The sequence below is a fragment of the Bacillus sp. P4_E1 genome, assembly GCF_056401715.1.
Genome location: NZ_JBFUIV010000014.1, coordinates 1 through 57025 on the forward strand (window position 1 = coordinate 1; position 57025 = coordinate 57025).

At 34.6% G+C, this 57025-nt stretch carries 61 protein-coding genes and 1 riboswitch (1 of these 62 cut by a window edge); of the genes, 40 read left to right on the forward strand and 21 right to left on the reverse strand.

Translation table 11 applies throughout. The features are described 5' to 3' along the window. Positions 1 to 63: 63 nt before the first annotated feature. A protein-coding gene (locus AC1DS7_RS19195; RefSeq protein WP_476999156.1) for an IS3 family transposase occupies positions 64 to 1409 on the forward strand; the annotation gives its coding sequence in 2 pieces (ribosomal slippage) (positions 64 to 505 and positions 505 to 1409; 1347 coding nt in all). A gap of 39 nt (positions 1410 to 1448) precedes the next feature. On the opposite strand, the gene AC1DS7_RS19200 is transcribed toward AC1DS7_RS19195, so the two are convergent. After that, entirely contained in the window at positions 1449 to 1880 is a 432-nt protein-coding gene (locus AC1DS7_RS19200; RefSeq protein ID WP_002033805.1) for a DUF3997 domain-containing protein, read from the reverse strand. A 131-nt stretch (positions 1881 to 2011) separates the two neighbouring features. On the opposite strand from AC1DS7_RS19200, the gene AC1DS7_RS19205 reads away from it, so the two are divergent. The 3 genes from AC1DS7_RS19205 to AC1DS7_RS19215 all read left to right on the forward strand — a co-directional run bounded on the left by AC1DS7_RS19205 (position 2012) and on the right by AC1DS7_RS19215 (position 3440). Next, positions 2012 to 2467, forward strand: coding sequence for an RDD family protein (locus tag AC1DS7_RS19205; protein WP_002033806.1), 456 nt, complete (start codon positions 2012 to 2014; stop codon positions 2465 to 2467). Positions 2468 to 2766: 299 nt separating this feature from the next. Then, positions 2767 to 2865, forward strand: a complete 99-nt coding sequence (locus AC1DS7_RS19210) for a hypothetical protein (RefSeq protein ID WP_002142992.1) — start codon at positions 2767 to 2769, stop codon at positions 2863 to 2865. 65 nt (positions 2866 to 2930) lie between these two features. Continuing rightward, complete coding sequence (locus AC1DS7_RS19215) at positions 2931 to 3440, forward strand: SDR family NAD(P)-dependent oxidoreductase (protein ID WP_002033807.1); 510 nt, start codon at positions 2931 to 2933, stop codon at positions 3438 to 3440. A 69-nt stretch (positions 3441 to 3509) separates the two neighbouring features. On the opposite strand, the gene AC1DS7_RS19220 is transcribed toward AC1DS7_RS19215, so the two are convergent. Continuing rightward, on the reverse strand, positions 3510 to 4610 hold the full coding sequence (locus AC1DS7_RS19220) for an ABC transporter ATP-binding protein (protein ID WP_061689312.1): 1101 nt from the start codon (positions 4608 to 4610) through the stop codon (positions 3510 to 3512). Positions 4611 to 4887: 277 nt separating this feature from the next. Here AC1DS7_RS19220 and AC1DS7_RS19225 point away from each other — a divergent pair, with 277 nt between their 5' ends. Next, positions 4888 to 6564: a glycoside hydrolase family 13 protein gene (locus AC1DS7_RS19225; protein ID WP_476999157.1), complete on the forward strand. Its 1677-nt coding sequence runs from the start codon at positions 4888 to 4890 to the stop codon at positions 6562 to 6564. A 38-nt stretch (positions 6565 to 6602) separates the two neighbouring features. Here AC1DS7_RS19225 and AC1DS7_RS19230 read toward each other — a convergent pair whose 3' ends face one another. Continuing rightward, positions 6603 to 8363, reverse strand: coding sequence for an alpha-glycosidase (locus tag AC1DS7_RS19230; RefSeq protein WP_078175407.1), 1761 nt, complete (start codon positions 8361 to 8363; stop codon positions 6603 to 6605). 324 nt (positions 8364 to 8687) lie between these two features. Between AC1DS7_RS19230 and AC1DS7_RS19235 the strand changes: the two genes are divergently transcribed. The 4 genes from AC1DS7_RS19235 (at position 8688) to malR (ending at position 13470) form a co-directional block, all read left to right on the forward strand. Further along, entirely contained in the window at positions 8688 to 9947 is a 1260-nt protein-coding gene (locus AC1DS7_RS19235) for an extracellular solute-binding protein (RefSeq protein WP_002142987.1), read from the forward strand. A gap of 64 nt (positions 9948 to 10011) precedes the next feature. Beyond that, complete coding sequence (malC, locus tag AC1DS7_RS19240; RefSeq protein WP_002033812.1) at positions 10012 to 11313, forward strand: maltosaccharide ABC transporter permease MalC; 1302 nt, start codon at positions 10012 to 10014, stop codon at positions 11311 to 11313. Further along, complete coding sequence (gene malD, locus AC1DS7_RS19245) at positions 11314 to 12156, forward strand: maltosaccharide ABC transporter permease MalD (RefSeq protein ID WP_002088365.1); 843 nt, start codon at positions 11314 to 11316, stop codon at positions 12154 to 12156. A gap of 282 nt (positions 12157 to 12438) precedes the next feature. Beyond that, complete coding sequence (gene malR / locus AC1DS7_RS19250) at positions 12439 to 13470, forward strand: maltose operon transcriptional repressor MalR (protein ID WP_002014809.1); 1032 nt, start codon at positions 12439 to 12441, stop codon at positions 13468 to 13470. 4 nt (positions 13471 to 13474) lie between these two features. Here the strand turns inward: malR and AC1DS7_RS19255 are convergent, their stop codons facing one another. Further along, positions 13475 to 14638 (reverse strand): aminotransferase A, encoded by a 1164-nt coding sequence (locus AC1DS7_RS19255; RefSeq protein ID WP_476999158.1) that lies wholly within the window; start codon positions 14636 to 14638, stop codon positions 13475 to 13477. A gap of 234 nt (positions 14639 to 14872) precedes the next feature. Further along, the gene (locus AC1DS7_RS19260) at positions 14873 to 15073 is read right to left on the reverse strand and encodes a hypothetical protein (RefSeq protein ID WP_000929276.1); all 201 of its coding nucleotides are present in this window, start codon (positions 15071 to 15073) and stop codon (positions 14873 to 14875) included. Between the two features lie 309 nt (positions 15074 to 15382). Between AC1DS7_RS19260 and AC1DS7_RS19265 the strand changes: the two genes are divergently transcribed. Further along, positions 15383 to 16657, forward strand: coding sequence for a sensor histidine kinase (locus AC1DS7_RS19265; protein ID WP_002014814.1), 1275 nt, complete (start codon positions 15383 to 15385; stop codon positions 16655 to 16657). 59 nt (positions 16658 to 16716) lie between these two features. Here the strand turns inward: AC1DS7_RS19265 and AC1DS7_RS19270 are convergent, their stop codons facing one another. Next, on the reverse strand, positions 16717 to 17460 hold the full coding sequence (locus AC1DS7_RS19270) for a DUF3967 domain-containing protein (RefSeq protein WP_002033817.1): 744 nt from the start codon (positions 17458 to 17460) through the stop codon (positions 16717 to 16719). 236 nt (positions 17461 to 17696) lie between these two features. On the opposite strand from AC1DS7_RS19270, the gene nucA reads away from it, so the two are divergent. Further along, on the forward strand, positions 17697 to 18131 hold the full coding sequence (nucA, locus tag AC1DS7_RS19275) for a DNA-entry nuclease (protein WP_002014817.1): 435 nt from the start codon (positions 17697 to 17699) through the stop codon (positions 18129 to 18131). Positions 18132 to 18170: 39 nt separating this feature from the next. Beyond that, entirely contained in the window at positions 18171 to 18560 is a 390-nt protein-coding gene (gene comJ, locus AC1DS7_RS19280) for a competence protein ComJ (protein WP_002088359.1), read from the forward strand. 40 nt (positions 18561 to 18600) lie between these two features. Here the strand turns inward: comJ and metE are convergent, their stop codons facing one another. The 3 genes from metE to AC1DS7_RS19295 form a co-directional block, all read right to left on the reverse strand. Then, positions 18601 to 20889, reverse strand: coding sequence for a 5-methyltetrahydropteroyltriglutamate--homocysteine S-methyltransferase (gene metE / locus AC1DS7_RS19285; protein ID WP_002142981.1), 2289 nt, complete (start codon positions 20887 to 20889; stop codon positions 18601 to 18603). Positions 20890 to 21019: 130 nt separating this feature from the next. Next, positions 21020 to 21207, reverse strand: a riboswitch (cobalamin riboswitch). Between the two features lie 223 nt (positions 21208 to 21430). Then, the gene (locus AC1DS7_RS19290; protein WP_002128898.1) at positions 21431 to 21988 is read right to left on the reverse strand and encodes a PadR family transcriptional regulator; all 558 of its coding nucleotides are present in this window, start codon (positions 21986 to 21988) and stop codon (positions 21431 to 21433) included. A 91-nt stretch (positions 21989 to 22079) separates the two neighbouring features. Next, a complete protein-coding gene (locus AC1DS7_RS19295) occupies positions 22080 to 23621 on the reverse strand; it encodes an MDR family MFS transporter (protein WP_002014821.1) in 1542 nt (513 codons plus the stop codon). 552 nt (positions 23622 to 24173) lie between these two features. Here AC1DS7_RS19295 and AC1DS7_RS19300 point away from each other — a divergent pair. Then, on the forward strand, positions 24174 to 24674 hold the full coding sequence (locus tag AC1DS7_RS19300) for a hypothetical protein (protein WP_476999159.1): 501 nt from the start codon (positions 24174 to 24176) through the stop codon (positions 24672 to 24674). Between the two features lie 31 nt (positions 24675 to 24705). Here AC1DS7_RS19300 and AC1DS7_RS19305 read toward each other — a convergent pair whose 3' ends face one another. Then, a complete protein-coding gene (locus AC1DS7_RS19305) occupies positions 24706 to 24939 on the reverse strand; it encodes a phage holin (RefSeq protein ID WP_002014824.1) in 234 nt (77 codons plus the stop codon). A gap of 162 nt (positions 24940 to 25101) precedes the next feature. Here AC1DS7_RS19305 and AC1DS7_RS19310 point away from each other — a divergent pair, with 162 nt between their 5' ends. Continuing rightward, entirely contained in the window at positions 25102 to 25755 is a 654-nt protein-coding gene (locus tag AC1DS7_RS19310; RefSeq protein ID WP_002033822.1) for a diguanylate cyclase domain-containing protein, read from the forward strand. 550 nt (positions 25756 to 26305) lie between these two features. Further along, positions 26306 to 26968 (forward strand): YkyA family protein, encoded by a 663-nt coding sequence (locus AC1DS7_RS19315; protein ID WP_002014826.1) that lies wholly within the window; start codon positions 26306 to 26308, stop codon positions 26966 to 26968. Positions 26969 to 27000: 32 nt separating this feature from the next. On the opposite strand, the gene AC1DS7_RS19320 is transcribed toward AC1DS7_RS19315, so the two are convergent. Then, positions 27001 to 27459 (reverse strand): YkyB family protein, encoded by a 459-nt coding sequence (locus AC1DS7_RS19320; RefSeq protein WP_002014827.1) that lies wholly within the window; start codon positions 27457 to 27459, stop codon positions 27001 to 27003. A 141-nt stretch (positions 27460 to 27600) separates the two neighbouring features. Between AC1DS7_RS19320 and AC1DS7_RS19325 the strand changes: the two genes are divergently transcribed. Further along, on the forward strand, positions 27601 to 29175 hold the full coding sequence (locus AC1DS7_RS19325) for a Ppx/GppA family phosphatase (RefSeq protein ID WP_044442827.1): 1575 nt from the start codon (positions 27601 to 27603) through the stop codon (positions 29173 to 29175). 108 nt (positions 29176 to 29283) lie between these two features. Further along, positions 29284 to 31392 (forward strand): polyphosphate kinase, encoded by a 2109-nt coding sequence (locus AC1DS7_RS19330; protein WP_002014829.1) that lies wholly within the window; start codon positions 29284 to 29286, stop codon positions 31390 to 31392. Positions 31393 to 31558: 166 nt separating this feature from the next. Here the strand turns inward: AC1DS7_RS19330 and AC1DS7_RS19335 are convergent, their stop codons facing one another. Together AC1DS7_RS19335 and AC1DS7_RS19340 are read right to left on the reverse strand one after the other, a co-directional pair. Continuing rightward, on the reverse strand, positions 31559 to 31795 hold the full coding sequence (locus AC1DS7_RS19335; protein ID WP_002014830.1) for a hypothetical protein: 237 nt from the start codon (positions 31793 to 31795) through the stop codon (positions 31559 to 31561). A gap of 97 nt (positions 31796 to 31892) precedes the next feature. Then, positions 31893 to 32750 (reverse strand): metallophosphoesterase, encoded by an 858-nt coding sequence (locus AC1DS7_RS19340; protein ID WP_002014831.1) that lies wholly within the window; start codon positions 32748 to 32750, stop codon positions 31893 to 31895. Between the two features lie 195 nt (positions 32751 to 32945). Between AC1DS7_RS19340 and fadH the strand changes: the two genes are divergently transcribed. The 3 genes from fadH to AC1DS7_RS19355 all read left to right on the forward strand — a co-directional run bounded on the left by fadH (position 32946) and on the right by AC1DS7_RS19355 (position 35856). Beyond that, positions 32946 to 33710 carry a 2,4-dienoyl-CoA reductase gene (fadH, locus tag AC1DS7_RS19345; protein WP_002142976.1) on the forward strand — a complete coding sequence of 255 codons (765 nt, stop codon included), beginning with the start codon at positions 32946 to 32948 and terminating at the stop codon, positions 33708 to 33710. A 256-nt stretch (positions 33711 to 33966) separates the two neighbouring features. Next, the gene (locus tag AC1DS7_RS19350; protein WP_476999160.1) at positions 33967 to 35184 is read left to right on the forward strand and encodes an EAL domain-containing protein; all 1218 of its coding nucleotides are present in this window, start codon (positions 33967 to 33969) and stop codon (positions 35182 to 35184) included. Positions 35185 to 35367: 183 nt separating this feature from the next. Beyond that, entirely contained in the window at positions 35368 to 35856 is a 489-nt protein-coding gene (locus tag AC1DS7_RS19355) for a DUF3993 domain-containing protein (RefSeq protein ID WP_002014834.1), read from the forward strand. Positions 35857 to 35881: 25 nt separating this feature from the next. Here AC1DS7_RS19355 and AC1DS7_RS19360 read toward each other — a convergent pair whose 3' ends face one another. After that, positions 35882 to 36118 (reverse strand): glutaredoxin domain-containing protein, encoded by a 237-nt coding sequence (locus tag AC1DS7_RS19360; RefSeq protein WP_016100694.1) that lies wholly within the window; start codon positions 36116 to 36118, stop codon positions 35882 to 35884. 232 nt (positions 36119 to 36350) lie between these two features. On the opposite strand from AC1DS7_RS19360, the gene AC1DS7_RS19365 reads away from it, so the two are divergent. The 10 genes from AC1DS7_RS19365 (at position 36351) to AC1DS7_RS19410 (ending at position 43383) form a co-directional block, all read left to right on the forward strand. After that, positions 36351 to 36587: a YkuJ family protein gene (locus AC1DS7_RS19365; RefSeq protein WP_000055151.1), complete on the forward strand. Its 237-nt coding sequence runs from the start codon at positions 36351 to 36353 to the stop codon at positions 36585 to 36587. Between the two features lie 185 nt (positions 36588 to 36772). Then, positions 36773 to 36922: a hypothetical protein gene (locus AC1DS7_RS19370; protein ID WP_002033828.1), complete on the forward strand. Its 150-nt coding sequence runs from the start codon at positions 36773 to 36775 to the stop codon at positions 36920 to 36922. 74 nt (positions 36923 to 36996) lie between these two features. Next, positions 36997 to 37515: a ribonuclease H-like YkuK family protein gene (locus AC1DS7_RS19375; protein ID WP_002033829.1), complete on the forward strand. Its 519-nt coding sequence runs from the start codon at positions 36997 to 36999 to the stop codon at positions 37513 to 37515. Positions 37516 to 37642: 127 nt separating this feature from the next. Then, positions 37643 to 37834 carry an antirepressor AbbA gene (gene abbA, locus AC1DS7_RS19380; RefSeq protein ID WP_002145987.1) on the forward strand — a complete coding sequence of 64 codons (192 nt, stop codon included), beginning with the start codon at positions 37643 to 37645 and terminating at the stop codon, positions 37832 to 37834. Between the two features lie 169 nt (positions 37835 to 38003). Continuing rightward, complete coding sequence (gene cbpB / locus AC1DS7_RS19385) at positions 38004 to 38447, forward strand: cyclic-di-AMP-binding protein CbpB (protein WP_002014839.1); 444 nt, start codon at positions 38004 to 38006, stop codon at positions 38445 to 38447. A gap of 177 nt (positions 38448 to 38624) precedes the next feature. Continuing rightward, positions 38625 to 39509, forward strand: a complete 885-nt coding sequence (locus AC1DS7_RS19390) for a LysR family transcriptional regulator (RefSeq protein WP_476999161.1) — start codon at positions 38625 to 38627, stop codon at positions 39507 to 39509. 71 nt (positions 39510 to 39580) lie between these two features. Continuing rightward, complete coding sequence (dapD, locus tag AC1DS7_RS19395; protein ID WP_002014841.1) at positions 39581 to 40303, forward strand: 2,3,4,5-tetrahydropyridine-2,6-dicarboxylate N-acetyltransferase; 723 nt, start codon at positions 39581 to 39583, stop codon at positions 40301 to 40303. A gap of 61 nt (positions 40304 to 40364) precedes the next feature. After that, positions 40365 to 41495, forward strand: coding sequence for an N-acetyldiaminopimelate deacetylase (locus AC1DS7_RS19400; protein ID WP_002033831.1), 1131 nt, complete (start codon positions 40365 to 40367; stop codon positions 41493 to 41495). A 272-nt stretch (positions 41496 to 41767) separates the two neighbouring features. Continuing rightward, complete coding sequence (locus tag AC1DS7_RS19405; RefSeq protein ID WP_002014843.1) at positions 41768 to 42634, forward strand: hypothetical protein; 867 nt, start codon at positions 41768 to 41770, stop codon at positions 42632 to 42634. A gap of 83 nt (positions 42635 to 42717) precedes the next feature. Continuing rightward, positions 42718 to 43383: a potassium channel family protein gene (locus AC1DS7_RS19410; RefSeq protein WP_000504033.1), complete on the forward strand. Its 666-nt coding sequence runs from the start codon at positions 42718 to 42720 to the stop codon at positions 43381 to 43383. A gap of 38 nt (positions 43384 to 43421) precedes the next feature. Here AC1DS7_RS19410 and rnjA read toward each other — a convergent pair whose 3' ends face one another. Both rnjA and AC1DS7_RS19420 read right to left on the reverse strand, forming a co-directional pair. After that, positions 43422 to 45089 carry a ribonuclease J1 gene (gene rnjA / locus AC1DS7_RS19415; protein WP_002033834.1) on the reverse strand — a complete coding sequence of 556 codons (1668 nt, stop codon included), beginning with the start codon at positions 45087 to 45089 and terminating at the stop codon, positions 43422 to 43424. 4 nt (positions 45090 to 45093) lie between these two features. Beyond that, on the reverse strand, positions 45094 to 45306 hold the full coding sequence (locus tag AC1DS7_RS19420) for a DNA-dependent RNA polymerase subunit epsilon (RefSeq protein ID WP_000576436.1): 213 nt from the start codon (positions 45304 to 45306) through the stop codon (positions 45094 to 45096). Between the two features lie 548 nt (positions 45307 to 45854). Between AC1DS7_RS19420 and AC1DS7_RS19425 the strand changes: the two genes are divergently transcribed. Further along, complete coding sequence (locus tag AC1DS7_RS19425; protein ID WP_002014845.1) at positions 45855 to 46628, forward strand: Cof-type HAD-IIB family hydrolase; 774 nt, start codon at positions 45855 to 45857, stop codon at positions 46626 to 46628. 62 nt (positions 46629 to 46690) lie between these two features. On the opposite strand, the gene def is transcribed toward AC1DS7_RS19425, so the two are convergent. Both def and AC1DS7_RS19435 read right to left on the reverse strand, forming a co-directional pair. Next, positions 46691 to 47245, reverse strand: coding sequence for a peptide deformylase (def, locus tag AC1DS7_RS19430; RefSeq protein WP_002014846.1), 555 nt, complete (start codon positions 47243 to 47245; stop codon positions 46691 to 46693). Positions 47246 to 47412: 167 nt separating this feature from the next. Then, positions 47413 to 47562 carry a YjcZ family sporulation protein gene (locus tag AC1DS7_RS19435; protein WP_002014847.1) on the reverse strand — a complete coding sequence of 50 codons (150 nt, stop codon included), beginning with the start codon at positions 47560 to 47562 and terminating at the stop codon, positions 47413 to 47415. Between the two features lie 513 nt (positions 47563 to 48075). Here AC1DS7_RS19435 and pdhA point away from each other — a divergent pair. The 5 genes from pdhA to AC1DS7_RS19460 all read left to right on the forward strand — a co-directional run bounded on the left by pdhA (position 48076) and on the right by AC1DS7_RS19460 (position 53416). Beyond that, positions 48076 to 49191 carry a pyruvate dehydrogenase E1 component subunit alpha gene (gene pdhA, locus AC1DS7_RS19440; RefSeq protein ID WP_000536893.1) on the forward strand — a complete coding sequence of 372 codons (1116 nt, stop codon included), beginning with the start codon at positions 48076 to 48078 and terminating at the stop codon, positions 49189 to 49191. 3 nt (positions 49192 to 49194) lie between these two features. Then, on the forward strand, positions 49195 to 50172 hold the full coding sequence (gene pdhB / locus AC1DS7_RS19445; protein WP_002033837.1) for a pyruvate dehydrogenase complex E1 component subunit beta: 978 nt from the start codon (positions 49195 to 49197) through the stop codon (positions 50170 to 50172). Positions 50173 to 50265: 93 nt separating this feature from the next. Next, the gene (gene pdhC / locus AC1DS7_RS19450) at positions 50266 to 51558 is read left to right on the forward strand and encodes a pyruvate dehydrogenase complex dihydrolipoyllysine-residue acetyltransferase (protein ID WP_476999162.1); all 1293 of its coding nucleotides are present in this window, start codon (positions 50266 to 50268) and stop codon (positions 51556 to 51558) included. Between the two features lie 5 nt (positions 51559 to 51563). After that, positions 51564 to 52976 carry a dihydrolipoyl dehydrogenase gene (gene lpdA, locus AC1DS7_RS19455; protein ID WP_002014851.1) on the forward strand — a complete coding sequence of 471 codons (1413 nt, stop codon included), beginning with the start codon at positions 51564 to 51566 and terminating at the stop codon, positions 52974 to 52976. A 212-nt stretch (positions 52977 to 53188) separates the two neighbouring features. Then, positions 53189 to 53416 (forward strand): hypothetical protein, encoded by a 228-nt coding sequence (locus tag AC1DS7_RS19460; protein ID WP_002088334.1) that lies wholly within the window; start codon positions 53189 to 53191, stop codon positions 53414 to 53416. A 1-nt stretch (position 53417) separates the two neighbouring features. Here AC1DS7_RS19460 and AC1DS7_RS19465 read toward each other — a convergent pair whose 3' ends face one another. Further along, complete coding sequence (locus tag AC1DS7_RS19465) at positions 53418 to 53810, reverse strand: DUF1885 family protein (protein WP_002014853.1); 393 nt, start codon at positions 53808 to 53810, stop codon at positions 53418 to 53420. A gap of 134 nt (positions 53811 to 53944) precedes the next feature. Here AC1DS7_RS19465 and AC1DS7_RS19470 point away from each other — a divergent pair, with 134 nt between their 5' ends. The 4 genes from AC1DS7_RS19470 to AC1DS7_RS19485 all read left to right on the forward strand — a co-directional run bounded on the left by AC1DS7_RS19470 (position 53945) and on the right by AC1DS7_RS19485 (position 54927). Next, positions 53945 to 54241 (forward strand): DUF3055 domain-containing protein, encoded by a 297-nt coding sequence (locus tag AC1DS7_RS19470; protein ID WP_002066929.1) that lies wholly within the window; start codon positions 53945 to 53947, stop codon positions 54239 to 54241. Positions 54242 to 54437: 196 nt separating this feature from the next. Then, on the forward strand, positions 54438 to 54566 hold the full coding sequence (locus AC1DS7_RS19475) for a GapA-binding peptide SR1P (protein WP_000536778.1): 129 nt from the start codon (positions 54438 to 54440) through the stop codon (positions 54564 to 54566). Positions 54567 to 54625: 59 nt separating this feature from the next. Beyond that, positions 54626 to 54754 carry a GapA-binding peptide SR1P gene (locus AC1DS7_RS19480; protein ID WP_002033839.1) on the forward strand — a complete coding sequence of 43 codons (129 nt, stop codon included), beginning with the start codon at positions 54626 to 54628 and terminating at the stop codon, positions 54752 to 54754. 44 nt (positions 54755 to 54798) lie between these two features. Further along, positions 54799 to 54927: a GapA-binding peptide SR1P gene (locus AC1DS7_RS19485; RefSeq protein WP_002142969.1), complete on the forward strand. Its 129-nt coding sequence runs from the start codon at positions 54799 to 54801 to the stop codon at positions 54925 to 54927. Positions 54928 to 54964: 37 nt separating this feature from the next. On the opposite strand, the gene AC1DS7_RS19490 is transcribed toward AC1DS7_RS19485, so the two are convergent. Then, positions 54965 to 55795 carry a protein-glutamine gamma-glutamyltransferase gene (locus tag AC1DS7_RS19490; protein ID WP_002014859.1) on the reverse strand — a complete coding sequence of 277 codons (831 nt, stop codon included), beginning with the start codon at positions 55793 to 55795 and terminating at the stop codon, positions 54965 to 54967. 618 nt (positions 55796 to 56413) lie between these two features. Next, positions 56414 to 57025 carry the 3' end of an arginine decarboxylase gene (speA, locus tag AC1DS7_RS19495; RefSeq protein WP_002128878.1) on the reverse strand. It continues 861 nt past the right edge of the window, so 612 of the gene's 1473 nt are visible here — the last part of the coding sequence; its start codon lies beyond the right edge, outside the window — the gene reads right to left on this strand; its stop codon occupies positions 56414 to 56416.

Consider the following 57025-nt stretch of genomic DNA (forward strand, 5'->3'; position numbering starts at 1 on the left):
TGAAGTGCACCCCAATTGTTACCAATTGTTAGACACGGTCTAACAATTGGAGGTGCATTTTTTATGGCTAAATTTTCTTCAAAAGAAAAAATCCAAGCGGTGAAACGATATTTAGATGGTTCAGAAAGTGGAGAAACAATTGCTAAATCTATAGGAGTTACTCCTGTTTTACTTCGCGAGTGGATTAGACGATATGAATATTCAGGTGAAAAGGCCTTTGAAAAGCGCTATACATTCTACTCAGCTCAGTATAAACTAGATGTACTTTATTATATGAATGAACACGGGACATCTATCAGAGAAACAGCGGCACTTTTCAATATTCCGTCTTATGAAACACTTCGGAAATGGAAAATAGCGTATGAAACAGGAGGATTGGATGCCCTACAATCAAAGAAAAAGGGGCGTCCAACCATGAAAGATAAAAATATAAAACCAGTAGTTGAAGGATCAATCGAAGCCTTACAAGCGGAAAATGAACGTTTACGTATGGAAAATGCATATTTAAAAAAGTTGAATGCCTTAGTTCAAAACAAGGAAAAATCACAAAACAAGACAAAGCGGAAGTAATCTATGAGTTAAGGCATGAATTTCCTGTTAAGGAGTTACTTAAACTCGCTAATATTCCGCGTAGTACGTACTATTATTGGATAAAACAGTTCAATCGTCCTGATCCAAATGCGGAGGTAAAAGCACTGATTCAAGCTATTTATGATGAACACGATGGGTGTTATGGCTATCGTCGTATTCGCGATGAACTTATGAATCGTGGGCACAAAGTAAATCATAAAAAGGTGTATCGTCTTATGAAAGAATTAGGGTTAAAATGTCTGATTCGTATAAAAAAATATCGCTCTTATAAAGGGACAGTTGGGAAAATTGCGCCGAATATTTTAAATCGCAACTTCCAATCTGAAAAACCAAATGAGAAGTGGGTTACAGATATTACGGAGTGTAAGTTATTTGGGGAGAAGTTATATCTATCGCCAATATTGGATTTATTTAATGGTGAAATTATCACCTATACCATTGGTTCAAGACCTACCTATTCCCTTGTTTCAACCATGTTAGATCAAGCTTTTGAACGTGTAACAGATCAGGATAAACTCCTCATTCACTCTGATCAAGGCTGGCACTATCAAATGAAACAATACCGTCATTCTCTTACGAAGTGTGGCATAACTCAAAGTATGTCTCGTAAAGGAAACTGTTATGACAATGCCGTTATTGAAAATTTCTTCGGTATCATGAAATCGGAATTTCTGTATCGAAAAGAATTTGAAAGTATAACACATTTCAAACAAGAATTAGCAAAGTATATAGAATACTATAATCATAAAAGAATTAAGGCAAAATTAAAGGGTATGAGCCCGGTACAATACCGGGCTCATACCCTAGAGGCTGCCTAATGAAACGACCTGTCTAACTTTCGGGGGTCACTTCAAAAGTTATGCTGACTGTTTTTTTAGCTCTTTCACATATGAATCTACACTTTGAAAAGGCACTGTAATTTTAAAAGCATCTTTTTGCTCGTTAAATTGTTTTTCATTATAAGGACCGAATCGTTTATTATGCTTTACATCGATAATCCAATAATGTTCACTTTTTTTATTTGTAATTGCTGCGTCAGGATTATTTGGATCTGATTTTTCCTCAATTTGTTTTGTGATAATGTATTTATCGTCCCAAGCAATTTCTGTAATCTTTGCAGGGATGTATTGTGTAGCATATACAGCATCCTGAGAGGGGAAAAGTTCAAATGCATCTCCAGAAGTATGGATGAGTTCATATTCATCGTTAATTGTATAAGTTAAATGGTTTGTATTGCCTGTACAACCTGTTAATAAGAGTGCGGCAAATAGGATTATCCATCTTTTCAATATGGGAACCTCCTTTATAATGCTGTTGTAACACATTGTACAAGAAAAGTAAGCGAAACGCCAGTTTACAATGTTTTTTAGAAGTGGTACGATGAAACGGGTAAAGAAGGATATGAAGGAGTCGACACAAAATGAAGTTAAAGATGCATCGTCCAGCGCTTGTAATGAATCGCATAGGTGCTTCCCTTATTGACATGTTTTTAATCTCGGTTACGTACGGTGCAGTAGTAGCTATTATTACAGGAAACTATAGTGCTATTTTTGATCGTTTTAATATAAGTTTAGGTGACTATAGATATGACCTTACACTTGTTTTCGTATTAATGGCTATAAATTTTATTCTGTTACCTTTTCTTTGGAACGGTTCTACACTTGGTAAAAAGGTAACAAGAACAAAAATAATCTCGTTAACAAGTGAAAAACTAACGTTACAAACATTAATAATACGATTTTTGGTATTATTATTACCAAGCATATTATTACTTGGAGTTCCATTAATATGCAATGTATATATGATGTTATTCCGCAAAGATAATTGTGGCTTCCATGATTTAATTGCAAAGACGAAAGTGATGAGTCTTGTATAATTAATATTTAGATTATACGTGCTACTAATGAAATAAGACTTTTTATCGTTTGTATATAAAAAGTCTTATTTTTAATTTCGTGAAAAATTTCATCATTCTCTTATTTTTTCATAAAATTAGATAAATGGAATTGATATAGGGTGGATATCTCCTATATAGTACCTTCCATATTACGGAAGGATGTTTAAAGAAGCTGTAGCTAATTCAAACATCCTATTTTCGTTTTGAATAGATTGAAAATTAAGAGAATGATATAATGGATATAAATAATATCGTTATATAACAAAGGGGGATTTGGAATGACTGGAGGTAGCTTAATATTTTGGGGAATTCTTATTTTTATTGGTTTAACCTTCGATCAATATAATAGTAAGAAAAAAAAAGAAACAGAAAAGTAATCGCTTACAAGTTGTGAAGTAAACTTTTCCTGCTTGCGGACTAATCTAATAAAGGAGTATACTGAATGACGGTAAGACATATAGAAGGGGTAATGAAAATGAAGCTTGCAGGAAAAGTTGCCATTGTAACTGGTGGTGGCATCGGTATTGGACGTAGTACAGCTCTTTTGTTGGCTAAGCAAGGCGCAAAAGTAATTGTGACGGACATTGATCAAGAAAGTGGACAAGCAACAGCCGAGGAAATTACGGATTTAGGCGGAGAAGCACTTTTTGTATCCTACGATATGGGGAAACAAGGAGATTGGCAACGTGTTATTAGTTTTGCTATGGAGGCATACAGTCGTATTGATATGCTTTTTCAAAATGCTGGTCTATATAAAATAGATTCTATTTTTTCTCGCCAACAAGAGAACGATTCCAATGTACTTTGTATTAATGACGTTTGGATAGAGATAAAACAATTAACGTCATCTTTTATGAAACAGCAAGAAGAAGTGGTGCTTAGTGATTTACCTGTTTTTGGTATTATTAGCACGAGAGGACAATCATTTCATACAATAGAAGCCCTAGTATAATAATGGAAAACCGCCCCCAGTATATATGTGGACGGTTTTTTTGTATGTTCTATTATAGAACTTTATTTTTTAACGAATACGTTGTTCGGTTTGGCTATCAAAGAAATGTGCTTTATTCATATCAAAAGCAAGTTTAATTTGGTCACCAGGTGAAAAAGTATGTCTTGCATCAACACGTGCTGCAAAATCTTGATTTCCAAGTTTCATATATAAAATGGATTCAGCCCCTAACAACTCTGCAACTTCAATTTTCGTTGTGAAAGTAGTAGCTTGTGAAGCTTCTAAAAATAATAGTTCATCATGAATATCTTCTGGACGAATACCTAAAACAATTTCTTTATTTACATAGCCTTGTTCGCGTAATAACTTCATTTTTCCTTCAGATACTTTAAACTTTAGTGAACTGTCTATAACGAAATCGGTTTCAGTTAATTTTCCACGGAAGAAATTCATTGCGGGTGAACCGATAAAACCACCAACGAAAATATTTTCAGGTGTTTCATATACTTCTTTTGGAGTTCCAATTTGTTGGATTTTGCCGTCTTTCATAACAACAAGACGTGAAGCCATTGTCATTGCCTCAGTTTGATCATGTGTTACATAAATTGTCGTTGTGCCAAGGCGGTGGTGTAATTTAGAAATTTCTGATCGCATTGCAACACGTAGTTTAGCGTCTAAGTTTGATAATGGTTCATCCATTAAGAAGACTTTTGCGTCTCGAACAATTGCTCTACCTAATGCAACACGTTGACGTTGTCCACCTGATAAAGCTTTCGGTTTTCTATCTAAATATTGTTCAAGCCCTAAAATTTGAGCTGCATGTTTCACTCGACGGTCGATTTCATCTTTCGGTATTTTTCGAAGTTTTAATCCAAATGCCATATTATCATACACACTCATATGTGGATAAAGAGCGTAGTTTTGGAAGACCATTGCGATATCTCGATCTTTTGGAGGAACATCGTTCATTGGCTTACCATCAATTGAAAATTCTCCTTTTGAAATATCTTCAAGTCCAGCTACCATTCGTAGTGTTGTAGATTTTCCGCATCCAGAAGGACCAACGAATACGATAAATTCTTTATCTTGAATGTGTAAGTTAAAATCTGTTACGGCTGTTACGTTATTATCATATATTTTATAAATATTTTCTAATTTAAGTTCTGCCATGATATTTCCCCCTAGAAAGTTTATGCAAACGTTTTCTTTGAATTTATTATAAACGAATAGATTCAAAAAAGAAATAAAAACACTATAAAAAAATAAAACGTTTTCATTATTCCTATGAATATATAATAAGTTTCACATGTTTTATTAGAAAAAGAAAATAAATATTGTAAGCGCTATTTTAAATTTGGATAGAATCTGTTATCATTCAGTAATGAAAACGTTTGCGCCTTAAAAAAAGAAAAAAGAATCAATAGTATAGATGAAATGGGGTAGCATAATGGGAAAACAATGGTGGAAAGAAAGTGTAGTATATCAAATTTATCCTCGTAGTTTTATGGATAGTAATGGTGATGGTATAGGTGACCTTCGTGGTATTCTTGCGAAGCTAGACTACTTAAAAGAATTAGGTATTGATGTAATTTGGTTATCACCAGTCTATGAATCTCCAAACGATGATAATGGTTACGATATAAGTGATTATTGTAAAATTATGAACGAGTTCGGAACAATGGAAGATTGGGATGAACTATTACATGAAATGCATAAACGTAATATGAAACTTATGATGGACTTAGTTGTTAATCATACTTCAGATGAACATAATTGGTTTATTGAATCATGTAAATCGAAAGATAATAAATATAGAGACTATTATATATGGCGCCCTGGAAAAGAAGGGAAAGAGCCGAATAACTGGGGAGCAGCATTTAGTGGATCTGCATGGCAATATGATGAGATGACAGATGAATATTATTTACATCTGTTTTCTAAAAAACAGCCAGATTTAAACTGGGATAATGAAAAGGTAAGACAAGATGTTTATGACATGATGAAGTTTTGGTTAGAAAAAGGAATTGATGGGTTCCGTATGGATGTTATTAATTTTATTTCTAAAGAAGATGGCTTACCATATGTTGAAACGGATGAAGAAGGATATGTTTCAGGGCATAAACATTTTATGAACGGTCCGAACATTCATAAGTATTTGCATGAAATGAATGAAGACGTATTGTCTCAGTATGACATTATGACGGTTGGGGAAATGCCTGGTGTAACGACAGAAGAGGCTAAATTGTATACAGGGGAAGCTAGAAAAGAACTACAAATGGTATTCCAATTTGAACATATGGATTTAGATTCCGGAGAAGGTGGGAAATGGGATGTAAAACCATGCTCACTTCTTACTTTGAAACAAAATTTAACAAAGTGGCAAAAAGCATTAGAACAAACAGGATGGAATAGCCTTTATTGGAATAACCATGACCAGCCTCGCGTTGTATCTCGTTTTGGTAATGATGGAGCTTATCATACTGAATCAGCAAAAATGTTAGCGACAGTACTTCATATGATGAAAGGGACACCATATATTTATCAAGGAGAAGAAATCGGAATGACCAATGTTCGATTTGAATCAATTGATGAATACCGAGATATTGAAACACTAAATATGTATAAAGAAAAAGTTATAGAGCGCGGCGAAGATATAGATAAAGTGATGCAGTCTATATATATAAAGGGCCGAGATAATGCTAGAACTCCGATGCAGTGGGATGATAGAGAACATGCTGGATTCACAACGGGTGAGCCTTGGATTGCGGTAAATCCTAACTACAAAGAGATTAATGTGAAACAGGCAATCCAAGATGAAGAATCGATTTTTTATTACTATAAAAAATTGATTGAATTACGTAAAAACAATGAAATAGTTGTGTATGGAACATATGATTTAATATTAGAAAATAACCCTTCTGTTTTTGCTTATGTAAGAACATATGGAGAAGAAAAGCTTCTGGTGATTGCAAACTTTACTGCAGATGAATGTGTATTTGAATTGCCTGAGGACATTATTTATAGTGAAGCAGAGTTATTAATACACAATTATGATGTAGAAAATGTATTGATAGAAAACATTACATTACGACCATATGAAGCAATGGTATTTAAATTGAAATAAGAAAAGCCTTATGCCACCCTGGCATAAGGCTTTTACTATTACCATTTTAAAATAGAGAATCCATACGGTGGAAGTGTAACTTGTAATACACTTGCTTCCGCTGAAAATTCTTCGTTTGTATAAATGTTAATTATTTTCTTCCTGGTAATATGAAGAGGGAGTGAAGTTGTAACTTCACTGTTAGTAGGATTTAAAACGAAAAAGATAGTTTCATCTTCATATGTTTTTGTATAAGAAATATAATTATGTTCATCATTTGCCTCAATGAATTGAAAAGTACCATTTCCTCCAAATGCTTTATGTTGTTTCCGTAATGAAATTAATGTTTGTATATGTGTAAATAAAAGAGTATCTTGTTCTTTTTCATCCCATATCATACATTTGCGGCAGTCAGGGTCCATTCCACCATCCATACCGATTTCATCGCCGTAATAAATACAAGGAGAACCGATGAAAGAAAGGTGAAATACATAGAGTAACTTTAACTTATTTTTATCCCCGTTACATGTTGCTAAAATTCTAGGTGTGTCATGACTGTCTAATAAATGAAATGCCGCTTCATTTACATTCATAGAGTAGGAATGTAGAGAATCGGTAATTTGTTTCATAAATTCACTTGCATGAATGGATTCGTTAGCAAAGTAAGAAAGTAGAGCGTTTGTAACAGGATAGCTCATTACAGCATCAAATTGGTCACCTTGTAGCCATGGGAGTGCATCGTGCCAAATTTCACCTAAAATATATACTTCAGGATTTAATGCTTTTATTTCACTTCGGAATTCTCTCCAAAAACTGTGATCGACTTCATTTGCTACATCAAGGCGCCAACCGTCTATATTGAATTCTCTTACCCAATAACGCCCTACTTCAAGTAAATATTCTTTTACATCTGGGTGTGCTGTATTTAATTTAGGCATATACGGTGTAAATGCGAAAGTATCATAATTAGGAAGTGGTTCGGTTATAATTGGAAATTCATGAATATGGAACCAATCTTTATAGGCGGAATTTTCACCTTGTTCCAGCACGTCTTGAAATTTATCAAAGAAGTACCCGCTATGATTAAAAACAGCATCGAGCATTACTTTTATACCACGTTTATGACACGCTTCAATGAGTTCTTTGAAAGTTTCTTTCGTCCCAAATTGTGGATCGATTTCCATGTAATCAATTGTGTCATATTTATGATTCGAATGAGCTTTGAAAATAGGAGTGAAATATATTCCGGAAATTCCAAGCTTCACAAGGTAATCAAGGTTTTGAATAATACCAGCAAAATCTCCGCCGAAAAAATTAGTTGGAGTTGGTTCGGTACTTCCCCAAGGAAGGGTGTTTGCAGGATTTAATGTGCTATCCCCGTTAGCGAATCGTTCCGGGAAAATTTGATACCATACTGTGTCTTTAATCCAGGATGGTGCTCTGAAAACGTCTTTTGCATGAATGAATGGAAAGCAGAAAAAGTTACCGACATCGTCATTTGGAATATTAGAAAAAAATCCTCTTTCTGTATAAATAAGAGTTTCTACGTCGTTTTTTAATTCGAATCCATAACGTAAGCGTTTAAATTTTGGTTTGATTGAAACGGACCAATAATCAAATAACTCAGTAGATCCGGTTTTTTTCATTGGTGTACTTGCTGTAATCCATTTCCCGTCCTGCCATTCGTACGGATCCCCGTAGATGAGAGCGGCGCTGTGAACATCATCTCTTTTTGTGTGTATTCGGATGTGAATTGTTTTTTCGTCGTAAGCGTATGCATAATTATCTTTTGGCCTATGATAGATCGCTTCTTTAAGCATATAGAAAATCCCCCTTTAATATCTCTATACATATAGTTCCCGTAAATGAAATAATAAAGATTATGTTGCAAACGATTGCCTTCCACATAACTTTAATATTGCTTATAAGAGTAGTATTCATTTTATGTAAAGTCAATGAATAAAGAGTGTGATAAGATTATTTTGAAAATTAATATTTGCAAAATGAATAAAAGGATGTATAATGATAGACAAATAGCGCAAACGTTTTCATAGATTTAGATATTGTTTGCGCTTCTATTAAACAATCAAATGCAAACGTTTTCAATTAAAGAGGTACATAGACAATTTAGGGAGGTTTTTGGGATGAAGAAAGCATTATCACTATTAACGATTTCAGCATTGTCAATTGGCATGTTATCTGCATGTGGACCGAAAGATTCAGGAAAAAAAGAGGAAAGTAAAGCGAAGAAAGACTATGATCTTCTCGTTTGGGAAGATGATAAAAAAGGTGTTGGTTTAGAACCAGCAGTGAAAAGCTTTGAGGAAAAATATAAAGTAAAAGTAAAAGTTGTTGAAATGCAAATGACAGATCAAGTGAAAAAGTTACGTCTTGATGGACCAGCGGGGACGGGACCAGATGTTGTAACATTGCCACACGATCAAATCGGAAATGCAGTAACAGAAGGCTTACTTTCTGAAGTAAAAGCAGATGATGCTGTGAAGAGTAAATTTACTGACTTATCAATAAAGGCACAAACATACAACGGGAAATTATATGGTTTACCAAAAGCAATTGAAACACCAATTTTTATTTACAATAAAAAATTAATGCAAAAAGCTCCAGAAACGATGGACGAGCTATTTAACTTCTCAAAAGACTTTACGAAGGATGGCAAGTACGGATTTTTAACATTAGGAGATAACTTCTACTTTGCTAACGCGTTTATGGCAGGTATGGGCGGATATGTATTTGGTGAGAAAGACGGAAAGCCAAATGCAAGTGATGTTGGATTAAATAATAGCGGAGCAGTACAAGGTGCTGAATATCTTCAAAAATGGTACAAAGAAAAGTTATTCCCGAAAGGTATTATCGGTGAATCTGGTGGACCTGCTGCTGATGGATTATTCAATGAAGGAAAAGCAGCATCTATTATGAACGGACCGTGGGCGTTCCAAGCGATGGAAAAGAACGGAATTGATTATGGTGTTGCTCCAATGCCAAAATTACCAAATGGTCAACCGATGAAAACATTTGTTGGGGTAAAAGGATGGCATGTAACAAGCTTCTCTAAACAAAATGATTTAGCTACAAAATTCACTGAGTGGGTAACAAATGAAGAAAACGCAAAAATTAGATTTGAGAAGACAAAAGAGATTCCTCCAGTAAAATCAGTAATGGAAGATCCAATTATTAAAGATAATGAAGCTGCAAAAGCAGTTGCAACTCAATCAGAAAATGGAATTCCAATGCCGAATATTCCAGAAATGCAAGAAGTATGGAAACCAGCTGGAGACGCGCTTCAGTTAGTAGTTACAGATAAAGAAGCACCAAAAGCAGCACTTGATAATGCAGTGAAGCAAATTAAAGGGAATATTGAGGCAAACCACAGCAATAAAAAATAAGGTGAAATTCGTGCCTCTACTATAAGAGGCACGAATTCTCTCCCAGAAAAAAGGGGGAAGGAACATGCAAACATCTATGGAACCAGCAAACGGCTTAAAAGGTTCAAAACATAGGAAAATGGCAACCATGTTATCAATCATTCCAGGCATAGGCCAAATGTATAATAAACAATTTGTAAAAGGCCTTATTTTTCTAGTATTAACAGGTTCATTTATTGTAGCATTTACTGATTTATTAAATATGGGATTATGGGGAATTGTAACACTCGGTACAGAAGTTCCACGTGACCATTCTGTCTTTCTATTAGTGGAAGGGATCTTGGCACTTATCGTCATCGTGTTTGGACTCGGAATATATGGATTTAATTTATATGATGCATATCAAAACGGGAAGAAACGTGATATAGGAACCCCATTAAACTCTGTAAAAGAGCAATACCGTAACTTATTAGATCAAGGTTTTCCATATTTAATGGTTTCACCAGGATTTCTATTACTAATCTTTGTAGTTGTATTTCCAATCATTTTTGTAATTTTAATTGGATTTACGAACTATGACTTATATCACTCTCCTCCAGCTAAATTAGTAGATTGGGTGGGCTTTAAAAACTTTATTGATATTTTCACATTACCAATGTGGAGAGAGACATTTTTAAGTGTATTTTCTTGGACTGTCATTTGGACATTTGTTGCAACAACATTACAAGTTGCACTTGGTATTTTCTTAGCGATTATCGTAAATCAGCCTGGTATTAAAGGTAAGGCAATTATTCGAACAATTTTCATTTTACCGTGGGCTGTTCCAGCATTCGTATCTATTCTTGTCTTCTCGGGTATGTTTAATGAAACATTTGGAGCAATTAATAATCAAGTATTAGCTTTATTCGGGATTGAAAAGATTGCTTGGATGACAGATCCGTTTTGGGCGAAGATTGCTTTAATTATGATCCAAACGTGGCTCGGTTTCCCATTCGTCTTTGCAATGACAACAGGTATATTGCAATCGATTCCAGGAGAATTATATGAAGCTGCTACAGTAGATGGAGCAACTGCTTGGCAACAGTTCCGTAAAATTACATTGCCACTTGTTTTATACGCAACAGCACCAATTTTAATTACACAATATACGTTTAACTTTAATAACTTTAGTATCATTTATCTATTTAATGGCGGAGGTCCTGCTGTAGCGGGGCAAGATGCAGGTGGAACGGATATTTTAATTTCATGGATTTATAAGTTAACGATGACTTCAGCGCAGTACGGAAAAGCAGCAGCTCTTACAATGATTTTATCGTTAATCGTTATTACAGTTGCGTTATGGCAATTTAAGAGAACAAAATCATTCCAAGAAGAGGATATGATGTAAATGAATATTAAACGACAAAAGATGTTACGTCTTTCATTAAGTTATTTGGTTATCTTCATAATGTGTGCGATTATTTTCTATCCATTACTATGGATTATTGGTTCATCGTTTAATCCAGGAGATAGTTTGTCTGGTTCTAGCATTATTCCAAAAAATGCTACGTTAGATCATTATCGTAAGCTACTTGATCTTGATTCAAGTAATTACTTACTTTGGTATAAAAATACGTTAAAAGTTAGTGTTATGACGATGATTTTTTCGGTGTTAGCAATTAGCTTTACTGCTTATGCATTTTCGAGATATCGTTTTGTCGGAAGAAAAAATGGTTTATTAACATTTTTAATTCTACAAATGATTCCGAACTTTGCAGCGTTAATCGCACTATATGTATTAGCGCAGTTAACAGGATTAATTGATACACATCTTGCATTAATTTTAATTTATGTAGGTGGAGCAATTCCAATGAATACTTGGCTTATGAAAGGGTATTTTGATACGATTCCGAAAGAGTTGGATGAGTCAGCCCGCATGGATGGAGCAGGACACTTCCGTATTTTTTGGCAAATCATTATGCCGCTTGCAAAGCCAATCGTAGCGGTTGTAGCATTATTCACTTTCATCGGTCCATTTACAGATTTCATTTTAGCAAGTATTATTTTACGCACGCCGGAAAATTACACTTTAGCAGTTGGATTATATGAAATGGTAGCGAAAAAATTTGGTAATGAATTTACGACGTTTGCGGCTGGTTCAGTATTAATTGCAATCCCGATTTCGATTTTATTCTTATCACTACAAAAATACTTTATTTCTGGTTTAACAGCTGGAGGTACGAAAGGATGAGAAATGGGACATTATGTCCCATTTTTCTTTTCATCTCTCTATAAAAAAATTATAGAGAGATGAAAAGAGATTTGACATCGCATATGAAAAGAAGTGAAATAAATAGTATATTATAGTATAGGAAAAAAGAGCTATATCCCTTACAATACATGGAGAGGGAGAATATGATAAGTTTTGCAAGATAGAATAAATAAATGACAGTTTATGACTTCTCCTATGACTTGCAACGGGTGCAAGATAAAATATATGAAAATGGCAGAGAAGTGAAAGGAGGGGATTTTTATGACAGTTACAATTAAAGATGTGGCGAAGAAGGCGAACGTAGCACCATCAACTGTTTCTCGTGTAATTGCTGATAATCCAAGTATAAGTGAAAAGACAAAGCGCCGTGTTCGAAAAGTAATGAGTGAATTAGGGTATCATCCAAATTTAAATGCAAGAAACCTTGCGAACCAAACGACGAAGACACTTGGTCTTGTTATGCCGAGTTCTGCAAGTAAAGCTTTTCAAAATCCGTTTTTCCCAGAAGTTATAAGAGGAATTAGTTCATTTGCACATGTGGAAGGGTATGCGCTTTATATGTCGACTGGTGAAACGGAAGATGAAATTTTTAATGGTGTTGTAAAAATGGTACAAGGGCGTCAAATCGGTGGTATTATTCTTTTATATTCAAGAGAGAACGATCGGATTATTCAATACTTGCATGACCAAAACTTCCCGTTTGTTTTAATTGGAAAACCATATGATCGAAAAGATGAAATTACATATGTAGATAATGACAATTATACAGCTGCAAGAGAAGTAGCGGAATATTTGATTTCATTAGGCCATAAACAAATCGCATTCATCGGCGGTGGATCAGATTTACTTGTAACGAGAGATCGTTTGGCGGGGATGAGTGATGCTTTGAAACTAGCAGATATTCTATTGCCGAAAGAGTATATTTTACACTTTGATTTTTCAAGAGAGAGTGGTCAACAGGCTGTTGAGGAATTAATGGGACTAAAGCAACCACCGACGGCAATTATGGCAACGGATGATTTAATTGGACTTGGCGTGTTAAGTGCGCTTTCTAAAAAAGGATTTGTTGTACCGAAAGATGTTTCGATTGTAAGCTTTAACAATGCTTTATTATCAGAAATTGCTAGTCCACCACTTTCGACAGTTGATGTGAATATTTATCAATTAGGGTATGAAGCGGCAAAAGCTTTAGTTGATAAGGTGGAGCATTCTGAATCTACTTCAAAATGCATTATTATTCCGCATAAATTATTGAAGCGTCAAACTTGTGATCATTATGCAACAAAAAGCTAAGAGTTTAACTCTTAGCTTTTTTCTTTAGAAAGGCTTCTAAACGGTCACAGCCTTCTTTTAAAGTTTCGATACTGTAAGCATAGGAAAGGCGAAGGTAGCCTTCACCGTATTCGGAAAATGCGGTTCCAGGAACAACGGCTAGCCCAGCTTCTTTTACAAGATCAAGTGCAAAATCAAATGATGAAGATGTTAAATGTCCAACATATGGGAATAAATAAAATGCACCTGTTGGCGTCTCAACCGTTAAACCCATTTGAATGAGTCTATTATATACGTAATCACGGCGTTTTTTGTATTGATAGCGCATCATCTTCGGTGCATCTTTAGCAGCTGTTAAAGCTTCGATTGCAGCATACTGAGCGATTGAAGTAGCACATGTAACATTGTATTGATGAACTTTTAATATGTGTTTTGCTAAATATTCTGGAGCAAATAAAAGTCCGATACGCCAACCAGTCATAGAATGTGATTTTGATAAGCCGTTAATGACAATAGTCTTATCACGCATTTCTGGGAAATGAGCGATAGATGTGTGTTTGTCTTCATATACAAGTTCGCTATAAATTTCATCGGAAAGAACGAAAATATTTTTATCTTTTAAGATAGATACAATATCTTCTAATTCTTCTTTTGATAAGGTAACACCAGTTGGATTAGAAGGATACGGTAAAACGACGCATCTTGTTCGTTCTGTAATTGCATTTCGCAGAGCTTCAGCTGTTAAACGAAATCCAGTTTCACGAACATCTATAAAAATAGGAGTTGCACCACATAGTCGAATAATCGGCTCGTAACCAGGGTAAATAGGAGCAGGTAAAATTACTTCCGTTCCTGGTTCTAAAATAGTTCGGAATGCAACATCGATCGCTTCACTAGCACCGATTGTAACAATGGTTTCGTTTTCAGGTGAATAATGTAAATTGTAGTTGTCCTTTACAAAGTTACAAGCTGCCTTGCGTAATTCTAGTAAACCAGCGTTATGTGTATAGCTTGTATAATTTTCTGTAATGGCCCGTTTAGCTGCTTCTTTTACTAGAGAAGGTGTAGGGAAATCGGGTTGCCCAATTGTTAAAGAGATAAGATTATCATAGTTTTGAATCATATTAGAGAACTGACGGATTCCAGAAATTTGGATGTCCTTCACTCTAGGATTAATGAATTGTTCCATTGTATCTCCCTTTCTTCCGTTTGAAAATTAAGTTCATTTTATCATATTTTCAACTATTACGCTTTGTTTATAAAATTTCCCCCGCTATTTGTGAAAGATAAGAATCGTATCTTAAAATTCAGTGGAAGTAAGAAATTATGTGAGGATTCAAATGTCTATAAGAGTATAAGCTGTGTGAGTTAATTAAAGTTTCACTTAAGCATAAACACAAAAAAAGCCGCTGCAAGCGACTTTTTAATAACCGTATTCCCAATCTATTTCATCTTCGTTCCAAAGTACGGAAGATACTTTGCCAAGATGGACAACGGATTCATTTACAGCACATGTACAGTCTTCGTCCCCTGCTTTATGTTGCAATTCTTCGTATACTGATTTTTCAACGTTTTCTAGCACAACCAAATTTTCTTCTTTTAAAACAAGCGTAGTACCCGCCATATTTATCTTCCTCCTACTAAAGTAATGATCACTTATTTGTAAACATAGATAGTATGGATTATATGCTGTATTTTGCGATAGTTGTCCGTCTAGTGAAGTGTTTTTTATTTTCTTTGTAATCCGTATTCATTGTATACTGCACGAAGGAAATTTGGTACAGGGTTTACAATCATTTCGGAAATTTGTAACATTTATTATTAGTTGTTAACAAATAATTAACAAAGATGTTAAGAAAAATCAAAATTTTGAAACAAATGGACTTATAAAATGATATAATCATATAAAAATACATATAGGGGATGAGAGGCTATGGAGCTGATTCGTGATTTAATGATCCAAATTGCCATCATTATTTTACCACTATTTTTATATGAAGCGATTCGTTTAAATCGTTATCAAGGAATGCTTCCGAAGCCTAATCGCTACTTTATTATGTTTTTATCTAGCGTTACACTCGTTCTCTCCATGACATACTCTATTTGTTTTGGTACCGTTTGCGGATACAATTTTCATCCAGTCCCAATTGTTAGTGGTTTTTTATATGGTGGGATTGTTGGGCTCATCCCTGCCATTATTTATGTTGCATATGAATGGATTTTTAAGGGGCTTAGTTGGTTGCCTATGGTAGAAGTTATATTTCTTTCGATAATTCCATTATTTTTGTCAAAGAAATGGTCTCTTTTTTCAAGAGATAAGAAGCTAATATTAGCTTTTATGATTGCATCATTTTATGTTCTTGTTTCATTAGTAGTCGGGATGTTGAATGTCCTTTTAGAAACAGGTTTTACACCGTACATATCTAATCTATATAGTGGGTATATATTTGCATCACTTATTATGGTTATGACAATGGTATTTCAAGTGTATTTGACTGAGTATTTAAACGAAAATGCATTATTGCGTACAGAAATGCAAAAATCAGAAAAACTTAATATTGTAAGTGAGTTAGCTGCAAGTGTTGCACATGAAGTTCGAAACCCTCTCACTGTTGTACGAGGGTTTATTCAATTGCTAGAGAGTACGGAAGACGTAAAGAACAAAGATTATATGCGTCTCGTATTAGCTGAACTGGATCGTGCTGAACAGATTATTTCAGATTATTTAAATTTAGCAAGGCCTCAAATTGAAAAAAAAGAACATATTTGTTTATCAGCACAATTAATTGAAATGACAACTCTTATGTCATCATTTGCAGCGATGCAGGGCGTTTATTTGCAAGTTGAGATTTCTGAGAGCCTTTATACTATCGGCGATAAGACGAAATTGAAGCAAGCTATTATGAATGTTGTTAAAAACGGTATTGAAGCAATTCAAGGAAACAAAGGGTATTTAAAAGTAACAGCTATTCAAAAAGATGAATTGATAATAATAAGAGTTAAAGATAGTGGTGTTGGAATGACAAAAGAACAGTTAGTAAGGCTTGGACAACCGTATTATTCTTTAAAAGAAAAAGGAACAGGATTAGGCCTTATGGTAACATTTAGTATTTTACAAGCGCATAATGGCACATTGGAATATAAAAGTGAAAGCGGAAAAGGAACTGAAGCTATTATTATATTGCCAGCTGTACGATATAAGGAATAAAAGTTACCGATAGAAGGTAACTTTTTATTTTATCGTGCATTAGAAAAAGATACAAAATTTCATTCATTTATTTTTTCTTGTTTTGTTCGAACGAATAAACTTTTAAATGATTGAAAGAAGCTTTGCTCTTTTGAGGCGGCGACTAATCTTTTTGTTTCTTGAATTTCGCGAATAACTTGCATAAGTTGTGTATCACGGTTGCTATCTTTATTGTAAATTTGATTGACAAGTTTATTCATTTTTTCTTCTTGTTTGGATTCTCGCTTATACATATGATTCATTAATAAGTCCATTTTTTCTTTTTGGAGTGCATCTGTTTGAGCGGCGTGAACAACTAGATCTTGTAACATTTTTTCTTGTGAGCCTTCTTTTACATAAACTTGTTGCATTAGTTCATCTAATTTCTCGTCTTTTAAACGATTTTGTGTAATGAGAGTAGAGTTTTGATGAATAATTGCTTCATTTAATTGAGCAAGCATTTCAAGTTTTAGCATGAACTCCTCAAAGTTACGCCCATCTTCTTTTGGTTGCACTTCTTGTTTATCTTGAATAACAGGTACAGGTGGGGCATCTTTTTCTTTTAAAATAATAGGTATTGTTTCTGAAATGTCTTCTTGTAATGTAGCAGCTCTTTCATGTATAGATTTCAATAGTTTTAAATCATCCAATTTATAAATACGAGCATCAGCTGTTTTTGAAATGATATAACCGTGTTCCTCTAAGAGTTGGCTATATTTTCGGACTATATGTTTTGGGATACCTGTTTTATTTGTAACATCTTTCGTTTTATAAATAGCTTCCATGATAGTTCCTCCCCAAAAAGTATCGTATATATCATTTCAACCTTTTATGTGGACTTCCTTTGAAAAAGAATGTCGGAAGGTTATTAGTTTTCTACAGCATTAGTGAAAAGATGAAGAAAAATGAATGTTTTTGGCGGAATGGAGAGGAAGAGCTAAAATAATGTCTGAAAACATACATAGAAGAAGTTTGTTATAATAACTGAGGAAAAGAAATTGGTAGGAACACGGAGGTACACATGAAGCAATTTAAAGGTATTATCATTTCAATTATTGCAATTCTTTCTCTTTTGGTAGCGGTATATGAAGTACTTGTGCCAGAGGAGACAAGTACTAAAAAGACAACTACGTATGATCAAATTCTAGAGTTCCCGAAAGAACGATATCCAGAGACCGGGAAACATATAACGGATGCTATAAAAGAAGGACATTCGGAAATGTGTACAATTGATCGTAATGGTGCAGCGGATAGAAGGAAATTATCGTTAGCGCCATATCCGACGAAGAAAGGTTATGATCGTGATGAATGGCCGATGGCGATGTGTAAGGAAGGCGGAAAAGGAGCTCATATTGAATATATAAGTCCAGCAGATAACCGCGGTGCAGGTTCTTGGGTAGGGAATAAGCTAGACAAATATCCAGATGGTACGCGTGTGAAATTTGAAGTGAAATAGTAATTGGCATACATTTCATAGTGGAGGAGAGGGATAGTTATGGAATTAACAATTTCATATTCGCAATTAATGATAATGAACTATGATGGTCAGCAGCCTTATGTAGATTGGACTCCTGAAGATTTTGAAAGAGGCTATGCTGAGGTGGATGGAGCTATTATTTTTGAAGCAATCTCTGACTATACTTGTGAAGTGGAAGTTACTTGTGGAAATCATATTGAGAAAGAAGAAGTGGTTAGAACGATATCAGTTCCTTTCACAGTGAAGAATGAAGAAGTATATATAACAAGTATTCTTTCTAATAAATATCATATTCCTATTCCGAACGGAGAATATATGATAGTCTTGCAGGCAACTCCTCTTGAAGAGCCATCAGACGATGAATTGTATAAAGTACAATACGACTTCTATTTTGAGAGTGTAGAATAAAAAAACGTGTTATCCTTCAAAAGGATAACACGTTTTTTTATTATGCGTTTGTTTTTAGGAGAGAACGAGCGTCTTTTGCTGCCTGAACCATGTGCTCTAAAGCAGGTATAACTTCCTCAGTTCTTCGTGTTTTTAAACCACAGTCTGGATTAATCCAGAAATATTTAGGGTCACATACTTGTAAAGATTGTTCTACGATTGTGAACATTTCATCTTTACTTGGGACACGTGGGCTATGAATATCATATACCCCTAGACCAATTCCTTTTTCATATGTTGTATGCTTTAATGTATTAATAAATTCTCCATGACTTCTTGATGTTTCGATAGAAATAACATCTGCGTCTAACGCTCGAATTGCATCTACAATATCTTCGAAGTTACTATAACACATATGAGTATGAATTTGTGTTTCATTTTCTACAGAAGATGTTGCTAAAAGGAATGATTGAACTGCCCATGTAATGTATGCATCCCAATCTTTTTCTTTTAACGGCATACCTTCACGAAGTGCAGGTTCATCGACTTGGATTACTCTAATTCCGGAAGATTCAAGTAATTCAATTTCATGACGAAGTGCTAATGCAATTTGATATGATACTTCTTTTCTTGAAATATCATTTCGAACGAATGACCAATTTAAAATAGTGACAGGTCCAGTTAGCATACCTTTTACTACTTTCTCCGTTAAGCTTTGTGCATATACAGTTTCTTTAATAGTCATTCCACTTATAAAGGCAACATCACCATAAATAACAGGTGGTTTTACGCAACGAGAACCGTATGATTGTACCCATCCGTTTTTAGTAAAGGAGAAACCAGCAAGTCTTTCTCCAAAATATTCCACCATGTCAGTTCTTTCGAATTCACCATGTACTAGTACATCAAGACCAATATCTTCTTGGTAACGAATCCACTTTGCAGTTTCTTTTTCAATGAATTGATTATATTGTTCATTTGTAATATCGCCGTTACGCCACTGTTTACGTGTTTGACGAACTTCAGATGTTTGCGGGAAGCTACCAATAGTTGTTGTTGGTAACAACGGTAATTGTAAAGCTACTTGCTGTAGTTCATATCGTTTTTCAAATGGAAGAGGACGTGAGAAATCATCTTCTTTAAGTGATGTACGTGCCACTTTTACATCTTCACGATTACGTGCAGCTGATGAGCGGATTGCATGATGTGCATTACGATATGTTGTTAAATCGCTACTGATGCTTTCTACACCTTTAGTAAGAGCAGAATGGATAAGGACTAGTTCTTCTAATTTTTGATTAGCAAATGCAAGTGCATCAAATAATTCACTTGTTAATTGCGTTTCTTCCGTTTTATCAATTGGAGTATGCAATAAGCTACAAGAAGGTTGAACAATTAAACCTTTTGCTGTGATTTGATTTTGTAATGTTGTAAATAAAGAAAGTACATCATCAAGATCAGCTCTCCAAATGTTACGGCCATCTATACAACCGATAGCTAAAATTTTATCAGCTGGGAATCCATATTTTGAAATAGCATTTACATTACCTTCTTTGCCATGAACAAAGTCTAATCCAATACCAGAAACAGGGAATGCAATAATTTCTTCATAGTTCTCTTCTACACTATCAAAATATGTTTGTAGAAGAAGATTCGCATTTGGAACCTCTTTATGAATAGCTTCGTAAAGTTCTTTCGCTTGATTAATTTCATCTTTTGTTAAAGATGCGAAGATTGGTTCGTCAACTTGAATAATTTGTGCTCCAGCTGCGTGTAATTCAGAGAATAATTGTACATAAGGTGCAACTAGCTCTTTTAAAATAGTGGCAAATTGCTCTTCGTTATAACCTTTTGCCAGTTTTAGGAATGTATAAGGGCCTAAAATAACTGGTTTTCCATCAACGCCTAACTCTTTTTTCGCTTCTTCATATAAACGAAGAGGACGATTGTCTTTTAAAGAGATTTGTAATCCTTCTTCATATTCAGGAACAATGTAATGATAGTTTGTGTTAAACCATTTTGTCATTTCAGAAGCAACGTGATCTTTAGAGCCGCGTGCCATTGCAAAATATACATCAAGGTAAGAGGTAAACTCTGAAAAACGTGACGGGATGAATCCTAACATGTAGGCCGTATCCAGAACGTGGTCATAATATGTAAAATCGCCAACTGGAATTAATTCAATTCCCTTTTCTTGCTGTACTTTGACGTGTTGAAGGCGAATTTCTTTCATTGTCGTTAAAAATTGTTCTTCATCAATTTTATTGGACCAAAAAGCTTCCAATGTTTTTTTCCACTCTCGTTGTAGTCCGATACGTGGATAACCTAAGTTACTTGTTTGAATTGCCATTTTAAATTCCTCCCTAATTGAAAGTAAGCATTTCCGTTTACTCGGAAATACCTATAACAAAAAGCATAAAGGCATAGAAAAATAAGCCTTCCTTTTTGTTCTTAACACCTCATCATCATCCGTGAGTCTATCAGTGTTGTTAAAATAGGCAGGTATCCTGACTTATGCTTCATATAATTTCTTTCACCTTCCCGTTTTCACAGTGGCACAAAAAAGAAATCTCAGCATTTACAGTGGCGGGACCGTGTTGGAGTTTCACCAAACTTCCCTTTTAAACACGAAGTGAAATATTCGTGTACCTATTTTCCTTTTGAAAGGAATTTAACAAGCGATATGATATTGAAACAAATTCTAACACAATTTTCGGAATTTTGTCCACTGTTTTAAAATAAGAAAATTCTAAAGTTTTTTATTTCTTTTTATTCGGAAAATTAAGTTTTTTTGATGTTTATTTATTATTAAAATGAGGGTGTTTTGAGTTGCGAGGAATAATTATAGTGTTAAGTTTTTCTAAAAGAGGAGGCACCTCTTTTAGAAAAACTTAATCATTATCTACACCTATTTCTGAAAGACGACCTGCAGTTGCATCTTGTAAGAGCGTGTTTAGCCAACGTAATTCAACATTAATATGCTCAATGACGCTTTGTAGAATATATAGTTGAGCACGAGGAACTAGTTGTTTATTATGATCGTATATCGTTTGCATTGTATGTAAATAGAGCATTGTATCATCTCTCTTTTTTTTCAAAATAGGAACTAGAGCTTGTTCGTCGCTAAAGTGAGCGAAAGAGAGCGCTGAATAAATAGGTTTATATATTTGGTTTTTCGCTTCAAATTGTTTTAATAATAAGGTGTGGAAAAGGGCTTTTCCTTCCTCTGTTATATGGAAAATTGTTTTATCTGGTCTATTCGTATCTCTAACAATATTGGTAATGCTAATCGCACCTTGTTTTTCTAATTGCTCGAAGGCGTAGTATAGCGATCCCTTGGCATATTTAATATAACAATCCATTTGTCTTTCTTTCATTATGTGCTGCACTTCATAGGGATGTTTATCTCCTTCGAGTAACAAGCCGAGAATGACTAACTTCATGCTCATGCTGTCTCAACTCCTGTATATAGAAACTTTATATATATTATAAACGGTATATCCTCTTTCATAAAGGGATATACCGTTTCGTTTTTCTATATTAGCTTACTTGTTTTTGTTTTTGCTTTGTTTTTGGTCCTGTTAAAAGACGTTCATTTCCCATAAGTAAAATACAAATTATACTTAGCGTAGCTGGGATAAGTGCCCAGAAAAATGTATTAGCAATAGATGTTGCAAGAGCCTCTTTAATTCCGCTCAGTACTTCAGGAGGTAGCTTTTCAGTAGCATTTGGTGATAATAAAAAGCTTGTGTCTCCACCTTTAGGAGCCATTTTTTCTAGTTCAGGAGGGAAGACTGCTTTTAATTTATCAGTGAAAACATGATTTTGAATCGTACCGAAAATCGTGACGCCAAGGGTCATTCCAAGTGAACGGAAGAATGAGTTCGTGGATGTAGCAGAACCGCGATCTCTCATTTCTAGTTTGTGGATAGATGCCATACTTAAAACTGAGAAGGAGAATCCAACTCCAAGTCCAGCAAGCACCATAAACATTGTTACGAGTGTACGAGGTGTTTCCATAGTTAAAGTACTTAGTAAATAAATACCAAGAACGAAGAAAACTCCAGATACTGTCATGATGTTACGATAACTTGTTCGTGAAGCTAATTGTCCACCAGTTTGACTTCCGATTACAGATCCTACCATCATAGGTGTCAAAATTAATCCAGCATTTGAGGCTGAACCACCGAGAACACCTTGAACGAAGATTGGAATATAAACTGTACAGATGATAAAAGCTGCGCCATAGAAAAAGGCAACGCCTTGGCTAGCTGCAAATAAAGGTTTTTTAAATAAATGGAAAGAAATAATAGGCTCGGTTGCGTTTCTTTCTACGAAGAAGAAAATAATAAGCAGAATAACAACAGTTGAAAATAAACCAATAATCACATTAGAGTCCCATGCATATTCTTTACCACCAAGTTCTAAAGCAAACATTAAGCAAACGATACTAATGACAAGCGTAATAGCACCAGCCCAGTCAATTTTTTGTTTTCGATATTCTAGAGACTCGCTATAGTATTTAGTAATGAAGAAGAAGGAAATAAGTCCTAACGGAATATTAATATAGAAGACCCAGTGCCAACTTATATAATCTGTAATGTAAGCACCTAATAAAGGTCCGAAAACACTAGATGTCCCGAAAACAGCACCAAATAGTCCGGTCATTTTTCCTCGTTTTTCAGGCGGGAATATATCATACATAATTGTAAATGCGATAGGCATAAGAGCGCCGCCACCAATTCCTTGAATGGCTCTATAAATACTTAGTTGTTCAATACTTGATGCTGTCCCGCAAAGTGCAGAACCGAATAAGAAGAGAATTAATCCGCCAATAAAAAAGCGTTTCCGTCCGTACATATCAGACAGCTTACCGAAAATAGGCATTCCGGCCATTGTTGCTACCATGTAGGCGGATGTGACCCAAACGAATTTGTCGAACCCTCCTAAGTCTCCGACAATCGTTGCCATCGCAGTTGCGACGATTGTGTTATCCATTGCTGCCATTAGAATACCAAGTAGTAAACCAGCAACAACAAATTTTGTTTTACTTGAATCGTTTTTTGATAGTTGTGCTTCCAAAAGTAGCCCTCCTTTAATAAAAATTAAACTAACTTAAGTTTTTTAGTGCAATGCATAAAAAAACTTTATGTACAGTTTGTATCGTTCCTCTTCATTTAATAAAAAATTGCACTGACATGATATAAAGGATGGAAATCATAAATTATATTATAGTCAAATTTGACTAAAAGGCAAATGTTTTCTACCGCCAAATTATTTTATCCCGCTTTAACTACCCGTTAAAGCTCGATTGGTAAAAGCTAATAATCAGTGGGGGATGGACAAAACCCCCACTGATTAAAGTTTCACTTTATTATATTGACCAAAAGAGAGTAAGAATTTATTTTGTTATGTAGTCAAGGAAGGAAATTGTAAAAAAATATTTAATAAAGTATAACCTGTGTCAACCTATTAAAAATGGTTTTTTCTTTATATTGTCGAATAGGATAAAAGGAAAAGAAAAATTTGATATGGTTTGTAACAAGCTAAATATTTTTTCTAAGTGTAGTTTATTGCATCGAGAGGCAGAATACAGTTGTATAGATGATATATCTGGAATGAGGTGAATATATTATGAAAATATGGAAACGAATTTCGGATCAAGGAAGGTATTCTATACCGTTACAGCCGGTTTTGTGGATTGATGGTTCTAGAAAGGACACGGAAGCATCCGATGTAGCAGTCACATTGCAAATCCGTAGTATGTATAAAGAAAAATTTTCGTATGAGATGATCTATGATGTTAATGACATACTAATTATTCGACTTGAAGTTGAAAATAAAGGCGTTGAAATGATTTCACGAGTAGTTGTAAGTCATATGATTCGTGATTATTTCGCGTATATCCCAAACTCTTTAAAAGCAGATAAGGGAATAAGTGAGTTTTTATTTCAGCTTGTAAGGTGGCGAATCGATAATTTATCACCGAATGAAAAGGTAGAATTAATTTGTCAAATAAAAGCAAATAAAGATAAAGCTCCTCCCAATTCATTATTTCAGGCTACATATACATTTCAATATAAAGGTGTATCATATGGACCGCTACAAACAAATGAAGTGGTTGTCAGAAAATGATAAGAAGGAACCTGTGCGAAAGGTTCCTTCTTTAATGAAGATTGTGCTTCTTGAGTAATTTCTTTTGTTCCACTCCCTTTTTTCCAATATAGTTATTTTTGTATCCAAAATATAGAATGAATAGAAATGAAATAACATTTACTATAGCGTCAATTTGATCGTTTGTAATGAAGTTTATTCCGAAAGAGTTAAATAGTAATTTTAATGATAACAAAAAGCCAGCTAGTAAGCGCATAATATCTAATAGATTTTCTTTTTGAGGCATATAGGTCACTCCTTCCTAAAAACGATATATAGTATATATATGAAATAAAATAGAAAAGGTATACAAGCTTAAGTAGAAATGTACATTAAATATGTACATTTTTTATTTTATAGAAAAACATTATTGTTATAGAAACATATATTGGTATAAAAGGGGGAGAGTATGAAACATAAAGGGAAAATTAGTGGATTATTACTTGGGAACACAGTTGCGGTTACAGAATGGATTGCACTTCAGGATGTAATTGCTAAGCTAGATTCGAGATCATTTTTAACCGTCTTTATTATTTATATATTGCAAATGATACTAAGCTATTATTTTGGACATTGGTACGATAAAAGAACGAATACGCGTGTAAATATTGAAGTAGGAGGAATGACGAATAACGATTTTGTCGTTGATTTTTTTGGAAAAGTAGCTGCTTTATCAGAAAGAGATTCTCGTAATATTACAGTGTATATTCTTTCCGTAAAAGAATGGGATGTATTAAAAGACACAGTGCAAGAAAAAAAGTTAGATGAGCTAGTCCAAAGAGTAGAACGTACAATTGTAAAGACAGTTCGAAAAGGCGATGTAGTTACGAGGTGGGATGAAAATAAATATGTTATCGTAGCTGTTGATAATGGCTATGAAAAGTCAACAATAACAAGTAGATTAATCAAAAATATTCAAAATGAAATAGCGAATGATTTATTAAGTGTCACACTATTATTTGGGGCTGCAAGTTATCCTATAGAAGGGAAAACTTTTGAAGATTTGTTTAGAAAGGCACAAAATCAATTGTATAATTATAGAAACTTGCAAAGTCATGAATGAAACTTTGATTTAAAGAAGTATGATATAAAGATTTTTTGTAACATTTTTTTGTCTTTTGTTACAAGAAAACTTTTTTTTGTAACAAAAGTCTTTAAAAATATATGAAATCAGCATATAATTGTGTGTGGATGTGTCAATGCATTTTGCACAATGTTTTCAGTTTAAAAGTGTAGAGGAAAACATGCTCTACACTTTTCCTTTTTAAGAAATTAAAAGAATCTTTGTAAGAGTTGCGAGGTCCCCTTTGCACTATGTAAAATGGACAAAGAGGTTATTTGATAGAAAGTGAGAAAGGGAATGATAGACGTGAGAGGTCAACGATCATCTTTTATCAGGTGAAACATTATAGTGTTTCTTGCAGTAGGTAAGATTAAGGAAAATACCTTTATGTTTTAAGACATTACATAATTTTAAGTACGAAAATTGTACAAGCAGTATAAATAATTATTGATGATCTTCGTAAAAAGATGCGAGCGTGAAATAGCTAACGAAGTTACATGTTTTTCATGGGATTTTTGGCACGATGGTCGTTTATTAATAGGGGGAAAAGATGTTGAAATATAATAAATTAGCAATTGTAACTGCATTATCAATGACTTTACTAGCTGGTTGTTTCGGCCCAAAACCAGAAGAGGAGCTATATGTTGCATTTGAAAATGCTGCCAAGCAAGAAAAAACAATGTTTGAAGATGCGAAAAAATTAGAGTCATTAGAGAAAGAGGGTCAAGTATTATATAATCAAATTGTCCAAGAAGGAAAAGATAATAATCAGGCTGTTAAGGATAAGCTTGATCAAGCKGTGAAAAATACAGCTGAACGAGAAAAAGTTCTTATTAAAGAAAAAGAGGCGTTAAATAAAGCGCAAGAAGAAGTGAAGTCAGCTGATAAGCATGTGAAGAAAATTGAAGATAATAAATTAAAAGAACAGGCTGATAAAGTAAAGAGTACTTATGAGAAACGACATGATTCATTCCAAAAGATGTACGATAGCTATAATAAATCTTTAAAGCAAGAAAAAGAATTATATACAATGCTACAAGATAAAGGTACAAAATTAAAAGATATTAGCGAGAAAGTAAAGGTAGTCAACCAAGCATATAAAGATATTGAGACAGAAAAAGATAAGTTTAATGAATATACGAAATCATATAATACAGAAAAAGTTGCATTCTATAAACAAGCGAATATTAAAATTAAGGAAGATAAAAAATAAAACAGTTTGGCCTAATATTAGGCCAAACTGTTTTATTTTTTTGTATAGGTACGGCTATACCATGGAACTGGTTCGCTTAATTTTTTTTCCTGTTTTAATGCTTCAGGACCAATATAATCTTGAAGTGTTTTTTTTGCTATTGTTAAAGATAAGGTTGTTTTCGGATTTCGATAGGAGGATTCAAGGTGACCAAGATGCGGTAGGGTGCGAAAATCATCTTTCGTAGGAGGGATATGGAAAAAATAATCACCTAAACGTATAAGAACATCGGATTGTTGTTGACTAAAACGTGGATTTCTAGAAAAATGTAATCCTTCTTTGATAGCCTTTTTTTCAGTAATTAAGCGTTCTAAAGCAGTCTTTTTTAACCAATATAAGTACTTAGGGTTAGTTGCAGCTTTAGCATGACGATTCACAACGAAAATAGATTGAGCTAGTCTATTAATAGAATGTTGATTATGCAATGGAGATTGTGGTTGTGAAGGTTTCATATTGACTCTCCTTTCAATTTTTCCTTATTATAGCATAAATAAAATGGGTTTTTATTATATGCAAAAAGTAATTGTATATATTTTCAATATTAAAGCAATATTGTTACAAAAAACAACTATTTTGTATAATAGTGATAGAATATGTTTCAGAAATTTGATAATGAAAGAGTGAGAAGTTTGAAAGAAATATTAAAATTACAATATGCCATTATAGATATTGGATCTAATACAATGCGTTTAGTTATTTATGAAAAGCAAAATGGAGGTTTTTATAAAGAAATTGAAAATACGAAAGTGGTTGCTCGGTTAAGAAATTATTTAATCGATGGTGTTTTGAATGAAGAAGGTAAAGAAGTATTGTTACAAACATTATTTCAATTTCAAGAAAGTACAAAATTCCATCAGTTGCATCATGTACTTTGTGTTGCAACGGCAACAATTAGACAGGCTGAGAATCAAGAGGAGATTAAAAAACTTGTTGAAGGACAAACAGACTTTACTCTTAGAGTATTATCAGAATATGAGGAAGCACGTTACGGCTATTTAGCAGTTATGAATTCTACTTCGTTTTCGGAAGGAATAACAGTAGATATTGGTGGCGGAAGTACGGAAGTTACATATATTAAAAATAGAGAGATTTTAGAGTACCATAGTTTTCCTTTTGGTGCGCTTTCTTTAAAACATCTATTTATTAAAGGTGATATTCCTACTAAAGATGAATTAGAGGAAATTCGAGAGTATTTAGAGTGTCAATTTCGAACGTTACCATGGTTAATTGATAAGAAATTGCCTCTTATTGCAATTGGTGGTAGTGCGAGAAACTTAGCGAAAATTCACCAAAATTTAACAAACTATCCTATAGCGGGAGTACATTTATACAAAATGAAAGAAGAAGATATTGAAAATGTAAAAGGTGCATTGGAAAAACAATCGTTTATCGAACTTCAGAAAATGGAAGGATTAGCAAAAGATCGAGCTGATACAATTATTCCAGCGGTTGAAGTATTTCATAAACTTGTAAATATTATAGAAGCAACGGCATTTGTATTAAGCAAAAAAGGATTAAGAGAAGGTGTTTTCTATGAAGAGTTGACGAAAGATTTAGGGATTTCATATTATCCGAATGTAGTTGAAGAAAGCTTACATTTGTTATCACACGAATATGAAATGGATATGGAATTTGTCATTCAACTTATTAAGCATGGAAGATTGATTTGTAAACAACTCGAAGAAATGGGACTGATTTCTGTTTCAATAAAAGACTGGGAAGCATTCCATCAAGCAGCGAAAGTATTTAATATTGGAAAATATATAGACGAAGAAGCGAGTCGTTTACACACGTTTTATTTATTGGCAAATAAAACAATTGACGGCATGATGCATAAAGATCGAGTGAGGTTAGCGCTTATTGCATCTTATAAATCAAAAATGCTATTTAAACAACATTTATCTCCATTTGAAGGTTGGTTTGATAAAAGCGAACAAAAAAAAATCCGCCTATTAGGCGCTGTTTTACAATTTTCAGCTGCTTTAAATGTAAGACAAAGATCGCTTGTTGATACGATATCCATAACAGAAAATAAAGAAGGATTAACGTTTAGAATTTTATGTGAGCAATCGGCATTAGCAGAAAAAGTACAAGCTGAAAAACAAAAAAAGCAGCTAGAAAGAGTATTGAAAACAAATATTCACTTATCATTTGAATCAAAACGTTAAGTTGTACGGATGTCTTTACAGAAAATTAACACTTTGGAATATTGTAATTTGATAAAATGAAAGTAACTAAATTATAGTGAAAAAGTTTCAAAGGGAAGTGTAAAGAGAATGGAATTGCTAAAGGGGAATTTAGTAAATTTAAATGATACAGCGTATTATAATAATCGTGAATTAAGCTGGCTAGCATTTAATGAACGTGTACTACAAGAAGCGCAAGATGAAAATAATCCACTATTAGAAAGACTAAAGTTTATTAGTATTTTTAGTTCGAATTTAGATGAATTTTTTATGGTGCGCGTAGCAGGTTTGAAAGATCAAGTAAGTGCGGGATTTAATCAGCCAGAAAATAAAGCAGGTTTAACACCAAAGAAACAGTTAAATAAGATTGCGATAAAATCGCATGAGTTAATGACTGTGCAGTATGAAACGTTTAAAAATTATGTATTGCCAGCGCTTGAACTAGAGGGGATTGAGCGTTTAACATTCCATGATTTGACGAAAGAGCAAAGGGAATTTATCGAGGAGTATTTTGATGAACAAATATTTCCGGTTTTAACCCCTGTATCTATTGATGCGTATCGTCCATTTCCAATGTTATTAAATAAAAGTTTGAATTTAGCTACTATTTTATATGATGAGCAACAGGCTGAGGAAGAAAATCGTACGAAGTTAGGAATTGTACAAGTGCCTTCATTACTGGAGCGTTTCATATTTTTACCAAGTGAAGGGCAAAAACATAAATTTATTTTATTAGAAGATGTAATTAGTGGTTTTACTCATAAACTATTCACAGGATATAACGTATCACCTGTTACTCGTTTCCGTATTACACGTAATGCGGATTTAACGATCCATGAAGAAGGTGCACGCGATTTATTAAAAGTAATTGAAAAAGAATTGAAAAAGCGTAAGTGGGGAGCTGCCGTTCGTTTAGAAGTTGGTAAAGAACACATTGATGAAAGAGTGTTAGCGTTATTGTATGATGTGTTAGAAGTAAAAGATGAAGATGTGTACATGATGGATGGACCGTTAGATTTAACATGTTTATTCTCCTTATATAAAAAATTAGCGCCTTTATATGAACATCTAGTATATCCGGCTCTTATTCCTCAACCTCCTCAAGATTTAGGTGATGAGGAAGATGTATTTGAAAAAGCGATAGAACATGATATTTTATTACACCATCCCTTTGAGTCGTTTCAGCCAGTCGTTGATTTTGTCCGTGATGCGGCAGATGACTCGAATGTACTTGCGATTAAACAAACATTATATCGTGTAAGTGGAGATTCTCCAATAATTCAGGCGCTGAAGGTAGCAGCTGAAAAAGGAAAACAAGTGACGGTATTGGTTGAGTTAAAGGCAAGGTTTGATGAAGAGAATAATGTTCATTGGGCTAAAGAATTGGAACAGGCCGGATGTCACGTTATTTACGGAGTAAGTCACTTGAAAACGCATAGTAAAATTACGTTAGTTGTAAGAAGAAGAAACGGAAAAATTGAAAGGTTTGTACATCTTGGAACCGGAAATTATAATGATGCAACAGCGAAGTTGTATACCGATTTTGGATATATTACATCGCGAAAAGACTTTGGTGTAGATGCAACAAATTTCTTTAATTATTTGAGTGGTTATACAAAAAAACCGCATTTTCATCATTTATCTGTTGCCCCGTTTGATATAAGAGAGCAGTTTATGGAGTTAATAGATGAGGAAATCCGTTATCATAGACAATATGGAAATGGATATATTATCGCTAAAATGAATTCGTTAACAGATAAACCGTTAATAAAAAAAATGTATGAAGCATCACAAGCTGGAGTAAGGGTAGAGCTCATCGTTAGAGGGACATGTTGTTTAAGACCTGGGATTCCAAATGTAAGTGAAAATATTCGTGTAGTTAGTGTTGTTGGAAGATATTTAGAACATAGTCGTATTTATTATTTCCATCATAATGGAGATGAAAAAATATATTTATCTTCAGCTGATTTGATGACGCGAAATATGGAAAAACGAGTAGAAATATCCTTCCCAATTTTAGATATTGAAATGAAAGCGAGAATAAAGGCAATTTTACAGCTGGTTTTGGCTGATAATGTGAAAACACGTGAACAAAATAAAGATGGTGACTATTATTATATAATTAATAGTAGTATAGAAGAAATTGATAGCCAAGTGAATTTATTTAAGATGGCGTATCAAAATACAGATGCTGAATAGTGTGAAAAAAGTAAAAACCTCTTATTGAATTTAAGAGGTTTTTACTTTTTTTCTCTACTCATATATTCTCAAAATGGAAGGATGAGTAGAGAGAATAGTTTTTATTATAGGCGTGTGATGAGTTGGTTCGTTGAGAGAAAAACATTAGAAGAATGGTTGGTTTAAATTAATAATAGTATGGTTGTTGACAAGGCCCTCCGTAACAAGGAAAAGGTGCTGGTGGTGGGAAAGGCGGTGGATAAGGTGGATAAAACGGTCTAGGCCCGAAAGCTAATGCTCCGCCTAGCAGTCCGCCAGCAATTCCAGCTAGAAATGGAACACCGAAAAATGGAAAGAAGCGTGAGTCGCCTGCTGGGCCAAAAGGTGCTGAACGAACTGGGATCGGTTGGTAATATGGATACATGAACAAACCTCCTTTACTGGACTCATTTTTATCATATGGTGGACCAAGCGTGGATGAGCGCGTACAAGGAAGGATATGTAAGGAAATAGGCGAATTGTTACGAATGTTGTAGGATGAAGAGTGTAATTTCAGGTTTTGACATAAAGCGGAATGGGACACGTGTTCTTCCAATACCTCGATTGACATAGAGAGTCAAACCTTGAATGTTATAGAAACCTTCAATATATTCTTTTGCAAGCGACGGGGTAATAATAGCACCTAAAAAAGGAATTTGTACTTGTCCGCCATGGCTATGACCAGAAAGTTGAAGATTGATTGGATATGTAGCGATTTGTGGCGCGATATCTGGTTCGTGAACGAGAACAATTGTATAAATATTTTGTTTTGCATGTTGTAAAGTTTCCGCTATTTTTGGTTTACCCAGTAGCATATCATCGAGTCCGAAAATAGAAATTTCACTATTATCCAGTAAACGAATTCGCTTTTCGCTATTTTGCAAAAGTTCAAATCCAGATTCGCGCATGATGTGATCATAGTATTCAGTTCCATATCCGCCATGGTCGTGGTTACCATAAATAGAAAATTTACCGAAGGGTGCCTGTATATTCTTTAAAATGGATGCAACAAAAGAAGCCTCGGTATATGTTTGGTAATCATCAATGAGATCACCAGTAAAAAGGACAATATCTGGCTTTTCAGCATTAATCTTGGAAACGATTTGAGATAAATGTTGGAGAGAGAAATAGTATCCTAGATGTAAATCGCTAAATTGAAGGATCTTCATACCATGAAAACCTTTTGGTATGAGCGGTGATTTAAGTGTGTGTTGCGTAAAAGAAAGCAAATAGGGCTCTATATATTTAGCATAATAATAGCCGATACTTGCGGTTATAAATGAATATAGACAAGTGCGTATTCCAGATTTTAAAAAATTTCTTCTTGTAATTTTCTTCATATACAGGTTACTCGAACCTCCCTTCAGTTTTTTTAAAATATATTTTAAATACTAAAAAAGTAGTATAGATTACGAAAAAAATGAACGAAAAGAAACCTCTTTACGTTAAAATATCAGAAAAATTGAAAAATATAAAGATTTCTATCAAATAAAGTGATAAAATGAATGTGTATTCATTTTTTGGAGGGGATGTATGTGAAAGAGAAGGTAGTTATTATAACAGGTGGATCAAGTGGAATGGGAAAAGGGATGGCGATACGTTTTGCGAAAGAAGGGGCACGTGTTGTTATTACAGGGCGTACAAAAGAAAAGCTAGAAGAAGCAAAGTTAGAAATTGAACAGTTTCCAGGCCAAGTATTATCTGTACAAATGGATGTACGAAATACTGATGATATTCAAAAAATGATTGAACATATTGATGAGAAGTTTGGACGAATTGATATTTTAATAAATAATGCAGCTGGAAACTTTATTTGTCCAGCAGAGGACTTATCTGTGAATGGCTGGAATTCGGTAATTAATATTGTATTAAATGGTACATTTTATTGTAGTCAGGCTATTGGTAAATATTGGATTGAAAAAGGTATAAAAGGAAATATTATTAACATGGTGGCAACTTATGCATGGGATGCAGGCCCAGGGGTTATCCATTCGGCAGCAGCTAAAGCTGGTGTATTAGCGATGACAAAAACTCTTGCTGTTGAGTGGGGACGTAAATATGGAATACGAGTTAACGCTATCGCACCAGGACCAATTGAACGTACAGGTGGTGCCGATAAATTATGGATTTCAGAAGAAATGGCTAAGCGTACAATACAAAGTGTCCCACTTGGTAGGCTGGGGACACCAGAAGAAATTGCGGGTCTAGCTTATTATTTATGTTCAGATGAAGCTGCATACATAAATGGAACTTGTATGACAATGGATGGTGGCCAGCATTTGCATCAATATCCATTTTAAAAGGGATGAAAAAAACGAATGATTTATTCATTTCTTTGTGGTAAAATATGACGAAATTGTGACACTTAAAAGAAATGTGTTTACAAGAGGGGATATATACGTTATATTTAAGACCTCTTTTTTCTTCATAGTAGAATTGCTAATTCCCCTTAGCATTTTACCCCTCTAATCCCTTCAGGAAAACTGAAGGGATTTTTTATTATTTTTCCGTAAATATCGTGTTATAATTTTTGAAAAGTAAAGGGAGGGAAGCACGTTGATAGATGCATTAGATGTAATGAGTAACTTGGATAAAGTCCTTCCTTATTATCAAGCTATTTTTAGTGCTGATGAGCATACAATAATTGGATATGAAGTTGTAGGACGAATTCAAACAGAAGAGGGCATACAAAGTTTAGCATCTTTCTTCCATGATGATTCTATTCCGAGTGAGTTCCAACTTGAAGCGGATAACATCATCGTAGAAAAAGCGTTAAATAGGTATTTAGAAACGGATCAAAAATTATTATTATTTATACATCGGAATGCTAATGTATTAATGAATGATGAAGATGAAAGTTTACTTCAACTTTTGCTGATGTATGAAGAACAAGGTTTGAACTTACAACGCATTGTTCTGGAAATAACAGAACATGAATGTAAAGAAGATATAGAACAATTTAATCATTTACTCATGTATTATCGTACATATGGTATTCAAATTTCGATTAATAAAGTCGGAACGGGTACAAGTAATTTAGAGCGTATTAGCGTGTTAGCACCGGATATTTTAAAAGTAGATTTAACAAATTTAAGGCAAACTGCACTTTTACAATCTTATCAAGATATTTTATATTCCTTATCTTTACTTGCTAGAAGAATTGGTGCGACATTGTTATATGAAGAAATTGATGCTTTTTATCAACTACAATATGCTTGGAAAAACGGTGGTAGATATTATCAAGGTAATTATTTGAAAGAATGTTTACCTGATTTTATTGAAACGAATGTTTTAAAAGAGCGACTTGGTAATGAATGTCATCAATTTATTCTGCATGAGAAGAAGAAGTTGCAAAAAATTTATAATTTAAAAGAGATGTTACGTGATCGAATTGGTGATGTTCTGTCAAAACAAAAAAAGAATGAAGATATAAATGATTGGTTATTACAATTTAGCCAAAGCATATCACAATATAGTTTTCGGATATTTATTTGTAATGAAGATGGTTTTCAACAATCGGGTAATATTATGAAAAAAGATGGTGGATGGATCATTATGCCAGAGTATTATATGAAGAACTGGAGCTGGCGCCCTTATTTTCTAGAAAATATAATGAAAATGCGTTTTGAGAATAAGGCAAGACTTTCAGATTTATATGCTGATATCGAAACTGGTGAAATGGTACGAACATTTTCATTCCCGATTGATGATGAAAACTTTTTATTTATAGATTTATCGTACGAATATTTATATGAAGAAGATGTTTTATTTTAATGCACGAAGAGATTCGTGTATTTTTTTGTTTGTTTTTATCATAAATTGGTAATAGTGAAAATGATGATGAAAATGCTGTCTATCGTTGTAAAGATTTTACGAACGAAATCATCCCTTTCTTTGCATAATCATTGTTACAATGAATACTACAAAGACAAGCTCTTTTAAAAGGAAGGTGAAAAAATGAAGAAATATGGAATATGGTTTGTTCTATTTATATGTGTTGCCTTTCTAGTTGGCTATAGTGTCACAACTGTTTTAGGAAAAGAAGAAGTGAAAGTGGATCGGAAAGAAGTGTTTACAACGATACAAAAAGGTTATGAGACGCAATTTTCAATCCGCGGGAAGCAAATACCTATGAATAAGATGATAGAGACGTTATCACCATATTTTACAAATAATTTCCTTCAAGTTTTTACAGATGAAAACAGTAGAAATGAAAAACAAAGTGGTGAATATTTACTTCCAGCAAAAGAAGCTCCGTTTTCTTTTAATTCAGAAACAAAAATGTCTTATGATGAAGAACATAAAAATTTATATGTCTATGAGCGGACAAAGAGTGGACAATATCAAATTGTGACATTGCAAAAGGATAATGGAAAATGGAAATTAGCAGGGTATCATGAAAGTCAGGAACTGTTGACTGAAATAAAAAGGTTACAACAATTATGAGAATAGGAATAGGTGTCGCCTATTCCTATTCTATACCGAGTAGCTTTTGCAATTTTTCAATTTGAAAACCTGCCACAACTTCTTCGTCAATTACAACTGTTGGAGTTGAATAGGATTCATAGTCATATAAAAGACGATTGCGTGCAGCAGCGTCTTTTTTTATGTCAAATTCTTCATATACAACGTTATTATGTTTTAAAAATTCTTTTACAATGGTACAAGGCGGACAATCAGGTTGTGTATAAACCTCAATTTTTTTCATTGTAATTCCTCCCTTTTTCTGTTGTTTATTATATTCTGCCAGTATAAAAAGCGCAATAAAGAAGTAAAAAGATGATCTTTCATCTTTTTACTTCTTATTTCGACAAATTTTAGTTGAGTTTCTGGCCAAGAACCTTTATCCTAGATTGTGGAACGTTTTTTCTGTTATGACGGATAGAATGAGTATAGCTGTAAAACCTATTGGTAGGAAGATCAGAGAAAGGAGAGATTTCATGTCTCTACTCCAAGGAATTTTAACTCGACTTGTTAGTCTACAAGAACAAGCTGAAAGCGGTGAAGTAGCACAACGCTATTTTGAAGTGAACGGTGAGCGCAAATGTAGCGTGAAATTTTTCGATAAAAGTGAAATGTATGAGTTAGAAGTGTATCAACAAGGTGAAAAACCTCAAGTGTATCAATTCGATAACATCGATATGGTTGCAATTGAGATTTACGATATCATTTCTTGATACATATAAAAAAGGTACTGCCAAATGGCGGTACCTTTTTTAGTTATATTAATTAATGGGCTATATAGGTAGTAGAAGTTGTAATTTAAGTCGCGATTAAATAAAAGAGTTTTTACAAATGTATATGTATAGGAATTTTTTATTTTTCCTACAATGATAGTAAATATTAATAGGAGGTGCAAAGGATGGAACGCTTACCGATTGTTATTTGTCCTAATTGTCACAGTCATGCTGAAATTAATCACGTATTAACCGCCCAGTCTAATCAAAATGTAATATATACATGTAGGTTTTGTAATTATGTAATTCGAAATATTGAAACGAATAAAGGGTAGTAAGTTATAATTTTTGTTTTTGTCCCATACAATGAGAATACGAAAAGTCTGTCTAATTGAAAGGACGTGACTATGTGGACGGTGAGCATACATTTTATAATGTTTCAGAGAGACATTTGAATTTTGATATGGTATTTAACCGTATTTGTAGTTTCATTGAAAAGGATCCGCGAAATTTATATCGATTATCTATTGGGACAGACTCACAAGCGCATCAAAAGGATACGAGGTTTATTACAGCGATACATATTCATCGTGTTGGAAAAGGAGCATGGGGATGTTTGCATCATAAATCAGTGAAAAATAAGCCAGCAACGTTGCGAGAGAAAATATATTTAGAAACACAGTTTAGTCAAGAAATCGCCTATCTATTTACTCCCAATCATATACAAGCGATATGGGATTTATTGCACCCATACGCTCAAGATGGAGCAGGATTCATAATGGAAATTCATTTAGATATCGGGAATGATGGTTTAACAAAAGAATTTATTTTAGATATGACGATGAAAATTCAAGCAATGGGATTAACAGCAAAAATTAAACCAGATGCTTATGCGGCATTTAGTTACGCAAACAGATATACAAAATAATGTGAAATGATGTCTATATATTCGCAGTCTTTAAGTGTTTCTAACGAAAACTGAATATTACATCTGTTAAATAGACTGAAAAATTTATATAATGAGAGTGATGATGCGAGTGCAAGGAGAGGAGCATATGGAAAAGGAATTTGTTTTAACAAGAGAAGAAGAAAATTTATTGTTGGATATTCTGTTTCAGCAAAATTACGCGAGCGAAATTTTAGCGGTGGAGCTTACAGACATTGAGAATGGTTTAAAACAGACAGATGTGACGCAATATAAAAAAATCACAAGATTGTTTTACCGATTAAAAAATAAAGGGTATTAAGCACTACCGGAATGGTAGTCTTTTTTTTATGTTATATGCTAAAATAGTTATGTATTTTTATTTTTATTAGAAGAATGTCAGGACAAAATAATAATATGAAAACGCTATCATAAAATGTGAATAGGATCGGAGAATATTAGCAGGAAAAAGGGAAAATGGGGGATGTAACATGATTAGTATTCCGAAAGACGAGTTTCAACAAATTCTTGTGAAGGATTTAATGATTTCATCAGATAAAGTAGCACATGTACAAATAGGGAATGGTCTAGAACATGCTTTACTCGTTCTTGTGAAATCTGGATATTCGGCGATTCCTGTTTTAGACCCTATGTATAAATTACATGGGTTAATTAGTACTGCTATGATTTTAGATGGTATTTTAGGATTAGAGCGCATTGAGTTTGAAAGACTTGAGAATATGAAAGTGGAACAAGTGATGAAGGAAGAGATTCCAGTTCTTACGTTAGAAGATTCTTTTGCAAAAGCTTTAGAAATGACAATTGATCATCCTTTTATTTGCGCTGTCAATGAAGAAGGTTACTTCGAGGGTATTTTAACACGGCGGGCTATTTTAAAATTGTTGAATAAAAAAGTGAGACAGCATAATCGATAACGTAGGGAAAGTGACTTCACAGAAAAGGCGAAGTCACTTTTTTTCGTGCATATCAGTTGTGTATGTATTATATTTAAAAAGACATAAAGCATAAGAAAAGTTTGAACTAACAAACCGTTCTAATGTATAAAAGTATGCAATTAAATTAAGGATGAAATACTTATTAAAATTAGGTGTATGGAAGCTAAGGAAAGAGGGAGAAAGTTGCAAATTGATGATTTTCAAATGATGGTTGTGTTAGCTCAGGAATCAAATATGAGAAAAGCGGCGGAACGTTTATTTGTTTCCCAACCTGCGCTTAGTCAACGATTACAATCTATGGAGAAACAATGGGGAATGAAATTTTTTATTCGTTCACAAAAAGGATTAACAATTACACCTGAAGGGGAAAAAATTGCAAATTATGCAAAAGAAATGTTACAACGGGAAGAGGGTATTAAAAGTGAACTGGCTCTTTTTAGAACCGAAACATACGGTACGTTAAAAATAGCTGTTGCATCAGTCATTGGGCAATATTGGCTTCCACCTGTTTTGAAAAAATTTGTGCATAAGTATCCTTCTGTGAAGATATCTCTGTTTACTGGCTGGAGTAGTGAAGTGCAAAAGCAATTTTATGAAGGAGACGTTCATGTTGCTATACTGAGAGGATCACAAGAATACAAAGGGCAGAAACAACAATTATTTGAAGATGAATTATATTTAGTTGATAAAGAAATAAAAGATATTTCGATGTTAAAAGAGACAAATAGACCATTTATTCAATTTAAAAGTGATTCGACCTACTATGGACAAATACAAAATTGGTGGTATGGATTATTTTCAAATCCACCTAAGCGAACGATTGTAGTTGACCAAATTGAAACGTGCAAACAGCTTGTTTTAAATGGAATAGGTTATGCTCTTTTACCTTCGACTGTTCTAAAAGAAGTGCAGGAAAATATGTATAAAACACCTGTTCAATTAACGAGAGAAACATGGTTATTGACGAGTGACTCGGCAAGGCAGTTGAAGCAAGTACAAGCATTTTTAGAAATTATAGAAGAAATTCAAATGGAAAAATAAGATTATTGTCTTGCTACTCGCTCTATCGTTTGGTAGAGTAACATTATAAATGGATTTAGGAGGCAACAAGAATGAAAATGATGGACGCTAACGAAATTATTTCGTTTATTCAAAACAGTGAAAAGAAAACTCCTGTAAAGGTATACATAAAAGGGGATTTAAAAGAGGTAACATTCCCTGAAACAGTACAAGCATTTGTAAATAAAAAATCTGGTGTATTATTCGGAGAATGGTCTGAAATTAAGACAATTCTTGATGAAAATAACAAGCACATTGTTGACTATGTAGTTGAGAATGACCGTCGTAATTCTGCAATTCCAATGCTTGATTTAAAAGGTATTAAAGCTCGTATTGAGCCAGGCGCGATTATTCGTGACCATGTAGAAATTGGTGACAACGCTGTTATCATGATGAATGCAACAATTAACATCGGTGCTGTAATTGGTGAAGGTACTATGATCGACATGAACGCAGTGCTTGGTGGACGTGCAACAGTTGGTAAGAACTGTCACGTAGGTGCAGGTGCTGTACTTGCCGGTGTTATTGAGCCACCTTCTGCAAAACCAGTTATCGTTGAAGATGATGTTGTAATTGGTGCAAATGTAGTTGTTCTAGAAGGCGTTACAGTAGGTAAAGGTGCAGTTGTAGCAGCAGGAGCTGTTGTAACAGAAGATGTGCCTCCATATACAGTTGTTGCGGGAACTCCGGCACGTGTAATTAAAGAAATTGATGAGAAGACAAAAGCAAAAACTGAAATTAAACAAGAGCTTCGTCAATTAAACCCAGAGAAATAAAAAATAAAAAGCGTAAGAGCATGAATGTGCTCTTACGCTTTTTATAGATAGAGGTGCAAAAATGACAGTAAGCAAATTTGTCCAAGTTCGTAGAGATTTACATAAAATTCCGGAGATCGGATTTAAAGAGTGGAAAACACAACAGTATATTTTAGATTATATAGGAACGCTTCCTAATGAATATTTGGAAGTGAAAACATGGAAAACAGGTGTAATTGTTAAAGTAAATGGAAAAAATCCAGAAAAAATAATAGGTTATCGTGCAGATATAGACGGTCTACCAATTACAGAGGAAACTGGATATGAATTCTCTTCTGTCCATGAAGGAATGATGCATGCATGTGGACATGATTTGCATGCAACAATCGGTTTAGGACTTCTAACAGCGGCTGTAAGCGAAAGAATAGATGATGATCTTGTGTTTATATTCCAACCAGCTGAAGAAGGTCCAGGTGGTGCACTTCCTATGTTAGAAAGCGATGAGTTAAAAGAATGGAAGCCTAATATGATTCTTGGACTTCATATTGCGCCTGAATACTCTGTGGGAACAATTGCGACAAAAGAAGGTTTATTATTTGCGAATACATCAGAGCTATACGTTGATTTAAAAGGAAAAGGTGGACATGCTGCATATCCGCATACAGCAAATGATATGATTGTTGCAGCGAGTCATCTCGTTACACAACTTCAATCAGTTATTAGTCGTAATGTGAATCCTCTTGACAGTGCGGTAATTACAATTGGGAAAATTACAGGTGGTACAGTTCAAAACATTATCGCAGAAAAGTCTCGTTTAGAAGGAACAATTCGAACGCTATCAGTGGAATCAATGAAACGTGTTAAAAGCCGAATTGAGGCAATTGTTGCGGGAATAGAAGCTTCTTTTCAATGCGAAGCTGTTATTGACTACGGAGCGATGTATCATCAAGTGTATAACCATGAGGAGCTAACGAGAGAGTTTATGCAATTTACACGTGAACAAACGACTATGGACGTAATTACGTGTACGGAGGCAATGACAGGTGAAGACTTTGGTTATATGCTTCGAGAGATACCTGGATTTATGTTTTGGCTTGGAGTAAATTCAGAATATGGTTTACATCATGCGAAATTAAAACCAGACGAAGAGGTTATTGAGAAAGCAATTGTATTTTTAAATCAATATGTGAAGTGGAAGGGAAATAGAAAGTGAACTTACTCGCTAATTGTGCAATAGTTTAGAGTGGGGACTTCTTAGTTCAGAGACGAAAATATCTTTCGTATTCGTTCGTGTTAGACATCTTCATACAAATGAGTAAAGTTAAATTTGACGTCTTAATAATGAGCAGAGGGTTTTTAGCCACTGCTCATTATTAATTATTGCTAATAGGGAAGATAATTATTTAACTACCCTATATATGTTTACTTTTAGTATGAAAAGTGTGTAAAATCAATGTGATACATAGAAAAAGGGTGGGGAATTACGTGCAAATTAGCAGTGCGATTTTATGTTTCGTCTTATATGCATATGTTATTATTGCGGCGGTTTATTTTGGGATAAGTTTTTACGCCTATCGTTTAGCAAATAATAGTGAATATGAAGAAACATACAAATGGGTGAAAAGATATTTGTCACCTGTACTAGAAATTATGAATGGATTTGTTCTTTTTTTATTTATTGGATTAATTGCTTTCTCGACGAGTTTAGTAGGGAATAAGACTACGTTATTTGTACTAGGTATCATTATTTTTATGCTATTAGGAATTCGGATTGGTAATACGGTGTTTTGGAACGAAAGAAAAATAGATGGTTGGACAGGGATGTTTATTCCATGTATGTTAGCTGCAATTGTGACGAATATAGAACACGAATATTATCAATTACATTTTTGGCTTATCATTGTTTTAACAATCCTCTCTGTTTTGTATATAAGTACTGTCGTGCTAACATACATCGCAAATGAAAAAGGAGATGCAAAAGGTGCGCACTTCTTTAGAGGGCGTGCATTATTATGGAGTGTGCCGACGATGGCAGTTATAGGAATTATTGCGATATTAGTAAATGGATATCAATTTACTAATTGGCAATTGTTTTTAGAAACTTGGTGGATCTTCATTGTTTCGCTTGTAGCTTTTTTAGGCGCAACACATTATTTATTTCATCAACATCATTACATATTGGCACTGTTATTCGCATTTACACAACTTTTATTTGCTTTTTTCGGACAAGAAACGCTATTGTTCGTTTTTGAAACATTTAGTTCATTTGGAAATATATTTGTATTTGGTATGTTAATTTTCGGTATCGCGTTTTATTTACAACAGTATTTTTATATGCAAAAACAAAAATAAGAAGTATATACAGGTTTTTGTAGCGAATTTAAAGTATGTTACAATAAAAGTACATAGTATTTGATGTTATTGGAGGAATTCCTGTGGGCGAAAAAGAGAAAGAATTTGCTGTTATTGGGCTTGGCCGTTTTGGTGGAAGTATTTGCCGTGAATTAGCTCAATTAGGTATGGAAGTAATGGCAATTGACTCAGATGAGGATAAAATTAATGAGTTTGCAAATATAGCTTCGCATGCTGTAATTGCAGATTCAACAGATGAGATGGTATTAAAAAGTCTTGGTATTCGTAATTTTGATCATGTAGTCGTTGCTATTGGAGATAATTTGAATTCAAGTATTTTAACAACGTTAATTTTGAAAGAATTAGGTGTGAAAAATATTACTGTAAAAGCTCAAAATGACTATCATGAAAAAGTGTTAAGTAAAATAGGGGCAGATCATATTGTGCATCCAGAACGAGATATGGGAAAAAGGATTGCTAATAATATCGCATCAAGTAATGTGTTAGATTACCTAGAGCTTTCAGATGAGCATAGTATTGTAGAGATTATCGCAAATAAAAAAATTGATGGGCACTCTTTAATTGAATTAGATATTCGTGCGAAGTTTGGTTTGAACATTGTAGCAATTAAACGTGGGAAAGAAGTTATCGTATCTCCTCGAGCTACAGAAAACGTTCAGGCGGGAGATATATTAATTGTAATTGGTCATGACGATGAAGTAGATCGTTTTAAGCATTTTTTAAGATAAGAGAAAAGGACAATGCCGAGGAGGCATTGTCCTTTTTCTTATATTTCCATAATGATTGGTAAAATCATTGGACGACGTTTCGTTTTTTCGTATAGGAATGGTGCTAATGTGTCTGTAATCTCATTTTTAATTTCAGACCATTGTGTAGTTTTTCGCTCCATTACTTTTTCTAAATGTGTTGTAATTAATGTTTGAGCATCGTTGATTAAATCGCTGCTTTCACGCATATAAACGAAACCACGCGAGATGATATCAGGTCCTGCTGCAACTTTAAATTCTTTCATATCAATGCTTACAACTACAATAACAAGTCCTTCTTCAGAAAGAATGCGACGATCACGTAATACGATATTACCGATATCTCCAATACCATTTCCATCGATATAGACAGAGCCAGATGGGATTTTCCCAGCTACGCTTGCTTCATCAGAACGTAAAGCAAGAACATCTCCATTATCCATAATGAAACAATTTTCTTCTGGAATACCACAATCATTCGCTAATTTCATATGCATACGTTGCATACGATATTCACCATGAATTGGCATGAAATATTTCGGCTTAATAAGACGTAGCATTAACTTTTGTTCTTCTTGTCCACCGTGTCCACTCGTATGAATATTTGAGAGTTTACCATGGATTACATCAGCACCAGCGCGGTACAACATGTTAATTGTACGACTTACACTAATTGTATTGCCTGGGATTGGTGAAGAAGAGAAAACAACTGTATCGCCAGGGATAATTTGAATTTGACGATGTGTACCATTGGCAATACGTGAAAGTGCTGCCATCGGCTCCCCTTGACTACCTGTACATAACATAACAACTTTATTAGCTGGTAGGCGGTTTAGCTGAGCTGTGTCTATGAATGTATCCTTTGGACACCGGATATAACCAAGGTTTTGTCCGATTTCAATAGCCGCTTCCATACTTCGACCGAATACAGCTACTTTACGATTGTTTTCAACAGCAGCCTCAACAACTTGTTGTAAGCGATGGATATTCGATGCAAAGGTTGCGAATATAATACGACCGTCTACTTTGCGGAATATATCTTGAATACTATCACCAACGCGGCGCTCAGACATCGTAAAGTTTGGCACTTCACTGTTTGTACTATCAGATAAGAGACAAAGTACACCGTCTTTTCCGATTTCGGCCATTTTTGTTAAATCTGCTGGCTCACCTACTGGTGTGAAATCAAATTTGAAATCACCTGTATGAACGACTTGTCCTTGAGGTGTTTTCACAACAACTCCGTATGAATCCGGAATACTGTGAGTTGTACGGAAGAAGGAAACAGATGTCTTTTTAAATTTAATAACATCATCTTCTTGAATTTCATAAAGTTTTGCTTTACGAAGTAATCCGTGCTCTTCTAATTTGTTTTTTATTAGGGCAATTGCTAATTTTCCGCCGTAAATTGGAATGTTTACTTGACGTAATAGATAAGGAATTCCACCGATATGATCTTCGTGACCATGTGTAATGAATAATCCTTTAATTTTATCTTCGTTTCGCACAAAATAAGTGTAATCTGGTATTACATAATCGATCCCGAGGAGTTCGTCTTCTGGAAATTTAATTCCAGCATCAATTATAATAATTTCATCTTGAAATTGAACAGCATATGTATTTTTACCGATTTCACCAAGACCACCGAGGGCAAAAACGGCAGCTTGATCATTTTTTAGGAATTTCATATGACTATACGATCTCCGCTAATATTAAATCAGCGTTTTGTTTTTCATATTCAAGATGAGCACCAGTAACAGACTGAACGAACTCGATATTATATGCGAACTTATTTAATTTTTTACGAACATCCTTTTGAGACGTAGCCTCTAAATATAAAACTTTTGTATTTTCACGTACTGGGACCTCAGTTAATTTTTCTTGATAAAATACTTTAAAAATCATTTGGAAAACCTCTCCTTGTCTATGTTTTGCATTATCTGTTACTTATTATAAAGCAAACAGTCACGATTTTCATGTTTTTTCGAATGAGAATGAAGAAAAAGCCCGAAATGGGCACAATTTAAGCGATTGTCTTCTTACGGACTAAATCGTTTAAATAACGCTTGAGCTTTTTCTTCAGCTTCTTCAGCATGATTACTCCTTCCTTTCCTTATTTTAAACATGCATATTACTAATGATAACTCTGTCTCCCATACAAGAAAGAAGATTAGAAGTGAATAGTGAATCTTGTTCTTTTTAGTATAGTGTAAGTTATCTTGTAGTAACGATTAGTAGCCGTTAGTTATAGATATAGTATGAGGAAGAATAGAAAAGAAAATTCATCCGAACAAGTATCCACATTTTTTCACTAATAGTATATGCACATTTCATAAATAAGGTCAGAAAGTGAACGCTTTCTTCACAGATGTTTAATATGTTATACTTTTTTTTGAAATTTGAAAAGTGATAATCAAAATAGGAATATAGAGTGCCAGAAAGGATTTTGACAAATGAATGATAAAATTGTCTTTTTTGATATTGATGGAACATTATTAGATCATGATAAGAAAATTCCGCAATCTACAAGAGATGCAGTAAGAGATTTACAAGAAAAAGGTGTGCATGTAGCGATTGCGACAGGGCGTGCGCCATTTATGTTTGAAGATATTCGTGAGGAACTCAATATACATAATTATGTTAGTTTTAACGGGCAGTATGTTGTATTTGAGGATGAGGTATTATTTAATAATCCATTACATCCTGATGCACTACATAAGTTTACTCAGTTTGCAAAACAAGAAGGATATCCACTTGTATATCTTGACCATCAAGAAATGAGAGCGTCAGTGGAATATCATGATTATGTAAAAGAAGGTTTTGGAAGCTTACAATTCGAGCATCCGGCATATGAACCTGATTTTTATGAGAAACGCGATATTTATCAAACGCTTCTTTTTTGTGAAGTAAACGAAGAAGAAAAGTTTATTCATCATTATCCAGATTTTCATTTTATACGCTGGCATGCATATTCAATGGATATTATCCCTAATGGTGGTTCTAAGGCAAAAGGGATTGAGAAGTTTATTGAGAAAATAGGATTTAATCGTGAACAAGTATATGCATTTGGGGACGGATTAAATGATTTAGAAATGATTGAAGCAGTAGGAACGGGTATTGTGATGGGGAATGGTCATGAGGATTTGAAAAAACTTGCTAATTATGTGACAAAAGATGTTAATGAAGACGGTATTTATCACGGATTAAAGTGGGCTGGCTTGTTATAAGTAAGTGTGGAACCCATTTCATATAATAAAAAGGCGGAAGGTTAACTTCCGCCTTTTTACTATTATCGCTCGAGAGGTTTTGAATCATCGGGAGCCACAAATGGATTGTCTTTATTAATATGGTCATAGAACATAACACCGTTTAAATGGTCGATTTCATGTTGGAATACAATTGCTGGTAAACCTTTTAATCGCAGTTTTACGTCTTCACCGTTAATCGTTGTTGCCTTTACTGTAATTCTCGTGTAACGAGGGACATAACCAGGTACTTCACGGTCTACAGATAGACAGCCTTCACCATTTTGTAAATATGTACGTTCAACAGAATGACTAATGATTTTTGGGTTAAATAATGCGTAGCTATATAACGTATCGTTCGTATCAGTTACATGAACCGCAATCATTTTCTTTGAAATACCGATTTGCGGAGCCGCTAATCCGATTCCGGGGCGTAAATTATATTTTTCAGCCATTTCAGGGTCCTGGCTATTTATTACAAATTCAATCATTTCTTTAAGAGTATTTGTATCTTCCTCGCTAGCAGGTAAGGAGACCTCTTCTGCGACGTCGCGCAAAATAGGATTTCCTTCACGAATTACCTCATTCATTGTAAGCATATGTAATCTCTCCTTTCTCCTTTAGTCTACCAAAGGAGATAAAAAAAGTCATCGGCAAGTAAGGAAGAGCTACTTGGAAACAAATCTTCTACAGATAAGTTATGTAATAAAAAGAAAAGACGGCAAAGCCGTCTGTTTCTTTCCATAGTTGTTTCATTTTACATTAATTAGCGAATGCAAGCAGCACCAACGATAATTAAAAGGATAAACAACACAACGATTAAGGCGAAGCCGCTTCCAGATCCGCCACAAGAACCGCCATAACCGTAGGAAGGATATGAACAAGTTGTTGGATAGCAATATGAGTATCCGTACATGAGATGACCTCCTTTATCATTTCCCGCTAATACTGCGGTTACTATAATGTATGGAGGAATGATCAGAAATGTATAGTTATTTACCTATAAAAGGAAGAAGTGTTTGTATAATTTTCTTGAGAAGAGAGAAAAACTAAGGAGAATTAAATCGTTTACATATTATTCTAAGAGAAAAAATAAGTTAAAAAGGGAATAATATAACAGCAGGTTATTGCTTACTAATACAGATGTGAAAAATAAAAACACGTTTGTGTAGAGGAAACCGGCATATTATTTATAAAAAAACGTATTCAAAGTAATTGACATCGTAATTAGAATAGTTGTAAACTAAAAAACGTGATCAAGATTGTATTAATATGTTTTTGAAAAAACATTAGTACAGATTGTTAGGTACACAAAATTATTCTCAACCGACAAACAAATTTGTTGGTTTACATTGTTGCGCTTTCAGTCTAGCTAATAGATAGTGAAAGCGTTTCAGAATATGGTTCAAGAGAGGAAGAGGTGAACGGAATGGGTACTAAAACAAAAAAGACCCTATTTAATGTTGATGAGCAAATGAAAGCTATCGCAGCTCAATTTGAAACATTACAAATTTTAAATGAAAAAGGCGAAGTTGTGAATGAAGCAGCTATGCCTGAATTATCTGATGATCAATTAAAAGAATTAATGCGCCGTATGGTGTATACTCGCGTACTAGATCAACGTTCTATTTCTTTAAACCGTCAAGGACGTTTAGGTTTCTACGCACCAACTGCTGGACAAGAGGCTTCTCAATTAGCAAGTCATTTCGCACTTGAAGCAGAAGATTTCATCTTACCAGGATATCGTGACGTTCCACAATTAGTGTGGCACGGTCTACCATTATACCAAGCATTCTTATTCTCTCGTGGACATTTCATGGGTAACCAAATGCCTGAGAATGTAAATGCACTTGCTCCACAAATCATTATCGGTGCGCAAATCATCCAAACTGCTGGTGTTGCGTTAGGTATGAAATTACGTGGTAAAAAATCTGTTGCAATTACTTACACTGGTGACGGTGGTGCTTCACAAGGTGACTTCTACGAAGGTATGAACTTTGCGGGTGCATTCAAAGCTCCAGCAATCTTCGTTGTACAAAACAACCGTTATGCAATCTCTACTCCAGTAGAAAAGCAATCTGCAGCTAAAACTGTAGCACAAAAAGCAGTAGCAGCAGGTATTTACGGAATTCAAGTAGACGGTATGGATCCATTAGCTGTATACGCAGCAACTGCTTTCGCTCGTGAGCGCGCAGTAAATGGCGAAGGTCCTACTTTAATCGAGACTTTAACATTCCGTTATGGTCCACATACAATGGCTGGTGATGACCCAACTCGTTACCGTACAAAAGATATCGAAAACGAATGGGAACAAAAAGATCCAATCGTACGCTTCCGTGCATTCTTAGAAAACAAAGGCCTATGGTCTCAAGAAGTTGAAGAGAAAGTTATCGAAGAAGCAAAAGAAGATATCAAACAAGCAATTGCTAAGGCTGACCAAGCTCCAAAACAAAAAGTTACTGATTTAATGGAAATCATGTACGAAAAAATGCCTTACAACTTAGCTGAACAATATGAAATTTACAAAGAAAAGGAGTCGAAGTAAGCCATGGCTCAAATGACAATGATTCAAGCAATCACTGATGCTTTACGCGTTGAAATGAAAAATGATCCTAACGTACTTGTGTTTGGTGAAGACGTTGGTGTAAACGGCGGAGTATTCCGTGCTACTGAAGGTTTACAAGCTGAATTCGGTGAAGATCGTGTAATGGATACTCCACTTGCAGAGTCTGGTATTGGTGGACTTGCAGTTGGACTTGCACTTGAAGGCTTCCGTCCAGTTCCAGAAATCCAATTCTTCGGTTTCATTTTTGAAGTAATGGATTCAGTTTCTGGTCAATTAGCTCGTATGCGTTACCGTTCTGGTGGACGTTGGACTGCTCCAGTAACAATTCGTTCTCCATTCGGTGGTGGTGTTCATACTCCTGAACTACATGCTGATAGCTTAGAAGGATTAGTGGCACAACAACCTGGTCTAAAAGTTGTTATTCCATCTACTCCATACGATGCAAAAGGTCTTTTAATCTCTGCGATTCGTGACAACGATCCAGTTATCTACTTAGAGCATATGAAATTGTACCGTTCATTCCGTCAAGATGTACCAGAAGGTGATTACACAATTGATTTAGGCAAAGCTGACATCAAACGTGAAGGTACAGATGTATCTGTTATCGCTTATGGTGCTATGGTTCATGCTGCATTAAAAGCTGCTGAAGAACTTGAAAAAGAAGGTATCTCTTTAGAGGTTGTTGACTTACGTACAGTTCAACCATTAGATATCGAAACAATCATCGCTTCTGTTGAAAAAACAGGCCGCGTAGTTGTAGTTCAAGAAGCTCAAAAACAAGCTGGTATTGCAGCTAACGTTGTAGCGGAAATTAACGACCGTGCAATCTTAAACTTAGAAGCTCCAGTTGTACGTGTTGCAGCTGCTGATACAGTATTCCCATTCTCTCAAGCTGAGAGCGTATGGTTACCAAACCATAAAGATATTGTTGAAGCTGTTAACAAAGTAATGAACTTCTAATTTTTAGTTTTTCATGTGCAAAAGAAATCAGCACATGCTGGTTTCTTTTGTACATATTCCATAATAATGAAATGAATCAGGGGGCTGAATTCCGTGGCATTTGAATTTAAACTACCAGATATCGGTGAAGGTATCCACGAAGGTGAAATCGTAAAATGGTTTATTAAACCAGGCGATGAAGTAAATGAAGACGATGTACTTCTTGAAGTACAAAATGATAAAGCAGTAGTAGAAATCCCTTCTCCTGTTAAAGGTAAAGTACTTGAAGTACTTGTAGAAGAAGGAACAGTTGCAATTGTAGGAGATACATTAATTAAATTTGATGCTCCTGGATACGAAAACCTTAAATTTAAAGGTGACGATCATGATGAAGCTCCAAAAGCTGAAGAAGCAGCAGTAGAAGCTCCAGCAGCGGAAACTACTCCAGCAGCAACTGCAGAAGTAGTAAATGAGCGTGTAATCGCTATGCCATCTGTTCGTAAATATGCTCGTGAAAAAGGTGTAGATATTCATAAAGTAGCTGGTTCTGGTAAGAACGGCCGTGTTGTGAAAACTGACATCGATGCATTTGCAAATGGTGGACAAACTGTAGCAGCAACTGAGGCTCCAGCAGCAGTAGAAGCTACTCCAGCAGCAGCAGCGAAAGAAGAAGCACAAAAAGCACAACCAATCCCAGCTGGTGAATATCCAGAAACTCGTGAGAAAATGAGTGGTATCCGTAAAGCGATTGCGAAAGCAATGGTTAACTCTAAGCATACAGCTCCTCACGTAACATTAATGGATGAAGTAGATGTAACAGAACTTGTTGCTCACCGTAAGAAGTTCAAAGCTGTTGCAGCTGACAAAGGTATTAAATTAACTTACCTTCCATACGTTGTAAAAGCTTTAACATCTGCATTACGTGAATTCCCAATGTTGAATACTGCTTTAGACGATGCTTCTCAAGAAATCGTTCATAAACATTACTTCAACATCGGTATCGCAGCTGATACAGACAAAGGTCTATTAGTACCAGTTGTTAAAGATACAGATCGTAAATCTATCTTTACTATCTCTAACGAGATCAATGAACTTGCTGGTAAAGCACGTGATGGTCGTTTAGCTCCAACTGAAATGAAAGGTGCTTCTTGCACAATTACAAACATTGGTTCTGCAGGTGGACAATGGTTCACTCCAGTTATCAATCACCCAGAAGTAGCAATCCTTGGTATCGGCCGTATCGCTGAGAAACCAGTTGTGAAAAACGGTGAAATCGTTGCAGCTCCAGTATTAGCATTATCTCTAAGCTTTGACCATCGTTTAATTGACGGCGCAACTGCTCAAAAAGCATTAAACCAAATTAAACGTCTATTGAATGACCCACAATTATTAGTAATGGAGGCGTAATAACAATGGTAGTAGGAGATTTCCCAATTGAATTAGATACAGTCGTTGTTGGTGCAGGTCCTGGTGGATACGTTGCGGCAATTCGTGCAGCACAATTAGGTCAAAAGGTAGCGATTATTGAAAAATCTAACCTTGGTGGCGTATGCTTAAACGTTGGATGTATTCCTTCAAAAGCGTTAATCAATGCAGGTCATCGTTATGAGAATGCAATGCATTCTGATGACATGGGTATCACTGCAGAGAACGTAAAAGTTGACTTTACAAAAGTTCAAGAATGGAAAAACGGCGTAGTTAAGAAATTAACTGGCGGTGTTGAAGGCCTTCTTAAAGGTAACAAAGTTGAAATCATTCGCGGTGAAGCTTACTTCGTAGATGCTAACACATTACGCGTAATGACTGAAGATGCAGCACAAACTTATACGTTTAAAAATGCTGTTCTTGCAACTGGTTCTACACCAATCGAAATTCCAGGATTCAAATACTCTAAACGTGTTATCAACTCTACAGGCGCTTTAAGCTTACCTGAAATTCCTAAAAAACTTGTTGTAATCGGCGGCGGTTACATCGGTATGGAATTAGGTACTGCATATGCTAACTTCGGTACAGAAGTTACTGTAGTAGAAGCTGGCGACGAAATCTTAGCTGGTTTCGAAAAAGCTATGAGCTCTGTTGTTAAACGTGCTCTACAGAAAAAAGGTAACGTAAATATCCATACAAAAGCTATGGCTAAAGGCGTTGAAGAAACAGAAACTGGCGTAAAAGTTAGCTTTGAAGTTAACGGTGAAATCCAAACTGTAGAAGCAGATTACGTATTAGTAACTGTAGGTCGTCGTCCAAACACTCAAGAAATCGGTCTTGAGCAAGTTGGAATTAAAATGACTGACCGTGGCATTATCGAAATTGATGAGCAATGCCGTACAAATATTTCAAACATCTATGCAATCGGTGATATCGTTCCTGGACCACCATTAGCTCACAAAGCTTCTTACGAAGGTAAAGTAGCTGTTGAAGTAATTAGTGGCCATGCATCAGCAATCGATTACATCGGAATTCCTGCAGTATGCTTCACTGATCCAGAATTAGCATCTGTTGGTTACACTAAGAAACAAGCTGAAGAAGCAGGAATGACAGTAGCTGTATCTAAGTTCCCATTCGCTGCAAACGGTCGTGCGTTATCATTAAACAGCACTGACGGTTTCTTACAACTTGTAACGCGTAAAGAAGATGGTCTTCTTGTAGGTGCACAAGTTGCAGGTGCAGGTGCTTCTGATATTATCTCTGAGATTGGTTTAGCTATCGAAGCTGGAATGACAGCTGAAGATATCGCTCAAACAATCCATGCTCACCCAACATTAGGTGAAATCACAATGGAAGCAGCTGAAGTTGCTCTTGGAATGCCAATTCACATTGTAAAATAATTTAAGTAATGTAAATACCCCATCTCTTATTTAAAGAGATGGGGTATTTTTATTTTCATAAAATGACTTGCAAGGTCTTTATATGTACTTGTCGAATGAATATATAATACTTTAAATGAACCGTTAGCATATATGCCGTTATATAATATGTAATTGATTCAAACTTAATCCCATATATTAATAAAATAGAGCATGTCAAAGGAGAAGGTTCCATGAGAATATTACATGTTATATTTTATCATTTTCTATTATGGAGTGGTTTTTCCATTGTATTAACATTATCGAATGGTGATAAGTTTCATTATAAAGTAATTCTCTTTTTCGTATTTCTTTATTTGGCATATGTGATTGCATGTTTTGTATTACACGTAAGAAAGCAGGCATTATTCCTTACGTGTTCAAATTGCATACTTTTTTTAATCATATTCTCTATTTTTTAAATTAACGTTTATAGAAATACATTGTTCTTCCATTAAATAGTTGTAACTCTCCTTCTAATTTCTTCGCTAGAAAACGGCTAAATTCATTTGCTTTTCCTTTATCACCAAATGTTGCTGTAGTAGGCAAAGAAACCTGAATAAAAGATTGTTCCTTTTCTATTCCAATCCCAACATAAATAGAATCATATCGATCGTGACTCGATTGGAGTTTTAATGTTGTTGCTGATGTATCTAATATTTCATAAGGAAAAGCTGTATTTGTATAAGCATAATTAATTTGATCACCAGTCTTGGAAGTAACGGTTTTATAGTTATGAAAAAGGTGTTTAACATCTTCTATTGAAACAGATTGTTGATTGGATTTAGGTACAAGTGTGATAAAGGCGTGTTGCATACAAATTCCCCCTTAGCTTAGTAGAATAATATCATTCTACATCCTACTGAATTTTTTGACAATTAAAAGGAGTATTACTTTTTTTGTTTAATATATTAATGAGTAGGAAGTGTTATTTAGAAAGGTGGAAACTCATGTTTGAAAAATTGTATGATGAGCATGAAAGTGTGAAGGTACGATTTTTAGGATTTATGACGCATGATACACGTTATGATTTTGGAATTATTTATACAAATATGTTTTTTGGAAAGCCACTTATTGTTTGTATGCAAACAGGGAGATCTACTTTGCTTGGGAGAGATGATGTAGAAAATGTTCCATATATACAGGAAACTTTTAAGTTAGGATCGGAAGAGGAGGCGGAGGAGTTAGCTCAGTTTTTTAAATTTCTTGTTCCGTCTACTTCTTTGCATGCGGAGTATGAAGAATAATTAACAAGAAACAGTCGTACATATGAGATATGGCTGTTTTTTTTGTGTTAATATCGCATACTAATTTAATTTTAAAATATTTAATGTGTTATACTAAAAACCTATTGACGTAAAAAGTATAACATATTAAAATAAAGACAGAAAGTTAAGCGGTTACAAAAGTTTTTGGGATTATAAACTTAGGGGGAAATGAAAAATGGGAACAATCGTATGTCAAGATTGTGAAGGTACAATTGCACACTTCGAGGATGAGAAAGTAACGGTACTTTACGGGAAATGTGGATCTTGCGGATGTGATCACACAGAACATACAAAAGCCCAATAATTGATAGGAAATTGACAGCTAAAAGTTTTTAGGACCATAAACTTAGGGGGAAATGAAAAATGGGAACAATCGTATGCCAAGTTTGTGAAGGAACAATCGGACATTTTGAAGATGAGAAAACGACAGTACTTTATGGGAAATGTGGTTCCAATTGTGACTGTGCTAGTAGAGACAATGCGAAAGCTTAATCATATATAAGTAGATTATTCTTTAAACTCAGGGGGAAATGAAAATGGGAACAATCGTATGCCAAGTTTGTGAAGGAACAATCGCACATTTTGAAGATGAAAAATCAACAGTACTTTATGGGAAATGTGGATCTCATTGCGAATGTGACCATACAGAACATACAAAAGCTTAATAATTAAGAAAAAACGCCTACACATGTAGGCGTTTTTTTAATAGATTGTAGTTGTATGCCCGACTGTTGCAACAATTGCATCATCTCTAATAGGAATAAATCCTATTGATGTTTGTGGCGTGTTAGGAGGGGCATATTGACTCATCATACGGCTATCAATACGAGTAATAAAATCGGTTAAATAAGCTGAAATAAAAGCATAAGGAATCCTTCGTTCATTTAATGAATAAATAATTTCCTCTTTCGTTTTTACGCCTACGCCATGTCCGTAAAAAAAGAAGTTTCCTAGATAGATTGCATTTTCTCCTTGCCACTCAATCGTAGCTGGATTAACTTGTGGATTTTTAAAGTAAACGAGGTCACCTGGAACGATATCGCCACTCGTTTTTGTTATGAGCTTTAAGTCGCGATCGTAGTCCCATGTATAAAGTAAGAGGTTTGCGAATAGACGGTTGAAAGTTTTTTCCTCATATAATGATAGTAATGCTTTGTAAAAAATGATAATCATTGCGGTGGCACATTCAGTTCCATATAGTTTTCCGTTTTTAAAAATATCTTGGATGGCAATGGAAGGGGCTATGTTTGGGAGTAGTTGAAATCCGCCAAGTGATGTTCTTTCCCAAAACTGAGGGTTGCAAAAAGATTGTTGAAACGTACGAAACTGAAATCCACTTTGAAAAAGTTCTAGCGCGGAAGTAATAATATTAACTCGTAAATTAAGATCAAAGCTGAGTTCATCGGCTGTTCGGAAGGAATAAACTTCTTGATTTCCCGCCATTATGGATAAAATCTGTTGTTTTTCAGCTGCAAATGGCTCATATTCATTTGTGATATAAGGGTGTACAATAGAACGGCCTATCACAATCATAATGGTATCCCCACCTATACGTTACAGATTTCGCGATACGGGAAAGCCTATATTGGACTTTAGACATAGGATGAAAGTATCGCTTTTTCATAGAAAAACATTTATCCCGCTATTTACGGGCAGTAAGAATTCCACCTCAAAATTCGGCTGGAGCCCTGCTGCCCGTAAACGCCCGATTGGTGAAGGCTAATAATCAGTGGGGATGAACAAAACCCCACTGATTAAAGTTTCACTTTATATTTTGGTAGACTTTAACTACAGACAAGTACAAGTCTTTAAAACGCCAATGTGTTCTTTGAAAAAAGATAGCATAGGGAGTTCGATAGCCGAATTCAAGCTATCGGTAAAATGATATGTGTCGTCAAGAACAAGACGCTAAAACACCTGAACACGAATCTGTACGGTATGGTATAGTACAGTAGCTCACGAACCTATACGGTCTGTTGTGAGAGTGGTGATGGCACACCGCAATCTTGCACGTCAGCGATACCAGAAATGGACTTCGCCTTAGGTAGCAAGAATCCCACTGATGTTAGTCAGCTTGCCCCATTAGGGTGGGAATGTCAAATTCTTTAGTATCGTATGAAAAAAAGAGAAAAAAGGTGAAAGAAAAGCCTATCAACTGATAGGCTTGTACTCTTTAATAACACGTAATGTTTGTAATGTCATATCTTCAGGACCTTGTACAGGTAACCCAGCTTCTAAATTTTTAAGAATATACTCTAAGTTATCTTGTGTAATAATTTCCCCCGGAGTAAAGATTGGAATCCCTGGCGGATAAACCATAACAAAATCAGCTATAATACGACCTGCTGCGTTTTCAAATGGAATGACTTCTGTTTCTGAATAAAAAGCATCTCTAGGAGAAAGTGCTAGCACAGGTATTTCTGGTATTTCTACTTGTACTTGAACACCTTTGTCTGCTCTATTTCTATATGTTGCTGCTAAATCTTGTAATGCTGTAATAAGTGTATCTGTTTCACTTTCTGTATCTCCAAATGTGATAAGACAAAGTATGTTATATAAATCAGAGAGTTCTACTTCAATGTTGTAATGTTCTCTAAGCCATACTTCAGCCTGATGGCCTGTAATACCTAAATCTTTTACAGATACAATTATCTTTGTAGGATCATAGTTAAAAGTAGCATCTGTTCCTAGCATTTCTTTTCCGGGACAATAAAGATGCTCAATAGCATTAATAGCATCACGAACATGCTCAGCTAATTGTAT

What these genes read in the sequence shown, in the direction of transcription:
- AC1DS7_RS19205 (WP_002033806.1), top strand. Translation starts at nt 2,012, where the DNA reads ATGAAGTTAAAGATGCATCGTCCAGCGCTTGTAATGAATCGCATAGGT.
- AC1DS7_RS19210 (WP_002142992.1), top strand. Translation starts at nt 2,767, where the DNA reads ATGACTGGAGGTAGCTTAATATTTTGGGGAATTCTTATTTTTATTGGT.
- AC1DS7_RS19215 (WP_002033807.1), top strand. Translation starts at nt 2,931, where the DNA reads ATGACGGTAAGACATATAGAAGGGGTAATGAAAATGAAGCTTGCAGGA.
- AC1DS7_RS19220 (WP_061689312.1), bottom strand. Translation starts at nt 4,610, where the DNA reads ATGGCAGAACTTAAATTAGAAAATATTTATAAAATATATGATAATAAC.
- AC1DS7_RS19225 (WP_476999157.1), top strand. Translation starts at nt 4,888, where the DNA reads ATGGGAAAACAATGGTGGAAAGAAAGTGTAGTATATCAAATTTATCCT.
- AC1DS7_RS19230 (WP_078175407.1), bottom strand. Translation starts at nt 8,363, where the DNA reads ATGCTTAAAGAAGCGATCTATCATAGGCCAAAAGATAATTATGCATAC.
- AC1DS7_RS19235 (WP_002142987.1), top strand. Translation starts at nt 8,688, where the DNA reads ATGAAGAAAGCATTATCACTATTAACGATTTCAGCATTGTCAATTGGC.
- malC (WP_002033812.1), top strand. Translation starts at nt 10,012, where the DNA reads ATGCAAACATCTATGGAACCAGCAAACGGCTTAAAAGGTTCAAAACAT.
- malD (WP_002088365.1), top strand. Translation starts at nt 11,314, where the DNA reads ATGAATATTAAACGACAAAAGATGTTACGTCTTTCATTAAGTTATTTG.
- malR (WP_002014809.1), top strand. Translation starts at nt 12,439, where the DNA reads ATGACAGTTACAATTAAAGATGTGGCGAAGAAGGCGAACGTAGCACCA.
- AC1DS7_RS19255 (WP_476999158.1), bottom strand. Translation starts at nt 14,638, where the DNA reads ATGGAACAATTCATTAATCCTAGAGTGAAGGACATCCAAATTTCTGGA.
- AC1DS7_RS19260 (WP_000929276.1), bottom strand. Translation starts at nt 15,073, where the DNA reads ATGGCGGGTACTACGCTTGTTTTAAAAGAAGAAAATTTGGTTGTGCTA.
- AC1DS7_RS19265 (WP_002014814.1), top strand. Translation starts at nt 15,383, where the DNA reads ATGGAGCTGATTCGTGATTTAATGATCCAAATTGCCATCATTATTTTA.
- AC1DS7_RS19270 (WP_002033817.1), bottom strand. Translation starts at nt 17,460, where the DNA reads ATGGAAGCTATTTATAAAACGAAAGATGTTACAAATAAAACAGGTATC.
- nucA (WP_002014817.1), top strand. Translation starts at nt 17,697, where the DNA reads ATGAAGCAATTTAAAGGTATTATCATTTCAATTATTGCAATTCTTTCT.
- comJ (WP_002088359.1), top strand. Translation starts at nt 18,171, where the DNA reads ATGGAATTAACAATTTCATATTCGCAATTAATGATAATGAACTATGAT.
- metE (WP_002142981.1), bottom strand. Translation starts at nt 20,889, where the DNA reads ATGGCAATTCAAACAAGTAACTTAGGTTATCCACGTATCGGACTACAA.
- AC1DS7_RS19290 (WP_002128898.1), bottom strand. Translation starts at nt 21,988, where the DNA reads ATGAGCATGAAGTTAGTCATTCTCGGCTTGTTACTCGAAGGAGATAAA.
- AC1DS7_RS19300 (WP_476999159.1), top strand. Translation starts at nt 24,174, where the DNA reads ATGAAAATATGGAAACGAATTTCGGATCAAGGAAGGTATTCTATACCG.
- AC1DS7_RS19305 (WP_002014824.1), bottom strand. Translation starts at nt 24,939, where the DNA reads ATGCCTCAAAAAGAAAATCTATTAGATATTATGCGCTTACTAGCTGGC.
- AC1DS7_RS19310 (WP_002033822.1), top strand. Translation starts at nt 25,102, where the DNA reads ATGAAACATAAAGGGAAAATTAGTGGATTATTACTTGGGAACACAGTT.
- AC1DS7_RS19320 (WP_002014827.1), bottom strand. Translation starts at nt 27,459, where the DNA reads ATGAAACCTTCACAACCACAATCTCCATTGCATAATCAACATTCTATT.
- AC1DS7_RS19325 (WP_044442827.1), top strand. Translation starts at nt 27,601, where the DNA reads ATGTTTCAGAAATTTGATAATGAAAGAGTGAGAAGTTTGAAAGAAATA.
- AC1DS7_RS19330 (WP_002014829.1), top strand. Translation starts at nt 29,284, where the DNA reads ATGGAATTGCTAAAGGGGAATTTAGTAAATTTAAATGATACAGCGTAT.
- AC1DS7_RS19335 (WP_002014830.1), bottom strand. Translation starts at nt 31,795, where the DNA reads ATGTATCCATATTACCAACCGATCCCAGTTCGTTCAGCACCTTTTGGC.
- AC1DS7_RS19340 (WP_002014831.1), bottom strand. Translation starts at nt 32,750, where the DNA reads ATGAAGAAAATTACAAGAAGAAATTTTTTAAAATCTGGAATACGCACT.
- AC1DS7_RS19355 (WP_002014834.1), top strand. Translation starts at nt 35,368, where the DNA reads ATGAAGAAATATGGAATATGGTTTGTTCTATTTATATGTGTTGCCTTT.
- AC1DS7_RS19360 (WP_016100694.1), bottom strand. Translation starts at nt 36,118, where the DNA reads ATGAAAAAAATTGAGGTTTATACACAACCTGATTGTCCGCCTTGTACC.
- AC1DS7_RS19365 (WP_000055151.1), top strand. Translation starts at nt 36,351, where the DNA reads ATGTCTCTACTCCAAGGAATTTTAACTCGACTTGTTAGTCTACAAGAA.
- AC1DS7_RS19370 (WP_002033828.1), top strand. Translation starts at nt 36,773, where the DNA reads ATGGAACGCTTACCGATTGTTATTTGTCCTAATTGTCACAGTCATGCT.
- abbA (WP_002145987.1), top strand. Translation starts at nt 37,643, where the DNA reads ATGGAAAAGGAATTTGTTTTAACAAGAGAAGAAGAAAATTTATTGTTG.
- cbpB (WP_002014839.1), top strand. Translation starts at nt 38,004, where the DNA reads ATGATTAGTATTCCGAAAGACGAGTTTCAACAAATTCTTGTGAAGGAT.
- AC1DS7_RS19390 (WP_476999161.1), top strand. Translation starts at nt 38,625, where the DNA reads ATGGAAGCTAAGGAAAGAGGGAGAAAGTTGCAAATTGATGATTTTCAA.
- dapD (WP_002014841.1), top strand. Translation starts at nt 39,581, where the DNA reads ATGAAAATGATGGACGCTAACGAAATTATTTCGTTTATTCAAAACAGT.
- AC1DS7_RS19400 (WP_002033831.1), top strand. Translation starts at nt 40,365, where the DNA reads ATGACAGTAAGCAAATTTGTCCAAGTTCGTAGAGATTTACATAAAATT.
- rnjA (WP_002033834.1), bottom strand. Translation starts at nt 45,089, where the DNA reads ATGAAATTCCTAAAAAATGATCAAGCTGCCGTTTTTGCCCTCGGTGGT.
- AC1DS7_RS19420 (WP_000576436.1), bottom strand. Translation starts at nt 45,306, where the DNA reads ATGATTTTTAAAGTATTTTATCAAGAAAAATTAACTGAGGTCCCAGTA.
- AC1DS7_RS19425 (WP_002014845.1), top strand. Translation starts at nt 45,855, where the DNA reads ATGAATGATAAAATTGTCTTTTTTGATATTGATGGAACATTATTAGAT.
- def (WP_002014846.1), bottom strand. Translation starts at nt 47,245, where the DNA reads ATGCTTACAATGAATGAGGTAATTCGTGAAGGAAATCCTATTTTGCGC.
- AC1DS7_RS19435 (WP_002014847.1), bottom strand. Translation starts at nt 47,562, where the DNA reads ATGTACGGATACTCATATTGCTATCCAACAACTTGTTCATATCCTTCC.
- pdhA (WP_000536893.1), top strand. Translation starts at nt 48,076, where the DNA reads ATGGGTACTAAAACAAAAAAGACCCTATTTAATGTTGATGAGCAAATG.
- pdhB (WP_002033837.1), top strand. Translation starts at nt 49,195, where the DNA reads ATGGCTCAAATGACAATGATTCAAGCAATCACTGATGCTTTACGCGTT.
- lpdA (WP_002014851.1), top strand. Translation starts at nt 51,564, where the DNA reads ATGGTAGTAGGAGATTTCCCAATTGAATTAGATACAGTCGTTGTTGGT.
- AC1DS7_RS19460 (WP_002088334.1), top strand. Translation starts at nt 53,189, where the DNA reads ATGAGAATATTACATGTTATATTTTATCATTTTCTATTATGGAGTGGT.
- AC1DS7_RS19465 (WP_002014853.1), bottom strand. Translation starts at nt 53,810, where the DNA reads ATGCAACACGCCTTTATCACACTTGTACCTAAATCCAATCAACAATCT.
- AC1DS7_RS19470 (WP_002066929.1), top strand. Translation starts at nt 53,945, where the DNA reads ATGTTTGAAAAATTGTATGATGAGCATGAAAGTGTGAAGGTACGATTT.
- AC1DS7_RS19475 (WP_000536778.1), top strand. Translation starts at nt 54,438, where the DNA reads ATGGGAACAATCGTATGTCAAGATTGTGAAGGTACAATTGCACACTTC.
- AC1DS7_RS19480 (WP_002033839.1), top strand. Translation starts at nt 54,626, where the DNA reads ATGGGAACAATCGTATGCCAAGTTTGTGAAGGAACAATCGGACATTTT.
- AC1DS7_RS19485 (WP_002142969.1), top strand. Translation starts at nt 54,799, where the DNA reads ATGGGAACAATCGTATGCCAAGTTTGTGAAGGAACAATCGCACATTTT.
- AC1DS7_RS19490 (WP_002014859.1), bottom strand. Translation starts at nt 55,795, where the DNA reads ATGATTGTGATAGGCCGTTCTATTGTACACCCTTATATCACAAATGAA.